Annotated in this window: 56 protein-coding genes, 5 pseudogenes and 1 riboswitch (1 of these 62 only partly in view); of the genes and pseudogenes, 40 read left to right on the forward strand and 21 right to left on the reverse strand. The window is 68.5% G+C overall.

Features of this window, described 5'->3' with window-relative positions:
* Positions 1-171: 171 nt before the first annotated feature.
* Positions 172-303: riboswitch (FMN riboswitch) on the forward strand.
* Positions 304-411: 108 nt separating this feature from the next.
* From ribD to ribH, 4 genes are read left to right on the forward strand one after another with little or no spacing between them, the layout of a single operon-like run.
* Positions 412-1497 carry a bifunctional diaminohydroxyphosphoribosylaminopyrimidine deaminase/5-amino-6-(5-phosphoribosylamino)uracil reductase RibD gene (gene ribD / locus ACFQPD_RS02930; RefSeq protein ID WP_385898254.1) on the forward strand — a complete coding sequence of 362 codons (1086 nt, stop codon included), beginning with the start codon at positions 412-414 and terminating at the stop codon, positions 1495-1497.
* Between the two features lie 2 nt (positions 1498-1499).
* The gene (locus ACFQPD_RS02935; RefSeq protein WP_068750359.1) at positions 1500-2123 is read left to right on the forward strand and encodes a riboflavin synthase; all 624 of its coding nucleotides are present in this window, start codon (positions 1500-1502) and stop codon (positions 2121-2123) included.
* Complete coding sequence (gene ribB, locus ACFQPD_RS02940; protein ID WP_068750357.1) at positions 2116-3345, forward strand: 3,4-dihydroxy-2-butanone-4-phosphate synthase; 1230 nt, start codon at positions 2116-2118, stop codon at positions 3343-3345. Before ACFQPD_RS02935 ends, ribB begins: the two co-directional genes overlap by 8 nt.
* Positions 3345-3812, forward strand: a complete 468-nt coding sequence (gene ribH, locus ACFQPD_RS02945; RefSeq protein WP_068750356.1) for a 6,7-dimethyl-8-ribityllumazine synthase — start codon at positions 3345-3347, stop codon at positions 3810-3812. Before ribB ends, ribH begins: the two co-directional genes overlap by 1 nt.
* Before the next feature lie 79 nt (positions 3813-3891).
* Here ribH and ACFQPD_RS02950 read toward each other — a convergent pair whose 3' ends face one another.
* On the reverse strand, positions 3892-4122 hold the full coding sequence (locus ACFQPD_RS02950; protein WP_385898258.1) for a hypothetical protein: 231 nt from the start codon (positions 4120-4122) through the stop codon (positions 3892-3894).
* Between the two features lie 1019 nt (positions 4123-5141).
* On the opposite strand from ACFQPD_RS02950, the gene ACFQPD_RS02955 reads away from it, so the two are divergent.
* A complete protein-coding gene (locus tag ACFQPD_RS02955; RefSeq protein WP_068750354.1) occupies positions 5142-5468 on the forward strand; it encodes a hypothetical protein in 327 nt (108 codons plus the stop codon).
* A 417-nt stretch (positions 5469-5885) separates the two neighbouring features.
* Here the strand turns inward: ACFQPD_RS02955 and ACFQPD_RS02960 are convergent, their stop codons facing one another.
* Entirely contained in the window at positions 5886-7277 is a 1392-nt protein-coding gene (locus ACFQPD_RS02960; RefSeq protein WP_385898260.1) for an IS1380 family transposase, read from the reverse strand.
* 154 nt (positions 7278-7431) lie between these two features.
* On the opposite strand from ACFQPD_RS02960, the gene ACFQPD_RS02965 reads away from it, so the two are divergent.
* The 3 genes from ACFQPD_RS02965 to ACFQPD_RS02975 all read left to right on the forward strand — a co-directional run bounded on the left by ACFQPD_RS02965 (position 7432) and on the right by ACFQPD_RS02975 (position 8597).
* On the forward strand, positions 7432-7950 hold the full coding sequence (locus ACFQPD_RS02965) for an HAD family hydrolase (protein WP_385898263.1): 519 nt from the start codon (positions 7432-7434) through the stop codon (positions 7948-7950).
* A 17-nt stretch (positions 7951-7967) separates the two neighbouring features.
* Entirely contained in the window at positions 7968-8291 is a 324-nt protein-coding gene (locus tag ACFQPD_RS02970) for a hypothetical protein (RefSeq protein ID WP_385898266.1), read from the forward strand.
* Between the two features lie 156 nt (positions 8292-8447).
* Complete coding sequence (locus ACFQPD_RS02975; protein ID WP_269466671.1) at positions 8448-8597, forward strand: hypothetical protein; 150 nt, start codon at positions 8448-8450, stop codon at positions 8595-8597.
* Between the two features lie 105 nt (positions 8598-8702).
* On the opposite strand, the gene carB is transcribed toward ACFQPD_RS02975, so the two are convergent.
* The 4 genes from carB to ACFQPD_RS02995 form a co-directional block, all read right to left on the reverse strand.
* Entirely contained in the window at positions 8703-12023 is a 3321-nt protein-coding gene (gene carB / locus ACFQPD_RS02980; RefSeq protein ID WP_068750346.1) for a carbamoyl-phosphate synthase large subunit, read from the reverse strand.
* The gene (carA, locus tag ACFQPD_RS02985; protein WP_385898270.1) at positions 12023-13141 is read right to left on the reverse strand and encodes a glutamine-hydrolyzing carbamoyl-phosphate synthase small subunit; all 1119 of its coding nucleotides are present in this window, start codon (positions 13139-13141) and stop codon (positions 12023-12025) included. Before carA ends, carB begins: the two co-directional genes overlap by 1 nt.
* Before the next feature lie 59 nt (positions 13142-13200).
* Entirely contained in the window at positions 13201-13698 is a 498-nt protein-coding gene (locus ACFQPD_RS02990) for a beta-class carbonic anhydrase (protein WP_385898273.1), read from the reverse strand.
* 127 nt (positions 13699-13825) lie between these two features.
* Complete coding sequence (locus ACFQPD_RS02995) at positions 13826-14152, reverse strand: helix-turn-helix transcriptional regulator (RefSeq protein ID WP_385898274.1); 327 nt, start codon at positions 14150-14152, stop codon at positions 13826-13828.
* A gap of 48 nt (positions 14153-14200) precedes the next feature.
* On the opposite strand from ACFQPD_RS02995, the gene ACFQPD_RS03000 reads away from it, so the two are divergent.
* The 3 genes from ACFQPD_RS03000 to ACFQPD_RS03010 all read left to right on the forward strand — a co-directional run bounded on the left by ACFQPD_RS03000 (position 14201) and on the right by ACFQPD_RS03010 (position 20561).
* Positions 14201-16930: a phosphoenolpyruvate carboxylase gene (locus ACFQPD_RS03000; protein WP_385898276.1), complete on the forward strand. Its 2730-nt coding sequence runs from the start codon at positions 14201-14203 to the stop codon at positions 16928-16930.
* A gap of 132 nt (positions 16931-17062) precedes the next feature.
* A complete protein-coding gene (locus ACFQPD_RS03005) occupies positions 17063-17593 on the forward strand; it encodes a YqhA family protein (protein WP_353080842.1) in 531 nt (176 codons plus the stop codon).
* 292 nt (positions 17594-17885) lie between these two features.
* Positions 17886-20561 carry a cation-translocating P-type ATPase gene (locus ACFQPD_RS03010; protein ID WP_385898279.1) on the forward strand — a complete coding sequence of 892 codons (2676 nt, stop codon included), beginning with the start codon at positions 17886-17888 and terminating at the stop codon, positions 20559-20561.
* A 660-nt stretch (positions 20562-21221) separates the two neighbouring features.
* Here the strand turns inward: ACFQPD_RS03010 and ACFQPD_RS03015 are convergent.
* On the reverse strand, positions 21222-21506 hold the full coding sequence (locus tag ACFQPD_RS03015; protein ID WP_068750338.1) for a hypothetical protein: 285 nt from the start codon (positions 21504-21506) through the stop codon (positions 21222-21224).
* Between the two features lie 97 nt (positions 21507-21603).
* Between ACFQPD_RS03015 and ACFQPD_RS03020 the strand changes: the two genes are divergently transcribed.
* On the forward strand, positions 21604-22188 hold the full coding sequence (locus ACFQPD_RS03020) for a type IV toxin-antitoxin system AbiEi family antitoxin domain-containing protein (protein WP_068750336.1): 585 nt from the start codon (positions 21604-21606) through the stop codon (positions 22186-22188).
* Positions 22185-23084 (forward strand): nucleotidyl transferase AbiEii/AbiGii toxin family protein, encoded by a 900-nt coding sequence (locus tag ACFQPD_RS03025; protein WP_385898283.1) that lies wholly within the window; start codon positions 22185-22187, stop codon positions 23082-23084. The genes ACFQPD_RS03020 and ACFQPD_RS03025 overlap by 4 nt, the downstream gene beginning before the upstream one ends.
* 15 nt (positions 23085-23099) lie before the next feature.
* Here ACFQPD_RS03025 and ACFQPD_RS03030 read toward each other — a convergent pair whose 3' ends face one another.
* Positions 23100-23345, reverse strand: coding sequence for a hypothetical protein (locus tag ACFQPD_RS03030; RefSeq protein ID WP_369404255.1), 246 nt, complete (start codon positions 23343-23345; stop codon positions 23100-23102).
* A pseudogene (locus ACFQPD_RS03035) lies at positions 23342-23788 on the reverse strand (TetR family transcriptional regulator); the annotation flags it as partial. The gene ACFQPD_RS03030 and the pseudogene ACFQPD_RS03035, both read right to left, overlap by 4 nt.
* Positions 23789-24352: 564 nt before the next feature.
* Between ACFQPD_RS03035 and ACFQPD_RS03040 the strand changes: the two are divergent.
* The 16 genes and pseudogenes from ACFQPD_RS03040 to ACFQPD_RS03115 all read left to right on the forward strand — a co-directional run bounded on the left by ACFQPD_RS03040 (position 24353) and on the right by ACFQPD_RS03115 (position 36671).
* Positions 24353-24850: a hypothetical protein gene (locus tag ACFQPD_RS03040; protein WP_068750332.1), complete on the forward strand. Its 498-nt coding sequence runs from the start codon at positions 24353-24355 to the stop codon at positions 24848-24850.
* 389 nt (positions 24851-25239) lie between these two features.
* A complete protein-coding gene (locus ACFQPD_RS03045) occupies positions 25240-25743 on the forward strand; it encodes a metallophosphoesterase family protein (RefSeq protein WP_385898287.1) in 504 nt (167 codons plus the stop codon).
* A 67-nt stretch (positions 25744-25810) separates the two neighbouring features.
* On the forward strand, positions 25811-26194 hold the full coding sequence (locus ACFQPD_RS03050) for a type II toxin-antitoxin system death-on-curing family toxin (protein ID WP_068750328.1): 384 nt from the start codon (positions 25811-25813) through the stop codon (positions 26192-26194).
* Between the two features lie 99 nt (positions 26195-26293).
* On the forward strand, positions 26294-26557 hold the full coding sequence (locus ACFQPD_RS03055; RefSeq protein WP_068750326.1) for a hypothetical protein: 264 nt from the start codon (positions 26294-26296) through the stop codon (positions 26555-26557).
* A gap of 157 nt (positions 26558-26714) precedes the next feature.
* Positions 26715-26891: pseudogene (locus ACFQPD_RS03060) on the forward strand (IS256 family transposase); the annotation flags it as partial.
* 371 nt (positions 26892-27262) lie between these two features.
* On the forward strand, positions 27263-28066 hold the full coding sequence (locus tag ACFQPD_RS03065) for a hypothetical protein (RefSeq protein ID WP_385898290.1): 804 nt from the start codon (positions 27263-27265) through the stop codon (positions 28064-28066).
* A 311-nt stretch (positions 28067-28377) separates the two neighbouring features.
* Positions 28378-29768: pseudogene (locus ACFQPD_RS03070) on the forward strand (ISNCY family transposase).
* 177 nt (positions 29769-29945) lie between these two features.
* A complete protein-coding gene (locus ACFQPD_RS03075; RefSeq protein ID WP_385898292.1) occupies positions 29946-30785 on the forward strand; it encodes a hypothetical protein in 840 nt (279 codons plus the stop codon).
* A 90-nt stretch (positions 30786-30875) separates the two neighbouring features.
* Positions 30876-31625 carry an aldo/keto reductase gene (locus ACFQPD_RS03080; protein ID WP_385898295.1) on the forward strand — a complete coding sequence of 250 codons (750 nt, stop codon included), beginning with the start codon at positions 30876-30878 and terminating at the stop codon, positions 31623-31625.
* Positions 31626-31990: 365 nt separating this feature from the next.
* On the forward strand, positions 31991-32365 hold the full coding sequence (locus tag ACFQPD_RS03085) for a DUF2200 domain-containing protein (protein ID WP_385898298.1): 375 nt from the start codon (positions 31991-31993) through the stop codon (positions 32363-32365).
* On the forward strand, positions 32362-32574 hold the full coding sequence (locus ACFQPD_RS03090; RefSeq protein WP_385898300.1) for a hypothetical protein: 213 nt from the start codon (positions 32362-32364) through the stop codon (positions 32572-32574). The genes ACFQPD_RS03085 and ACFQPD_RS03090 overlap by 4 nt, the downstream gene beginning before the upstream one ends.
* A 496-nt stretch (positions 32575-33070) precedes the next feature.
* Positions 33071-34156, forward strand: a complete 1086-nt coding sequence (locus tag ACFQPD_RS03095) for a hypothetical protein (protein ID WP_385898303.1) — start codon at positions 33071-33073, stop codon at positions 34154-34156.
* A 231-nt stretch (positions 34157-34387) separates the two neighbouring features.
* The gene (locus tag ACFQPD_RS03100) at positions 34388-35290 is read left to right on the forward strand and encodes an ABC transporter ATP-binding protein (RefSeq protein ID WP_385898462.1); all 903 of its coding nucleotides are present in this window, start codon (positions 34388-34390) and stop codon (positions 35288-35290) included.
* Positions 35287-36108, forward strand: coding sequence for an ABC transporter permease subunit (locus ACFQPD_RS03105; RefSeq protein WP_385898305.1), 822 nt, complete (start codon positions 35287-35289; stop codon positions 36106-36108). Before ACFQPD_RS03100 ends, ACFQPD_RS03105 begins: the two co-directional genes overlap by 4 nt.
* Positions 36109-36133: 25 nt before the next feature.
* Positions 36134-36337 (forward strand): hypothetical protein, encoded by a 204-nt coding sequence (locus ACFQPD_RS03110; RefSeq protein WP_078919994.1) that lies wholly within the window; start codon positions 36134-36136, stop codon positions 36335-36337.
* 4 nt (positions 36338-36341) lie between these two features.
* Positions 36342-36671: a NifB/NifX family molybdenum-iron cluster-binding protein gene (locus tag ACFQPD_RS03115; protein WP_385898308.1), complete on the forward strand. Its 330-nt coding sequence runs from the start codon at positions 36342-36344 to the stop codon at positions 36669-36671.
* 47 nt (positions 36672-36718) lie between these two features.
* Here ACFQPD_RS03115 and arfB read toward each other — a convergent pair whose 3' ends face one another.
* Positions 36719-37162: an alternative ribosome rescue aminoacyl-tRNA hydrolase ArfB gene (arfB, locus tag ACFQPD_RS03120; protein ID WP_068749938.1), complete on the reverse strand. Its 444-nt coding sequence runs from the start codon at positions 37160-37162 to the stop codon at positions 36719-36721.
* Between the two features lie 195 nt (positions 37163-37357).
* On the opposite strand from arfB, the gene ACFQPD_RS03125 reads away from it, so the two are divergent.
* Entirely contained in the window at positions 37358-37579 is a 222-nt protein-coding gene (locus ACFQPD_RS03125) for a hypothetical protein (protein WP_353083164.1), read from the forward strand.
* Positions 37580-37592: 13 nt separating this feature from the next.
* On the opposite strand, the gene ACFQPD_RS03130 is transcribed toward ACFQPD_RS03125, so the two are convergent.
* From ACFQPD_RS03130 to ACFQPD_RS03140, 3 genes are read right to left on the reverse strand one after another with little or no spacing between them, the layout of a single operon-like run.
* Positions 37593-38162, reverse strand: a complete 570-nt coding sequence (locus ACFQPD_RS03130) for a type 1 glutamine amidotransferase domain-containing protein (protein ID WP_385898311.1) — start codon at positions 38160-38162, stop codon at positions 37593-37595.
* Positions 38159-38518, reverse strand: a complete 360-nt coding sequence (locus tag ACFQPD_RS03135) for a hypothetical protein (protein WP_385898314.1) — start codon at positions 38516-38518, stop codon at positions 38159-38161. The genes ACFQPD_RS03130 and ACFQPD_RS03135 overlap by 4 nt, the downstream gene beginning before the upstream one ends.
* A 14-nt stretch (positions 38519-38532) precedes the next feature.
* Positions 38533-38685 carry a hypothetical protein gene (locus ACFQPD_RS03140; RefSeq protein WP_385898317.1) on the reverse strand — a complete coding sequence of 51 codons (153 nt, stop codon included), beginning with the start codon at positions 38683-38685 and terminating at the stop codon, positions 38533-38535.
* 91 nt (positions 38686-38776) lie between these two features.
* Here ACFQPD_RS03140 and ACFQPD_RS03145 point away from each other — a divergent pair, with 91 nt between their 5' ends.
* The 4 genes and pseudogenes from ACFQPD_RS03145 to ACFQPD_RS03160 form a co-directional block, all read left to right on the forward strand.
* Entirely contained in the window at positions 38777-40384 is a 1608-nt protein-coding gene (locus ACFQPD_RS03145) for a gamma-glutamyltransferase family protein (protein WP_385898319.1), read from the forward strand.
* Complete coding sequence (locus tag ACFQPD_RS03150; RefSeq protein ID WP_385898322.1) at positions 40381-41037, forward strand: wax ester/triacylglycerol synthase domain-containing protein; 657 nt, start codon at positions 40381-40383, stop codon at positions 41035-41037. Before ACFQPD_RS03145 ends, ACFQPD_RS03150 begins: the two co-directional genes overlap by 4 nt.
* A gap of 128 nt (positions 41038-41165) precedes the next feature.
* A pseudogene (locus ACFQPD_RS03155) lies at positions 41166-41360 on the forward strand (WS/DGAT domain-containing protein); the annotation flags it as partial.
* Positions 41338-41586 (forward strand): annotated as a pseudogene (locus tag ACFQPD_RS03160) (WS/DGAT domain-containing protein); the annotation flags it as partial. The pseudogenes ACFQPD_RS03155 and ACFQPD_RS03160, both read left to right, overlap by 23 nt.
* A 96-nt stretch (positions 41587-41682) precedes the next feature.
* On the opposite strand, the gene ACFQPD_RS03165 reads toward ACFQPD_RS03160, so the two are convergent.
* Together ACFQPD_RS03165 and ACFQPD_RS03170 are read right to left on the reverse strand one after the other, a co-directional pair.
* Entirely contained in the window at positions 41683-42354 is a 672-nt protein-coding gene (locus ACFQPD_RS03165; protein WP_385898324.1) for a hypothetical protein, read from the reverse strand.
* A complete protein-coding gene (locus ACFQPD_RS03170) occupies positions 42294-42671 on the reverse strand; it encodes a serine hydrolase domain-containing protein (protein WP_385898464.1) in 378 nt (125 codons plus the stop codon). Before ACFQPD_RS03170 ends, ACFQPD_RS03165 begins: the two co-directional genes overlap by 61 nt.
* 228 nt (positions 42672-42899) lie before the next feature.
* Here ACFQPD_RS03170 and ACFQPD_RS03175 point away from each other — a divergent pair, with 228 nt between their 5' ends.
* Together ACFQPD_RS03175 and ACFQPD_RS03180 are read left to right on the forward strand one after the other, a co-directional pair.
* Positions 42900-43361 (forward strand): VOC family protein, encoded by a 462-nt coding sequence (locus tag ACFQPD_RS03175; protein ID WP_385898327.1) that lies wholly within the window; start codon positions 42900-42902, stop codon positions 43359-43361.
* Positions 43358-43660 carry a hypothetical protein gene (locus ACFQPD_RS03180; protein ID WP_385898329.1) on the forward strand — a complete coding sequence of 101 codons (303 nt, stop codon included), beginning with the start codon at positions 43358-43360 and terminating at the stop codon, positions 43658-43660. The genes ACFQPD_RS03175 and ACFQPD_RS03180 overlap by 4 nt, the downstream gene beginning before the upstream one ends.
* Positions 43661-43808: 148 nt before the next feature.
* On the opposite strand, the gene ACFQPD_RS03185 is transcribed toward ACFQPD_RS03180, so the two are convergent.
* The 6 genes from ACFQPD_RS03185 to ACFQPD_RS03210 all read right to left on the reverse strand — a co-directional run bounded on the left by ACFQPD_RS03185 (position 43809) and on the right by ACFQPD_RS03210 (position 50012).
* Positions 43809-44186, reverse strand: a complete 378-nt coding sequence (locus tag ACFQPD_RS03185) for a VOC family protein (protein ID WP_385898332.1) — start codon at positions 44184-44186, stop codon at positions 43809-43811.
* 187 nt (positions 44187-44373) lie between these two features.
* Positions 44374-45051 carry a DUF1295 domain-containing protein gene (locus tag ACFQPD_RS03190; protein ID WP_385898335.1) on the reverse strand — a complete coding sequence of 226 codons (678 nt, stop codon included), beginning with the start codon at positions 45049-45051 and terminating at the stop codon, positions 44374-44376.
* A complete protein-coding gene (locus ACFQPD_RS03195) occupies positions 44933-45409 on the reverse strand; it encodes a glutathione peroxidase (protein ID WP_385898338.1) in 477 nt (158 codons plus the stop codon). Before ACFQPD_RS03195 ends, ACFQPD_RS03190 begins: the two co-directional genes overlap by 119 nt.
* Before the next feature lie 22 nt (positions 45410-45431).
* On the reverse strand, positions 45432-46628 hold the full coding sequence (locus ACFQPD_RS03200; protein ID WP_385898341.1) for a cytochrome P450: 1197 nt from the start codon (positions 46626-46628) through the stop codon (positions 45432-45434).
* Positions 46629-46681: 53 nt separating this feature from the next.
* Entirely contained in the window at positions 46682-47689 is a 1008-nt protein-coding gene (locus ACFQPD_RS03205; protein WP_385898344.1) for a LacI family DNA-binding transcriptional regulator, read from the reverse strand.
* A gap of 61 nt (positions 47690-47750) precedes the next feature.
* Positions 47751-50012, reverse strand: a complete 2262-nt coding sequence (locus tag ACFQPD_RS03210; protein WP_385898347.1) for an alpha-galactosidase — start codon at positions 50010-50012, stop codon at positions 47751-47753.
* Positions 50013-50270: 258 nt separating this feature from the next.
* Between ACFQPD_RS03210 and ACFQPD_RS03215 the strand changes: the two genes are divergently transcribed.
* From ACFQPD_RS03215 to ACFQPD_RS03230, 4 genes are all read left to right on the forward strand, one after another.
* Positions 50271-51182: a carbohydrate ABC transporter permease gene (locus ACFQPD_RS03215; protein ID WP_385898350.1), complete on the forward strand. Its 912-nt coding sequence runs from the start codon at positions 50271-50273 to the stop codon at positions 51180-51182.
* Positions 51183-51194: 12 nt separating this feature from the next.
* Complete coding sequence (locus ACFQPD_RS03220) at positions 51195-52118, forward strand: carbohydrate ABC transporter permease (protein ID WP_385898353.1); 924 nt, start codon at positions 51195-51197, stop codon at positions 52116-52118.
* Positions 52119-52183: 65 nt separating this feature from the next.
* A complete protein-coding gene (locus ACFQPD_RS03225; RefSeq protein ID WP_385898356.1) occupies positions 52184-53581 on the forward strand; it encodes an ABC transporter substrate-binding protein in 1398 nt (465 codons plus the stop codon).
* 163 nt (positions 53582-53744) lie between these two features.
* On the forward strand, positions 53745-54894 hold the 5' portion of the coding sequence (locus ACFQPD_RS03230; RefSeq protein ID WP_385898359.1) for a hypothetical protein. It continues 464 nt past the right edge of the window; only the first 1150 of its 1614 coding nucleotides appear in the window; it begins with the start codon at positions 53745-53747; its stop codon lies beyond the right edge, outside the window.

The raw sequence follows: 54894 nt of genomic DNA on the forward strand, positions 1-54894 counted from the left end.
ATCGTCAGCTCCATCCGTGATGGTGCTCACGCGGAGGTCCTCACCCGAGGCAACGACACACCTAACCGGAGGTTTCTACCCGAGGCAACGACCCCGCACAAGCGGAGGTTTCTGATGAGTCAACTCGACATCCTGCTGAGACGCGTGGAGTTCGCTACGCTTTGACGCAAGAACGTGCTCCGGGGTCGGTGAAACTCCGAACCGGCGGTGATAGTCCGCGACCCGGCGGCTCCTTGTGAGCCAATGGTTGAACCGGTGGGATTCCGGTACCGACGGTTAAAGTCCGGATGGGAGGCGCACGCGGTTCGTGGCATTGCCGCGCGCCGACGCTCCGGCGTTGGCGGGTCCGGCTTCGCTGCGCGCTGGCATGTCCCTGCCCCGGAGTCGTCACACGAGACGACGGAGGGGCAGATGAGTCCGACCATCCTGGAAGACCGGCGATCAGCCGATGCGACCACAAGCGCGCACGAGAGCGCCATGGACCGTGCCCTCATGCTCGCCGCCCGGTCCCCGCGGGCCGACCCGAACCCACGCGTCGGCTGCGTCCTGGTCGACGATGACGGCCGGATCGTGGGCGAGGGCTGGCACCATGGCGCCGGAACGCCGCACGCCGAGGTTGAGGCGCTCAGCGGCGCCGGTCCGGACGCCGCGGGCGCCACTGCGTACGTGACCTTGGAGCCCTGCAACCACCATGGCCGCACCGGTCCCTGCGCCGAGGCGCTGCTGCGCGCCGGCGTCCGTCGCGTGGTGTACGCCCAGGCCGACCCGAATCCGCCCGCGTCCGGCGGCGCGGCCACGCTGGCCGCGGGTGGAGTGGAGGTGCTGGGCGGCGTCCGGGCAGCGGAAGCGGCCCTCCTCAATGAGGCCTGGACGTTCTCGGTGACGCACGGGCGTCCTTTCGTCACCTGGAAGGTTGCGGGCACCCTGGACGGCCGGACCGCCGCCGCGGACGGCACGTCGGCGTGGATCACGGGCCAGCCCGCCCGGCTCGACGTCCATCGGTTGCGGTCCCGCTGCGGGGCGATTGTCGTCGGGACGGGGACGGTGCTGGCCGACGATCCCCGCCTCACCGTCCGCCGCCCCGACGGCACGGAAGCGCCCCGGCAACCCATCCGGGTGGTCGTCGGACGTCGCCCGATCCCCGCTGACGCCCGTGTCCTGTCGCCAGACGCGTCCACGCTGCTGCTCGCCGACGACCCGGCAGGTGTCCTGGCACGCCTGCAGGAAGCCGGTGTCCGTCATGTCTGGCTGGAGGGTGGGGCCACCCTCGCCGCGGCGTTCGTCACCGCCGGCCTGGTCGACGAGATCGTCGCCTACCTCGCGCCCGTCCTGGTGGGTTCCGGCTCCCCGCTGGTCGGCGACCTCGGCGTCGCCACCCTCGCGGACGCCCACCGGTACGCCCTGGTCGATGTGCGTCGTCTGGGCGACGACGTCCGGCTCACCCTCCGCCCCCTCCCCGATCTTTCAGAACCCCAACCGAACTCTGGCAAGGAGTGATCATGTTCACCGGCATCATCGAAGAACTGGGCGAGGTCGTCGAGATCCGCCACCTGGAGGACTCCGCCGTCGTGACCGTCCGCGGTCCGCTCGTCACCTCCGACGCCACCCACGGCAGCTCGATCGCCGTCAACGGTGTCTGCCTCACCGTGACCGGCCTGGACGGGGACCTGTTCATGGTCGACGTCATGGCCGAGTCACTCCGGCGAACATCGCTGGGCGGCCTCACCCCGGGGGACCGGGTCAACCTGGAGCGGGCGATGGGGTCCGACGGCCGGTTCGGCGGGCACATCGTGCAGGGACACGTCGACGGAACGGGCCGCATCCTGTCCCGTACGCCGGGCGAGCAGTGGGAGGTGGTCGAGATCTCCTGCCCAGCCGAGGTGCAGCGCTACCTGGTCGAGAAGGGCTCGGTCACCGTCGACGGCGTGTCCCTGACCGTGTTCGACATCCGGCCGGACCGGTTCACGGTCTCGCTGATCCCGACCACGCTCGAGCTGACGACCCTCGGTCCCGCCGCTGTCGGGGCGGTCGTCAACCTCGAGGCGGACATCCTCGGCAAGTACATCGTCGCCCACCTCGAGCGTCTCGAACTTGGCGCCCTGCGGGAGACCACCCATGCCTGAGTTCGCCACCATTCCCGCAGCCCTGGACGCGCTGCGCGCCGGCCGTCCGGTCCTGGTCCTCGACGACGCCGACCGGGAGAACGAGGGGGACGCCATCTTGGCGGCCTCGACGGCGTCCGCCGAATGGGTCGGGTGGATGGTGCGGCACACATCGGGCTACCTGTGCGCCCCCCTGCCCGTCGACTGGGCCGACCGTCTGGGCCTGCCCCTCATGGTTCCCGACAGCGCCGACCCGTTGCGGACCGCGTACACCGTCAGCGTGGACGCGGCGTCCGGGGTCACGACCGGGATCTCGGCGGCGGACCGGGCCACCACGCTCCGCGTCCTCGGCAACCCGGACGCCGCGGCGTCCGACCTGATCCGGCCCGGGCACGTCCTGCCACTGCGCGCCCGGCCCGGCGGGGTCTTCGAACGGCAGGGGCACACCGAGGCGACCGTCGACCTGTGCCGGCTGGCCGGCCTGCCGCCCGTGGGCGTGATCGGTGAACTCGTCCACGATGCGGGTGAGGTGATGCGGACGCCCGACGTCGTCGCCCTCGGCGCGGCCGAGTGCCTGCCCGTCATCACGATCGCGGACCTGGTCGCCTGGCGCGACCTGTACGACCGCGTCACGCTGGCCGCCGTAACGACGCTGCCCACCGCCCACGGGACGTTCGCGTTGCACGGCTACCGGGACCGGCGCACCGGCGCCGAACACCTCGCCTTGATCAGCCCACGCGGCCTCACCACCGATGGCGCGGCACCGCTCGTCCGCCTCCACTCCGAATGTCTCACTGGGGACGCGTTCGGTTCCCGCCGCTGCGACTGCGGCCGCCAACTCGACGAGTCCCTCGCCGTCATTGCCCGTCAGGGGGGTGTCGTGATCTACCTGCGAGGTCACGAGGGGCGCGGCGTGGGGCTGCTCGCGAAGCTGTCGGCGTACGCCCTCCAGGACGTCGGCGCGGACACCGTCGACGCCCAAACCCTGCTGGGCCTACCGGTCGACGCCCGCGAATACGGCGCCGCCGCCGCCATCCTGACCGCCCAAGGGGTGGTCCGGGCCGAACTGCTCACCAACAACCCGGCCAAGGCCGACGGCCTGCGCACGGCGGGGATCGACATCACCGGCCTCCGTCCGCTCATCGTGGAGCCCAACCCCGACAACGTGCACTACCTGTCCACCAAGCGCGAGCGGATGGGCCACCGCCTACCCACCGCGTCCACCCTCGTCCAGGAGGCCTGATGGCTGGCTCCGGCACCCCCCACCTCACCGTCGACGGCCGCGGCCGACGCATCGCCGTCGTCGCCTCGTCCTGGCACGACCTCGTCATGAACTCTCTCGTCACCAACGCAGTTACCACGCTGGAACGGGCCGGCGCGACAGTCACGGTGGTCCGCGTCCCGGGCACGTTCGAGCTGCCGGTCGCCTGTGCCCGCCTGGCCCACCACTTCGACGGGCTGGTCGCGCTCGGTGTCGTCATCCGGGGCGGGACACCCCACTTCGACTACGTCTGCGCAGGCGCCACCCACGGCATCGTCGACGTGATGACCCGCACTGGAACGCCCGTCGGTTTCGGTGTCCTCACGTGTGACACCGAGCAGCAGGCGCTCGACAGGGCTGGGCTCCCCGGATCACCGGAGGACAAGGGACGCGAGGCGGCCGAGGCCGTCCTGGCCACCCTCTCTGCGCTGACCGCCGCGGTGCCCTGATCCTCCTACCATTGCAAGCGCCCGGACACCCGGAATGGCCGCCGGTGAGCCGTTCGATCGTCTGCGCGTGTCACCACGTTCAAGGCGTGCGTGGCAGCTGGGCGACGTCCCTCACCTCTCCGATTGCTCGCTCGACGACGTCCTCGAGGATCGCGGCACCGATCGTTTCCTCACCGTCGACGACGAGCGCGAAGTGGGTGCCGCCCGCCTGCATGGCGGCCACGGCGGCCTCCAGGGGGGCGTCCTTCGCGATGGTCGCCAGCGGGCGGAGAAATGGACCGCCCGGCGCCACCCCGGTCGAACCCGCCACCAGTGGGGTCGTCGTCGACCGCACGCCGCACCCGGTCCCTGTCATCAAGGGTGGTGGCGACGTCTGGTCCGCCGACGTGGACGTCCGACTCTGGATTCGGCGGACAGGGACGATCCGTAGCGCCAGTCTCCTGGTGGCTTCGCGGCGCCCCTGTCCGCGAGGAGGAGCCGGAGCCCGTTAGGACGGATGTCGTGTTCGCTCGCCGCCGCCAGGAGGACGCCAATGAACCCCGAGCCACACCACCATGTCACCGGGACAGGATTGTGGCTCCAGGAGGCCGACGTCCACGGCGTCCTGCGCCGACGCGGGGCAAGTCGTACACCGAGATCGCCGAGACTGTGGGAGGTGTGACATGGAGGCCGTCGCTGTCACGTGCGTGGTTGCCCGAGGGCTCGTGGACGCCCTGGAGGCACTCCTCTTGAGCCTGCCTGGTCGGCGCCGCTCTGCTGGCAGCGTTGCGGTGAACGCCGGGTGGGTTGGGGCTGCGACGCTTGGCGGTCGTCGGCCTATGCTGAAGGCAGTCTTGGACGCGAGGTCCGCGCGGCCTTGGCTCCGGTGCTATTCCCCACGTATTCCCCACGACAAGGTGACGAAGTGGCAATCAACCCACATAAGACCTTGTCAGGGGGCCATTATCGGCTGATAGAAGAGAGCTTCAACTCCTCTCTCGCGCACAAATAGTGCCTCTGACTAGGGCAAATACCGGGAATCGGCGAGAGGTGAAAACCTCTCGTCGATTCTCTGTTTCTGGGGTGTAGCGCCTTTGGCAAGGGGTGATACCTGGGGAAATGGTCCACGTTGCGTTGGAGGAGGGGAGCCTCGCCTTGTTGGTGAGGGCTCATTCCCCACGGTTCCCGACTGTGGTGATAATGCCGGATCCAGGGTCCGCTCGCCTCTGTGGCGCGAGTCGTGACACGATCCTGAAGGTCCACAAACTGGATGCCGAGCCGAGCGGTGGGAGCGCTGCCGGCGGTGGTGGGCCGATTGAGGCTCCGACTGGAGATCACTCCAGGGGCCAGGTGAAGTTCCTGCGCAAGTACGCCGCGTTCACGCTGCCCGTGATCGACGAATCACTCCTCGACCCGCCCGACGAGAGCACCCGCAGCATGCTACTGGAACTCCTCGAACGCCGCTGCGACGCCGTCTCCACCGTGTTCTGCACCCAGCGCGCGAAGAACGACTGGCACCACAGACTCGGCTCCGGCATCCACGCCCCCGGCCCCCAACCCCACTCCCCGGGCTACTCAACCGCGAAAGCCAACGGCGCTCAGACGGTCAGATACTCCGGCAGCCGGGTCGCCGGCGGCGTGCACGATGTTGTCGACGCCATGCGGCGATGGCCGTGACCGCGATGGCGACTTCGCCGGTGGAGTCGGCGGTGTGCGGCGCGCCGAGGCCGCGGACTAATATCGGCCACTTGAGTCGGCGTCCGGAGGACTCGGCGCCTCCGCCCGAGCCGCAGGGGGCCGACGGATTGACTTGCTGATTCGGGCAACTGGGGTTTCGAGGGCTGGTGGTACCCCGTGATCATTCGTGGGGTTGAAACGCGAAGCATGTTTCATGAATACCGTAACATTCGAAGGGGACATCCCTGCTAACCTCGATCTTTCATGACGGGCCTGTGTGGGGCTGGTCGGCGCCGGTGGCGTCGGGGTTGTTCTGATTCTTGCAGGTGGGTGTGACAAGACTCCGCTTGACGTTTGCGGTGCGGGTTTCCAGGCCGAGAGCTTCGTGATTCAGAGGGTCGTGTGGAGGTCTGGGGGTCAGGTGGCGGGTGCCGGGAGGTTTCGGAGTCGGCCGATGCTGTCGATGATCAGCCCACTCCAGGGGGATTGCTCGGTGAGGTGGACGACGACGCGGCGGGCTCTTCTGGCGAGGGTCGCGGGGATGGTGTAGAGGCGGTAGCGGAGCCGTTTCGGTTCCCAGCGTCGGGCTTCATGGCCGGCCAGGGCCAGCATCCCGCTCCAGGCCTGCAACTCGGAGGCGAGTGCGACGATCTGGCACCAGATCCGATTCTGGTTGAACCCGTGGAGGGGGAGGTTGGTCAGGCCGGTGTCTTTCGCGATCCGGATGCGGTCTTCGCAGCGGGCTCGGCGACGATGCCGCAACTCGAGCTGCTGCAGGGTGCCGAGGGTGGTGTTTGTGGCGAAGGCGGTGAGTCGGTAGCCGTCGACGTCATCGAAACGCAGCTGAGCGCCGGGGTGAGGCCGTTCCCGGCGGACGATCACCCGCATCCCGGTAGGCCAACCCGACAGGTTGAGCAGTCCGGTGAAGTCGGCCAGGTCGGCCCCTTCCCGCGGCTGGTTGTCGGCGTTGAGGGCGGGGACCCAGACCCAGTCGGGGACCTGCTGGTAGAGGGCGCCGGTGTCGAGTGGGAGCGTGAATCCCACCGAATAGGCGACGCGGTGCTGAGCGAGCCAGGCGGTGAAGTCCTTCGTGCCGCCGGCGCCGTCCGCGCGGACCAGGACCCTGCGCCCGGGGCGAGGGTCGCGGTCGGGGAGCTGCGCCAACGCCTGCTTGGTGACGGTGATGTGATCGGTGGCGGTGTTCGAGCCGGCGTTCCCGGGGCGTAGGTGGACCACCAACGCTTCGCCGGTGCCCTCGGGGCCGTGGTCGGCGAATGCCATCAACGGGTGGAACCCGAACCCTCGCTTGAACGTCGGCGCCGCGCGCTGTTTCTCCGAGTGGGCGGTGATCAGGGACGCGTCGAGATCGATCACCACAGGATCCTCGGCAGTGGCTGCATGGTCGGGGGCATGCTCACCGGCCAGGGACCAAGCCCTGGCGCGGGCCTGCTGCCTGGCTCCGGAGATCGCCTTGATGGCCTTGTCTGCATCCTCGGCCAGGGCGGCGATCAGGCGGGACACGGTCGGGTCCGACGCCACCGGGCCGTAGACCCCTGGTTCGGCGCGCAGGGTGGCGAGGTCACTCAACGCTTCACCGCCGAGCACCAGCGACAGAGCCAGATCGCAGATGATCTTGCCCGGGTCGTGGATCGCCAACGGTTTCCGCCACCGGGACAGCGCCTCGGACAGTGCCCGGTCGAGGCCGGCGGCGCGGATGGTTTCGGTCAGTAGGATCCCGCCGGCCTGGCCGACCGCGGTGACCTTGGCGGTATCGACATGAACCCTGGGATAGAAGCCGGTACTCTTCACCTCGAAGGTGCTCCTCTTCTTGGTTGCTGTGTTCTCTTGACAAGTCACATCATCCCAAGTCAGGGGCACTTTCGCCATCTCAGGCCGCTACAGTCCACCCACCGTCATGAAAGCGCGAGGCTAACGAGGACCTTCACCCACTTGATGGAAGGCCATGCCTGACTATTTCCGCGCTGTCGCACTCGATTTCGACGGCACTCTGACAGACGGTGAGCGACCCGCCCCGGCCGTGCTCGCTGCCCTCGGCGAGGCGCGAGCCGGCGGGCGCCGCCTCGTGTTGGTCACCGGCCGCACACTGCGTCACCTGCGGGCGGGCTTCGCCGATGTGGACAACTGGTTCGACGCAATCGTCGCCGAAAACGGCGCGGTGCTTCACACCCAGGAGGGGTCGCAGGTGCTGGCTCAGCCGATCGATCCCGCGTTGGCCGACGCGCTCGCCCGCCGCGGGGTCCAGGTCGACCGCGGGCAGGTACTCCTAGGCTGCTCGGCGACCCACGACCACCTGGTTCTGGAGGAGGTCCGTCGACTCGGAGCCGACTACCAACTCACGCGGAACAGCCGCGCACATCGCAACCGGCCGACCTTGCCCGCACCGCCACCCGCGCCGAAGCCGCTCGGCCCGGCTTACTGGCCGGGATCCTCGCCCGCACCCCTCGACCCGGCGCCGCCATGACCGGGCAGAGGGTCGGGGTGGCCGCTGCCGGTGCGACAGGAGGGCTCCTGATCGCCGTCGCGGGGGGCGCGGCCATCAGCGCCGTCGCCGCCCCGCTCCTCGCCGAAGCCCTGACCGCGGGTGTCGATTTTGATGCCCTTGCCGGCTCGATCGACCTGGAAGGCTTCACCGGCGGTCTCGAGGACCTCACCGCCGGGGCCGCTGACCTGGCCGGCGGGGCAAGCGATATTGCTGCGGGGGCAACCGAGCAGGTCGCCGGATTAGGAGAGGACATCACTGGCTTCGGGGAGCAGCTCTCCAACCTTGAGATTCCCGGCTGGGGAAGACTCTTCGGGAGTTGAGCGGCGCCAACCAGGCCCAGCACGTCAATCGCTGGCCGGGCAACAGACACCCACCGAGTCGCTCGTTGAGCCAGTGGTCCAGCGGATTGCCCCGACGAGAGCACCCGCAGCATGCTCGTGGTACTCCTCGAGCGCCGCTATGACGCCGTCTGAACCGTGTTCTGCACCCAGTACGCGAAGAAGGACTGGCACCACGGGCTCGGCTCCGGTGTCCACGCTGCCGCGATCATGAACCGCGTCGTCCACAACACCATCAGGATCGAGACCGGCGGCACCAACATGCGCGAACACACCGCCACCGCATGAGCCACAGCCGGTGAGCGTCACCCGACCACCGGTGGCGCTCACCGGCACTACCCCACAGCGCCCAACCCCACTGCCCAGTGGCGCTGGGACGGAGCGGGCCACGGATCAGGGGAGATCAGCTTGAATCGCGGCGTTCCAGGACTGCAGCGAACGCACCCCCGGGGTTCCTTGGCGCAGGGATTCGACGCCCTGCACGCACGCCGCGAGGGCCTGGGTCGTGGTGACGCAAGGCACGCCGGCGCGGATGGCCGCGCCGCGAATCTCCCAGCCGTCCTGTCGGGGGCTGCCATGGAGCGAGTGGCCGTGCGGCGTGTTGACCACGAGGTCGATCTCGCCTGCCGCGATGGCCTGCACCACCGTCAGCTCACCGTTGGGACCTGGACCTTGCGACGCTTTCCGGAGCACAGTGACCGCAACATCGTGGCGACGCAGCACCTGTGCCGTGCCCTCGGTGGCCAGGATCCGGAACCCGAGGTCGGCGAGCCTCTTGATCGGGAAGATCGCGTGCCGCTTGTCGCGATTCGCCACCGAGACGAACACCGTCCCAGTCGTGGGAAGAGCGGAGAACGACGCGGCCTGGCTCTTGGCAAAGGCGGGGCCAAAGGCCGCATCGAGCCCCATGACCTCGCCTGTGGATCTCATCTCCGGGCCGAGCAGCGGATCGACGCCGACGCCCTCGGGGCTGCGGAACCGGTTGAAGGGCAACACGGCTTCCTTCACGGCGATCGGTGCCGACGCGAGCGCCGTCGCGCCGTCTCCCCCGGATCGGAGCATTCCCTCTGAGCGGAGTTCGGCGATCATCGCGCCGAGTGAGATTCGGGCTGCGGCCTTGGCCAGCGGCGTGCCGGTGGCTTTCGAGACGAAGGGCACGGTCCGCGATGACCGCGGGTTGGCCTCAAGCACGTAGAGCACATCGCCGAGCAGCGCGTACTGAATGTTGATCAGGCCCTTCACCCCGATCCGTTTGGCGATGATCTCGGTGGAGCTGCGAATCTGGTCGATGGTCTCGGTACCGAGGGTAATCGGAGGAAGGGTGCACGCCGAGTCGCCGGAGTGGATGCCGGCCTCCTCGATGTGTTCCATCACGCCGCCGATGTAGAGCTCCGTCCCGTCGAAGAGCGCATCGATGTCGATCTCGATCGCGTCGTCGAGAAACCGGTCCACGAGCACGGGGTGCGAGGGGTCGATCTCGGTTGCGCGTTGGATGTAGCTCACCAGTGAGGCGTCGTCGTAGACGATCTCCATGCCGCGCCCGCCCAGCACGTAGCTGGGACGAACCAGCACGGGGTAACCGATCGTGTGGGCGACCGCCAGCGCCTGTCCGGCGGAGACGGCCGTGCCGTGCTGGGGGGACAGCAGGCCTGCGGCGCTGAGGAGGGCGCCGAATTCTCCGCGATCCTCCGCCAGGTGGATGGCCTCTGGCGACGTGCCCACGATGTGGACTCCGCGGTCTTTGAGCGCCTGTGCGAGCTTGAGCGGCGTCTGCCCGCCCAGCTGCACGAGGACGCCCGCCACGGGCCCGGCCGCGAGCTCGGCATGGACCACCTCCAGCACGTCCTCCAGCGTCAGGGGTTCGAAGTACAGCCGGTCGGTGGTGTCGTAGTCGGTCGAGACCGTCTCGGGGTTGCAGTTGACCATCACTGTCTCGTAGCCGGCGTCCCGCAACGCCATGGCCGCGTGCACGCACGAGTAGTCGAACTCGATGCCTTGCCCGATCCGGTTGGGACCGCTGCCCAGGATAATGACGGCGGGCCGGGCGCGGGGCTCGACCTCGGTCTCCTCGTCGTAGCTGGAGTAGTGGTACGGCGTCCGGGCCGCGAACTCGGCGGCACAGGTGTCGACCGTCTTGTACACGGGCCGGATGCCGAACGCCCAGCGGAGGCCACGGACAACGTCTGGGCTGAGATTGCGCAGGTCGGCGATCTGATCGTCGGAGAGGCCGTGTCGCTTGGAGAGCCGCATGAGACCGCCCGTCAGCTCTGGGGCCGAGCACACCTGGTCGGCCGTCTCGCGGATCAGCTGCAGCTGGTCGACGAACCATGGATCGATCCGGGTTGCTTCTACCACCTGTGCCGAGGTGGCGCCGGCACGAAGCGCCTGCATGATGAGGGCGAGGCGGTGGTCGTGCGGTCGGGCGATGCGGCGCAGCAGCTCGTCCACGCTCTCGATGATCGGGCGAGTGAAGTCGAAGAGAGCCGCCGGGTCCTCCAGCGAGCGCAGAGCCTTGCCGAGTGCTTCGGTGAAGCTTCGGCCGATGGCCATGGCCTCGCCCACTGACTTCATGTGCGTGGTGAGGGTGCTGTCAGCGGTTGGGAACTTCTCGAACGCGAAGCGCGGGCACTTGACCACGACGTAATCCAGCGACGGTTCGAACGAGGCGGGCGTCTCGCCGGTGATGTCGTTGAGGATCTCGTCGAGGGTGTAGCCCACCGCCACCTTCGCTGCGATCTTCGCGATCGGGAAGCCGGTGGCCTTCGAGGCCAGCGCCGAGGATCGGGAGACCCGCGGGTTCATCTCCACCACTATCAGCCGCCCGTCGACAGGGTTGAGTGCGAACTGGACGTTGCAGCCGCCAGTTTCGACGCCGACCGCCCTGGTCACCGCGATGGCCACGTCGCGCATGGCCTGGTACTCCCTGTCTGTGAGCGTCATGGCGGGGGCCACTGTGATGGAGTCCCCGGTGTGCACGCCCATGGGGTCTAGGTTCTCGATGGAGCACACGATCACGACGTTGTCCGATCCGTCGCGCATGACTTCGAGTTCGAACTCTTTCCAGCCGATGATCGACTCCTCGATCAGCACCTCGGTGACCGGCGACGCCGAAAGTCCTGCCCCGGCGATCCGGATCAGTTCCTCCTGGTTGTAGGCGATGCCGGAGCCGAGCCCGCCCATGGTGAAGCTCGGCCGGACCACGATGGGGTATCCGAGGATCCCCGCGGCGGCAAGGACTTCGTCCATGACCTGGCAGATTCGCGAGCGTGCCACACCGGCGTCAGCGCCGGGCACCTTGAGTGAGGTGACGATCTGGTTGAACTCCAGCCTGTTCTCCGCCTTTTCGATGGCGTCGACGGAGGCGCCGATGAGCTCGACACCGTAGCGCTCCAGCACTCCGCTCTTGAACAGGGTCATGGCGGCGTTGAGGGCGGTCTGTCCGCCAAGGGTCGCGAGCAGGGCGTCGGGGCGCTCCGTGGCGATGATCTGCTCGAGGTATTCGGGCCTGATCGGTTCGACGTAGGTGGCGTCGGCGTACTCGGGGTCGGTCATGATGGTGGCCGGGTTGGAGTTGACCAGGATGACGCGGAACCCCTCCTCGCGCAGCACGCGGCAGGCCTGCGTGCCGGAGTAGTCGAATTCGCAGGCCTGCCCGATGACGATAGGGCCGGAGCCGATCACCATGATCGAGGAAATGTCGGTGCGACGGGGCATCAGGCGTCCTTTCCGGCCATGACGTCGATGAAGCGGTCGAACAGGTAGTCGGCGTCGTGCGGTCCTGCAGCTGCCTCCGGGTGGTACTGAACGGCGAAGGCAGTCAGTCGGCCGGATGCGTTGCGCAACTCCAGACCCTCGACCACATCGTCGTTCAGGCAGACGTGGGACACGCGTGCAGTTCCCCAACGGGTGGTCACGGGCTGGCCAAGGGGGGCATCGACGGCAAAGCCGTGGTTCTGGGCGGTGATCTCGACCGTGCCCCTGGCCAGGTCCATGACCGGCTGGTTGATGCCGCGATGGCCGTACTTCAGCTTGTAGGTGTCGAAGCCGAGTGCGCGGCCGAAGATCTGGTTGCCGAAGCAGATCCCGAAGTAGGGCAGCCCCGCGTCCAGGATCTCCGTGAGAAGGTCCACCGCACGTCCGGCTGCCGCCGGGTCGCCTGGCCCGTTGGAGAAGAAGACCCCGTCGGGACTCACCGCGGTGACGTCGTCGAGGGTGCTGGCAGCAGGCAGGACGTGCACCTCGATTCCTCGCTGAGCGAGCCGGGTGGGCGTCATGTCCTTGATGCCGAGGTCGATCGCGGCCACTGTGAAGCGCTTCGTGCCCACTGCCGCGATGATCTGCTTGGAGGCGACGGTGACATCGGCCACGAGGTCCGCCCCCAGCATCGGCTGAGTTTCCAGGACCCGTGCGAGCAGCTTCTGGGGGTCCGTCTCGATGGTGGAGAGGCCCACCCGCATGGCGCCGTTCTCACGGATGTGGCGGGTCAGCGCGCGGGTGTCGAGGTCGGCGATGCCGACGATCCCCTGCCGACGCAGTTCGTCGTCCAGGGAGCCGCTGGCGCGCCAACTCGAGTGCATCCGTGAGGGGTCGCGGACCACGTACCCGGCCACCCAGATCCGGCGCGACTCGTTGTCCTGTTCGTTCCATCCGGTGTTGCCGATGTGAGGAGCCGTCGCGATCAGAACCTGGCGGTGGTAGCTGGGATCGGTGAGAGTCTCCTGGTAGCCCGTCATGCCTGTGGAGAAGACGGCCTCCCCGAAAGTCTCTCCAGCGGCACCGAAGGAAGTGCCGCAGAAGAACCGCCCGTCCTCCAAGACCAGCAATGCTGGCATCGGAAAACGAGCGGTCCCTGCGTAAGCCTCGCTGGAGCTGCCCTGAGCAGGGGGGGCGCTCATGCGATCTGTTCCAGGAGGCTGGTCTCAACGTCGTACAGGAAGCCTCCGACCCTAACCCGGTCAGAGAGCAACGGGTGCTGCCGCAGCAGTGCGACATCGGCGTGGATCCGGCCATGCTGGTCCGGGTCCGCCCCGATGGGCAGGGTGCCGAGGTCCGCACCGGTCGTCTCCGACACGCGCCGACGGATCGCATCGTCGTCGCCGCTGGCCATGGCACAGCGGGTGTGTTGGACGATCAGGATGCGGTCCACGTTGAGAAGGTGTGCGGCCAGCACGCATCCGGTGAGCGCGTCCAGTGTGACATGGCCCCCAGGCGTGCGCATGATCTTGGCCTCGCCCAGTGTCAGGCCCAGCATCTCCAAGGGCTCCAGGCGTGAGTCCATGCATGTCACGATGGCGATCCCTGCGTGTGCGATGCCGTCGAAGGGCCGGGGTCCGGACCTCGCGTAGCGCTGGTTCGCAGCGATGAGATCGCCGAAGAAGTCCTCGTCCATGGTCAGAACGATAGCGACTTGACACGCGAATTGCAATTCCGGAAACTAGGAGCAGTAGAAAGTCCAGTGCGAGGCGGGGGCAGGCCGACCGCAACGCCCGATCGCGAGAGATGGGGGCATGGGTAAGTCAACTCTTCGCCCTGTTCGGCGTCCCGCGAGTCACGTTCGCTTCACCAGCCCCGCTCACCATCGCCACGAAGTCGGCGACCCTGACGCCGCGCTCCAGGTTGTGGCGCAGATGGGTATCGGGAGCGAGGCGATACTCATTTCGCCGTCCCGACTTTTCCTTGATCACGTGACCCTGCGTCACCAACTCACCGACGATCTGCTGCACGGCTCGTTCAGTGATACCCACCTGCTGCGCGATGTCTCGCATCCGCGCCGTCGGGTTCCGGGCAAGGGCCACGAGGACGTGGCCGTAATTGGAGAGAAAGGTCCAGTCGCCAGGTGCCATAGCGGAGCATGATACCCGATTCATCATTCACGAAATAGAGAGGTACCAATGACCAATCCCCTTGCCGAGGCGATCCACCTGGACCAGGATCCGTACGGTCTTGACCGGCTCCTGGAAGCCGACATCGACATCCTCACACAACTGCATGAGCAGGTTCTCCACGAGAGAGGAGCCGGCGCGCTCGCCACGCTTATGCAGCAAGTGCAGGACTCTGCGGCACGGGCCGCCGATGGCGGCGACCCCGAGGAGCCTGGCCGGATCGTCGGGGCACTGACCGCTACCCAGGCGCTTCAACTCGCGCAGGCCCTGACCGTTCACTTCCACCTGATCAACCTCAGCGAGGAGCGGTACCGCTCCAGGCTCATCCGCGGAACACAGTCCGAGGTGGCGGGCACAGCGCCGGACGTGTGGCCAGCGGTGGCCGCACTCGGCCCCGCAGCGGCGGCGGTGAAGAACCTCCGCATCCATCCGGTGCTGACCGCGCACCCCACGGAGGCTCGCAGGCGCGCCGTCTCCTCGGCCCTTCATCGCATCGCCGAACAACTGGACCGCTACGACGATCCGGGCTCCGGCTCGCAGGAGCGGGAATTCGCTCAGCGCCGGATGTTGGAGGAGATCGACATCCTCAGCCGCACCTCGCCCCTGCGCACCTCACCACCTCAACCCGCGGACGAGGTCCGCACCGTGATGTCCGTGTTCGACCAGACGCTGTTCCACGCGGTGCCCCGGTTGTACCGCACCGTCGAGTCCGCGATCGCCGACGGGGAGCCGGGCCGTTGTCGCCCGTCGGTGCCCGGCTTCCTGCGGTTCGGTTCCTGGGTGGGCGGTGACCGTGACGGCAACCCGTTCGTCACGGCCGAGGTCACCCGGCAAACCATGTCCATCCAGGCGGACTGCATCCTCAAGGCGCTCACCACCGCGGCGGAGCGCATCGCCCGCACCCTCACGATGAGCGAGGACGCCAGCCCCGCATCGCCAGAATTGGCCAATGCGCTGGCCCGTGATGCGGTCACGGCGCCGGAGATCTTCCACGGCATCCGCAATTCGTCTCCCGGAGAGCCGCATCGGCAGAAGCTGCTCTTCGTCGCCACCAGGCTCACCGCCACCAGAGAGGGCCAGATCGATCTCGCGTACCGCGAGCCCGCTGAGTTGGTGGCTGATCTCAATCTGATCCAGACCTCCCTGGAGCGGGCAGGAGACACACGGGCGGCCTTCGGGGAGCTCCAACACCTGATCTGGCTGGCCGAAACCTTCGGCTTCCACCTGGCCGACCTGGAGGTGCGTCAGCACAGCGACGTGCACCGGCGAGTCTTGGACGAGCTGCTCGGGCAACTCGACTGGGACCCGGAGGCGCCCGGCAGCCCCACGCGGCTGGAGATGCTCGACTCTCTCGCGGTCAACGGTTGGCCGGCCCACGTCCGGGCACTCACCGACGCCACCCGTGAGGTGCTCGACACCCTGCGGGTCATGTCCTGGCTTCAGGAGCGCTGGGGGACTCAGTCCTGCGGCCGTCACGTGGTGAGCTTCACCCAGCAGGCTCAGCACCTCGTCGCGGTGCGCGCTCTTGCCCGCCTCGCGGTCGGTGACGGCGCCCTCAGGTTGAACGTGGTTCCGCTGTTCGAAACCGGAGCCGACCTGCGCGGGGCCGTCGCTGTCCTTGAAGAGTGGCTCACCCTGGAGAGCACCCGCCGCTGGCTCGACGAGGTGGACCGGCACGTCGAGGTGATGGTCGGTTACTCGGACTCGGCCAAGGACGTCGGACCGGCCAGCGCGACTCTGACCCTCTACCGGGCGCAGACCCAGATCGTGGAGTGGGCGCAGCGCCACGGCATCCAGCTCACGTTGTTCCACGGCCGGGGCGGCTCCCTGGGCCGTGGCGGAGGCCCTGTGCACCGGGCCATCATGGCCCAGCCTCCGGGTTCGGTCTCCGGTCGCTTCAAGGTCACCGAGCAGGGCGAGGTCATCTTTGCCCGATACGCGGACGTGACCCTGGCCCAAGCGCACCTGGAACGGCTCACCTCGGCGGTGCTGCTCGCAGACACCGACGACGTGGTGCACCGCAACAGTGCCGCCGCTGAGGCGTTCGACGATGTCGCGACGACGGTGGAGCGGGTGTCTCGCGAGACCTACCTCAGCCTCGTGCGCACGCCTGGCTTTGCCGACGTCGTAGCTGAGTCGAGCCCGCTCGAAGAATTGGGGCGGCTGAGGCTCGGATCCCGTCCGGCGCGGCGAAGCGGCGCGGAGAAGGGCAGGGATCTGAGTGACTTCCGGGCCATCCCCTGGGTGTTCGCCTGGTCCCAGATCAGGGCGAACGTGCCCGGCTGGTTCGGGCTGGGCTCCGGGTTGGCCGCTGTGGATGACCTCGAGCGGTTGCGCGCTGCCTACCGTCAGTGGCCGCTGTTTGCCAGCATGATCGACATCGCGGAGATGAGCCTCGCGAAGGCGAACCCGCGCCTGGCGAAGTCGTTCCTCGCGCTCGGCGGGCACGAGGGCGTCACAAGCGCGGTGCTGGAGGAGTTCGAAATGACGCGCAGCCTGGTGCTGGCGATCCTCGAACAGGGGGAGTTGCTGGAGCGCAAGCCCCGGCTCGGTACGCGGATTGCTCTGCGGGCCCCGTCCATCGACGCGCTCAGCCACCTCCAGTTGCGCGCACTGCGCGTCATGCGCGAGGCTGCTCCAAGAGACGACGCCCCCTCGCAGGAGGACCCGGATCTGTGGACGCGGGTCCTGTTGACCACCGTGAACGGAGCGGCTGCCGGTCTGCAGAACACTGGATAGCGGTGGGGAAGGCTTGCGCGCCCTCGGAATCCGCAGGGGCACGCCGATTCTCCGTCTGCCGGAATGGCTAGACTCTCGGCATGACATCCACGGTGCTGCACCCCCAGCCGTCGTTCGTCCCCGTGGACCGTGATGAAGTCTGAGCCGGCCCAGCGGGACGAGCCCGAGGACCGCCCCGGCGCAGGGCCCTCCAGGACAGGTGCAGGGGCGATGAAGCGGGGTCTCGAGCTCTTCCGGTACGTCGCTTCCATCGGCGCGGTCACCGCACTTCTGCTCTCCGTGGCCACGTACCTCTGGGCACTCAGCAAGGCCTTCTTGTTTGTCGAGGCCCTGCTCACAGCGTCTACCAGCCCCGACGCTGCGCTGGTCAAGTTGTACGAGAGCGTGGACTCGATCCTCATAGCCACGGTGCTGCTCATCGTCGGCTACGGACTGTGGGAGCTTTTCGTCGGCGACCTCAACCTACCCCCAAGCCTCACCACGCTCTCCTTTGACCACCTCAAAGGCCGAACGGCTGGGACGCTGCTGTTGGTCATGGCAGTGCGTTTCCTTGAGGTGATCGTCGCCCGGCCGGAACCGGACGAGTTGTTGGCGGTAGGGGTCAGTGTCACGCTCATCGGCGCCCTGCTGTTCGCCTTCGCCAACTGGCAACGACCCCACTAGGAGCACTCCGCCACGTGTAGGCCAGGCGTGGTGCTTCACTGTCGAACCTTCCCGTGACTGGGACGACGGCCCTGTTGCGGCCACCCCCAAGGGCAGGTACCCTCGAACTGTCCGGAGAGGGAGTATCCCAAGAACGGGTCCGACGTCAGCACGGCGCAAGCCCGTCGGATCGGCCGTAAGGCGGGAGAGACTCAACGTACTTTTGCCCCTGAACCTCACTCCGGGAGACACCTTGCCCACGGACAGCCTCACCGACACCAGCCCAGCCGAGACTGATCCGTCCTGGCACCTGATGAGCACCGACCAAGCTCTGGCGCGGACTGAATCCCGGGCCTCCGGGATCACGACGGCGGAGGCCGAGGAGCGCTTGAAGCGCTACGGCACCAACGAACTCGTCGATCGCGGGGGCAAACCGGCCTGGAAGATTCTGTGGGAGCAGTTCACCTCGGTGATGGTGCTGATCCTCATCGCGGCAACCGTCCTCTCGCTGGTCCTCGGCAAGTTCCTGGAGGCCGGAGCCATCGGCGGGATCGTGCTTCTGTTCGCGCTGCTCGGCTTCTTCCAGGAGTACCGCGCGGAGAAAGCCATCGCCGCGCTTCGCCAGATGACGGTCCCCACCGTGCGGGTGCTGCGCGACGGCGTCACGGTCTCAGTGCCGGCCAGGCAGCTGGTGCCGGGCGACGTGATCCAACTGGACGCAGGCACCGTTGTCCCCGCCGATCTACGACTCGTGGAGGTGGTCTCCCTGAGGATCCAGGAGGCTGCCCTGACCGGCGAGTCCGAGGCCGTGGACAAGATGACCGCACCTCTAGCGGGTTCAGACCTCCCCGTGGGTGATCGCGTCAACATGGCATTTTCCGGAACCGAGGTCACCTACGGCCGTGGCGTGGGTCTGGTCATCGCCACTGGCATGGCCACGGAACTGGGCAGGATCGCCGACCTGCTCCAGGGGGTGACGGCGGAGCAGACCCCGCTCCAGGCGCGCCTCGACCATGTCGGCAAACAGTTGGCCGTCCTGGGCGTGGCCACCGCCGGTGTGGTTGCGCTCCTTGGCGCGCTAGCCGGCGAGACGTGGAGCAACCTCGTTCTCACCGCCATCTCGGTGGCCGTTGCGGTCATCCCAGAGGGTCTACCGGCCGTCGTGACGTTCACGCTGGCCGTGGGTGCCCAGCGGATGCTGCGGCGCAACGCGCTGGTGCGCAAACTGCCTGCGGTAGAGACGCTGGGCTCGGTCACCACCATCTGCTCGGACAAGACGGGCACCCTCACCCAGAACAAGATGACGGTCTCGGCGCTCGTCCTGCCCGACGGCGCCTGGACTCCGGGTGGCGGCTCGCCGTCGGATGCGGCCCTTGTCGCCTTGGCGGCCGGGGCGCTGTGCAACAATGCCGAACTTCGCCACGTCGACGGTGAGGGGATCGAGACAATCGGCGACCCCACTGAGGCCTGCCTGCTCGAGGCCGCCCAGGCCGGTGGGATCGACGTCGCGTCGTTGCGCACGGTCATGGCGAGGATCGGGGAGTTGCCGTTCGATTCCGAGCGCAAACGCATGAGCACCCGGCACGCGGCGCTGGCCGGGCGGGTGCCTGAACTCGCACAGCTGCCACAGGACCTTGATCTCATCTTCGTCAAGGGAGCCGTCGACGGGCTCGTCACGCGCGCCACGGGAGTGTTCGCGGACGGCGCCATCCGGACCTTCGACGATGCGGCACGCGACTGGGTCGAGGACACTAACAAGGACCTGGCCTCCCGTGGCCAGCGGGTGCTGGGCCTCGCCGTGCGGCTCGTTCCTCCGGGCAGCACGCCGGCCGACCCTGAGACCGACCTCGTCCTGCTGGGTGTCGTCGGCATCATCGATCCCCCGCGGCCCGAGGTGGCCGCTGCCGTTGCCATCTGCCAGGGCGCGGGCATCCGGCCGGTCATGATCACAGGCGACCACCCCCTGACCGCGCAGGCCATCGCCCGCGAGCTCGGTATCGGGCGCGACGGGGGCGTGCTGACCGGCGTCGAGCTGGACCGCCTTGACGCCGAGGAGTTCGATCACGCCAGCAGGACGGTGAACGTGTTCGCCCGCGTCTCGCCCGAGCACAAGCTCCGCCTGGTTGACTCGCTGCAGCGTCACGGCCAGATCGTGGCCATGACGGGCGACGGCGTCAACGACGCACCCGCGCTGAAGAAGTCCGACATCGGCGTGGCCATGGGCATCACCGGCACCGACGTCTCGAAGGAGGCCTCGGACATGGTGCTGCGCGACGACAACTTCGCCACCATCATTGCCGCCGTCGAGGAGGGCAGGGTCATCTACGACAACCTGCGCCGGTTCGTCTCGTTCGCCGTGGCCGGAAACCTCGGCAAGATCATCGTCATGGTCGGATGGCCCATCCCGTTCCTCCTCCTCCCCTTCGATGGGACGGCGGCCGTGGCCCTGCTCCCGCTGCAGCTGCTCTGGCTCAACCTCATGACCGACGGCTTGCTGGGCCTCGCGATGGGCAAGGAGCCTGCCGAGTCCAAGGTGATGCGCAGGCCTCCGCATGTGCCAGGCGGGAGTCTCTGGACGGGTGGCCTGGGCCGCCGGACCGTGTGGATCGGCTTGGTCATCGGTTTCGTGGCGCTGGGGATCGGTTTCTGGTACCACGAAACCGGCAACCCGGCGTGGCAGTCGATGCTGTTCACCACCCTGGCGTTCCTGCAGATCGGGCAGGCCTTCGCCACCCGGTCCCACCACGACTCGCTCACCACGATCGGGTGGCGCTCCAACACGCTGCTGCTGTGGATCGCCGCACTGGTCCTGGCACTGCAGTTGGCAGCGCTCTACACGCCGCTGGGCGTTTTCCTGAGGCTGGAGCCGCTGGGCGCGGTCGATCTGATGATCGCAGCGGCCACCGGCGTCGGATTGCTGGTGCTGATCGAGAGCGTGAAGGCCGTCGATCGTCGCAGGGGTGTTGGTATCAGCATCGGACGCCACTGAGGCCGGGCTGGTGCAGCGGGCGAGGATCAGGTACCCGTCGTTCCTCACGATCCAGTGTGTCGGTTGCGGTCATCCCGCTCCCTTCCATCGGCATAGAAGGTTGGGGCCAAACTTGTGTACCTCAACCCTCATGGTCGGCCAACCCGGCCAGCAACAGCATCCGAGAGAACGTGTCGGACGTGGCCCGCGGCTGATCCATCACATCCTGGCCGTGGCCGAGCGCCCATCGGGCGATTTCGTACTCGCGTCTGGATAGCCGGTATGTCCTCACCGAGAACGATCAGTGCTACCCCTGAGGAGTCGACGAGCCGGAGGGCAGGCGGCGGCGAGTTGCTCTTCGACGAGGAGACCAGCGCCTGTCGGCTATTCCATCGGATTATCCAGAGAATCCGATGTCATGAGCGTTGACTGCCCGACGGCGACATCAGCTCGTCACCTGCGACGACGCGCCGCTGCCGCCGTGCGGGTGGAGCCACAACCGCCGCGGCCAGAGTTTCGCGCGGGGTGTGAACCTGCCGACCTCGGTCAAGTCGCGGAGGGCGAGGAGGGGGAGGGTCCCCTTGTAGAGGACTCGCTTGTCAGGTTCTTTGCGGCGTTGGGGATGCCCCTCCGCTCGGTAGCGCCTGGGTTCGGGTTATGTCGACGGGGGTGCTGGGTGGTTCAGGGCCCGAGGAGTGCGAGGGGGACGACGGCGATGCCGTCGGGGCGGCGGTAGGCGTGTCTGCGGGTGTGGATGATCATCTGGTCGACGAGGCAGTCGCCGAGTTGTTGGTCGAGCCAGTTGAGGTGCTTGACGTTGGCGGGTCTGATGGTGTCGGTGAGTTTGACCTCGATCGCGATTGTGGATCGGTCTGCCGCTTCTACGATCAGGTCGATTTCGTGGTGGGTGTTCTTGGTGCGAAGGTGCCCGATGCGGGCGTCGGCTGCTTCGGCGTAGACCCGCACACCGATTGGGCGGTCAACGACTCGAAATGCGTGCGCTGTCATCGGAAACCGTCACAGGTATGATGTATCTGTATCTGATTCTGTCGAGCGTGAGGTGATGATGGACACTGCGATGCTTCCTGACCTGCTGCGCTACGACGACTTGGCCGCGCAGGGGCTCACCCGACATGGTCTTGACCGGCTGATCGAGTCGGGGGATTTTGAGCGCATCGCCCCGGGTCTATTCTTGCGGGCGGGGCTCACGGATGACACGACGGCCGCGTGGATGGCGGTCGCCGCGAAGAAGCCCGACGCGACGTTGTGCCTGCTCACCGCGCTGTCGCTGCACGAGCTGACAGATGAGATCCCCGCCCGCAGTGACATCGCCATCCCGCGCGGCACGCAGCCGGTCACCCTCCAGCATGCGCCGATTGCCTGGCACCGCTTCGATCCTGACACCTTCGGCATCGGGCGCCTCGAGTATGAGTTGCCGCTCGGGCTGTCCATCGGCCTGTTCTCGGGGGAGCGCACCCTGATCGACCTGTTCCGGCTGCGGCACGTATGGGGCAGCGACCTCGCCATCGGTGCGCTCAAGCGGTGGGTGCGTGGCAGGGGGAACAGTCCCGGCGCGCTACTGGCGCTGGCTGACTCCTTCCCGAAGGCGCGTCCCGCGGTTCAGTCGGCGCTGGAAGTGCTGCTGTGACCCCGAGCCCGCAGCACGGCACACCGGCGGGCGACGCGAGCATCGCCATCCGCAGGCTCGCCCGACAGGCAGGCGGAGACGTTCAGGAGCTGATGACCCTGTACGCCCTCGAAGGGTTGCTGGCGCGCATCGCACTCTCGGAGCACCGCGATGACTTCGTGCTGAAGGGCGGCGTACTGCTGGCCGCGTTCGCTGCGCGCCGCCCGACTAAAGACATCGACCTGCAAGCCACCAGGCTTATCGGCGACCCTGAGGAGGTCGCCGAGCGCGTTCGCATCATCGCGGCGCTGGAGGTCGACGACGGGCTCGCGTTCGACCTGGCCAGCGTCACAGCGATGACGATTCGTGAGGATGGCGAGTACGCGGGAGTGCGGGTCAAGCTCACCGCGACGCTGGGCACTTCACGGCTTACTGTCGGGATCGACGTGAACTTCGGCGACCCGATCTGGCCCGCACCTCGTCTTGTTGACCTTCCCCGCGTCGTGCCCCTCGGGCTCCCGCCGGTGAGGCTGCTGGGCTACCCGCTGACGATGGTGCTCGCGGAGAAGGTCGTCACCGCAATCGACCGCGGTATCGCCAACACCCGCTGGCGTGACTTCGCGGACGTGTACGTGTTGACCCGTCTTCATCCGGTCGGCGCGGCCGAGTTCCGAGCGTCGGTGAAGACCGTGGCCGAGTACCGGAACGTGGCGTTCGCGCCTCTTCTGCCGGCGCTCGCGCCGATGGGCGATTGGGCCCAGCAGAGGTGGCGCGCATGGCGCACGCGATCGCACCGCGAGCATGAACTTCCCGGGGCGTTCGCCGACGTGCTCGCAGCGGTCGCAGGCTTCGCCGACCCCGTGCTGTCGGAGACGGCAGTGGGACAATGGAACCCTTCGGCGAAGTCCTGGGAGTGAATCGGCAGGTGCCGCTCACGCCCTGACCGACCAGCTGGGCTGAGGTGGCGGCGCCGTGTGCGAGCCCCAGCCCGGCAGACCGTTGATCAGGGTGGCGAGTGCTTCACGGGTGGCGGCCTCCATCCCGTGTGGTAGGGCCTGGATGCGTGGCTCGCGGGCCATGGCCTCGATGAGCGCCGCGGAGGGGTGGGCGAGCGCCCACAGACCAGTGATGAGGGAGTGCAGGCCGCCGAAGAATTGATCCCTGGAGGAGGGTCCCACTCGCCGAGATCGGTCGTCAGAGCGACGAGGAGCCGCTGCATCGAGGCCTGGACGGCGAGCTTGAACGCGATCACCTCATCCGAGGTGACGTTGTGTTCGAGCACCGTGGGGGCGGCGATGAGCAGTTCGCACAGGAGGGGCTGCTCGGCAGCGGTGGCGGCAAGGACACCGGAAACCCGTTCGACCTGATCGGGCTCGCCGGCGCGTGGCAGCGCGTCACAGACCGCGTCGACCCATGCGTCGTACTCCTGGGCGAGCAGGATGGCCTCGCGGGAGCCGAAGTAGCGCAGCACGTTGGATTTGGCGAGGCCGACCTGTCGGGCGATCTCGTTGAGGCTGATGTCGGCGACCGTTCGGCGACCGTCCTGCCCGTGAGCATCTGCCCGGGTGGTGGCGAGAATCTCGTGGCGGCGCTGGTCGCGCTGCTCATCGGCTCGAGTCACCGGTCAGCGCGACGCGGACCCGGCGACCCCCTTCGCCAGACTCCACAACCTGGCACGCGTGAGGGTCGTCGTGGGTTGAGGCTCAGTGGAATCGCCACGACGGCTCGCCGTAGCGCCTGCCGGGAGCACCGATGAGGCCGCAGCGCCGCCCTCGAGAACGCCCGTCGAACCGGGCTGGCGGTCCGCTTCTCCCTGTCCAGTGGTGGGATGACGTGCCGCCACCCCGGCTAACGGTGGAGCTTCCCGCCCCTGGCAGTGCCCCCAGAGCGATGACGCGATGCTGCTGGGCGAGGGCGTCGACCACGCGGGGGTCCCACTCGTCCAGGGTGGCCCCCAGGTGGGTGAGCAGCGCCACCGGCGTTCCACCCAGCGGCTTCCGCCTTCGGCGAGGAGAACGAAAGCAAACCACGCGCCAGCAAGCGTCACGTCGTGCTCTCAGCCCTGTGGTGTCCGGTGGCTTGAGGCGGGGTGGGGGCCCCGTGGTGTCCGAAGCTGTCCACCGGCTGCGGTCGGCACCCGTTATGCGGGGTGACTGGCTTGTCTTGCCGGTGACGGGAGGCCGCGATGCAGTGCGAGGAGTGTCACGCCAGCGTTCTGGGGTCGCTGCTGCTCGTGCCCGACCATGCGGGGGAGATTGGTGGTCTCGGCGCCTTCGGGCTGTTGCGGGCGGTCGACACCTGCGACCAGCTGGAACTGACCAAGTGCGGGGGTGACCTGAACGCAGCGGTCGTTGCCGATGAAGCCGTCGAGATCTTGCGCCTGCACGCGTTCTCACCCCGGCGTCGGATCGTGCTCCCTTCATCGTCTGCCGCAGGAAGAGACGCCACGGTCGCTCCCGCGTTCGCCTCCCTGGGCAACGACCTGCTGGCAGCGCTGCCGATGAACCGGGCAGCTTTCGGCGGTGATGCGTGGGTGCCGGCCACCTATGCTGAGGGGCAGCCCTGGACGCGAGATCCGCGTGGGTCTCGGGTGCAGGACTATTCCCCACGTATTCCCCACGGCAAGGTGACGAAGTGGCAATCAACCCACATAAGACGTTGTCAGGGGGCCATTATCGGCTGATAGAAGAGAGCTTCAACTCCTCTCTCGCGCACAATCTGGAACCCCCAGTCAATTGGCAGATGAGCTGATCTGACTGGGGGTTTTGTCGTTCTTGGCCTCCGCCTCAGTGGGGACGAGGATCACCGAGTGAGGAGCATCCCGAGTTCAGCAGATCCGTCGACGCAATCGCGGGCGGCGGGATCGATAGTCCCCGCGGCAGGTCAGGCGGTGGGCTTCGAGCTACGTGAGGGTGAGCGCAGCTCGCGAGGCAGGCTGCGTGGCGCGGGTGGCGGACGGCTCGCTTGATAGCCTCGGCCCATGACGGAGCCCCCTGACCGGACCTTGGGTGCTGCCAACAAGGCTGTAGGCGTGGGCGTTCCCGCCTGGTGTGTCAGGAGGGCCCGCTGGTGATGAGGATCGTCGTCGTAGCCGACTCGCACGCACCTCGTCGCTGGAAGGGGGTGCCGCCGGCGCTGGCGTCCGAGCTGGGGACCGCCGACCTGATCCTGCACGCCGGCGATGTCTGCGTGCCGGAGGTCCTGGACGAGCTCGCCAAGTACGCCCCCGTACGGGTGGTGATGGGCAACAACGACGACGAGGCGGTCCGGGACTGGGGCGCCACCGACGACCTGGAGTTCCAGGCCGAGGGCGTTCGGATCGCCATGATCCACATCGCCGGCCCCAAGCAGGGCCGCGGACGCCGCATGCGGCGACGATTCCCGCAGGCCGATGTCGTGGTGTTCGGCCACTCGCACATCCCGTGGGACGGCGTCGAGGATGGCGTGCACCTGCTGAACCCGGGATCTGTCTCTGACCCGCGGCGTGAGCCGTCGCCCAGCTTCGCCGTGCTCACCGTCGACGCGGGCACCTGGGGCACTGAGATCGTCCGGTTCCCACGATCGGGATCACGCTGACCGCCTCTCAGTGAGCAGGCTGGTCGCACCACCCGGCAGCAACAACCTTCCTCGGTGGAGCTGTTCGATGCGTTCGGTGAGGAAGCCCCACGCCGTCCAGAACTCGTCCAGTTGGGTCCTGTCGTTGGTGGAGGACCTTGGAGTTGGCCCCGTTCGCGACATCGGACTGCTCGACTCCGCGGTCCACCGCCCGCGAGTGAGCGTCTTCGGCCGGGATGCGTATCCCGGCCTCGACGACAAGGCAGCGGTGATATTGGAATCGTTGGTCGGCAACGATGCCCTGGTCGATGGGAACAAGCGCCTGGGCTGGCTGTCGCTGGTGGTGTTCTACGGACTCAATGGCATCGACTTGGACGCGCCTGACGACGAGGCGTACGACCTGGTGATCGCGGTCGCCAGCGGGACTGCCACGTACCAGGAAGTGTCGGCGCGCCTCGCGTCTTGGCACTGACCACCAGCGGCATGGGTCCGAGAGGCTGCACGGCAAACTGGGTGGGGCGGAAATCCGCCCGCACCCGCAGCACCGCGCTTGATCATTCCCAACCGAGAGATGCTGCTCTTCACTGGCCCCATCGCAGTGTTAAGGGATGCACCGGCCCTGGCCTGGGACGAGCCAGGAATCCTCGTGCCCCCTCATCTCGTATGGCCGGAGGACGAGGCCTGGTGTCTCGCATGCGAAGTCGACGAGGACATCGAGTTCACCGTCGGGTGCTCTCTCATCGTGGCAAACGTCCTTGCCAACGCCTTCCCGGGAAGGACCCGACAGGTCGAGTACGGCGCCGAGCTTCCGTTGTACCGAGACCAGCTTGAGTAGGCCGTGCGGCGCCACGGGCGGCTTTAGGGGCGGTCGCGCTCGGCGACCCGAAGCTGAACGCTGCCCTCGCTCACCGCGGCAGATCCGCGCGTTCCCTCGGGCATCCAGCTGGTGCTGGACCCCCTGTCTGCTGTGACTCCTCGAATCCCTGTGATGCAAGGCCCGCGGGCACTTCCCCAACGAGCAGGCCGCACTCAAGTGCGTCTACCTCGCTGTGATGGCGCTGGACCCCACAGGCAAGGGACGAGCACGTTGGACACAGCGCTGGAAGGGCGCCCTCAACGCGTTCGAGATCACCTTCGACGGACGGCTCTCCGCCGGCCGCCGATACTGAGAGTCAAACAACCATGAGATACACCGAAAACTTGACAGACCCGGCCGCGGCACGACTGCCCTGAAGCGATACGCGGCATGATCGGACGTTCGGTAGAGCGTTGCTGAAACGGATCACTGTTCGCGAGTGAGTGTCTCCATTGTGGCGAGTTGAGGCAGGGACCGGGATAGGCGTGGCGGCACAGGCGGGTGTGTACTTCAAGCATGAGTGATTTCGGGGCCCGGATCCGGGAGAGTCTCCGCCGAGCGACGCCAATTCGGGTTTCGGCGGTCCCGCTCGGTCTGGTCGGCCGCGCCGCCCGACCGGGCCACCAACCTGCCACCGCTCCTGCAGTACGACGCTGGCTGGCGACAGCCGTTGGCCTCGTCGTGGTGGCCGGCATCGGACTGGCCGCCTCGGGCTGCAGCACGCCAGTCCCCGACGCGCCCGCGGCCCCGCCCGGCCGGGCCACCGTGATGGTCGACCTTTACTCGGGACGGGAGAACCCGCAGCTCCCGCTCGACCCTGACGTTGCCGAGGAGTTGTACCTGATGATCGGCGATAGTGCGGCTGCCGGGGAGGTGATCCCTGCCGACCCGCCGGATCCCGGGCTCGGCTTCCGCGGCTTCGTCGTCACCCCCGCCGACGCGAACCTCCCGGTGCTGCGGATCCTGCCGACGGCCGTCTATCTGGACGAGTCGGGCACCCCCGGGCGCGTCGACGACCCCGGCAGCGGCTTCTACAACCGGGTGTACGACGCCGTCCGCCCGCTGCTTGACGAGGCGACCCGGACCGCCCTGCCAGATTCGAACCCGGCGATCCCCGATGTCACCGCGACGATCCCGCCCCAGGTGGGCGCGGCCGCGACCTGGACTCTCGCCGACCCCGGGCGCGTGGTTTCCACGTCGACGACCGTCACTATCGAGGTCACTCGCGCAGAGTGCTCCAGCGGGGTGACCGGGGCGATCGCCCAGCCAGTTGTCTCACTCGGCATCGATGACATCATCATCCGGGTCGACGCCGAACCGCTCCCTGGCGACGAGCCCCAGAACTGCCAGGGCAACGACAGCGTCCAGATGACCGTTTCCCTTCACGAGCCCATCGGCGATCGCGCCCTAGTCGACGCCGCCTGTCTCGAGGGCCCGGCAGTCCGCACCAGCTTCTGCGGAACTGGAGCCACCCGCTGGAGCCCATGACGCCGACCGGTCGCGCGACCCGCTCGGGAAGCCCATGCCCAGCCAGCATGCAACTCGCCCCACCCCCTACGCGGCATGAGCGCGAGTTGCTCATGGCTCCCGAACTCTTCGTAAGGTCGTGGCCCCGCCGACACTGACACAACCCCGGCTATTCCTCCCCGACGCCATACGGACGACGTCCTTGGTGAACCACGAGAGTGGCGAGCCTAACTACTTCGACCTGAAAAAGTCCAAAGAGTGTCGGCCCTGAATTGCGGTCTGACTACGTGAGATGATGGTCTCGTCTTCTGGGGAGAAGGAACGAGACCATCGTGTTACGCACTGTAGGTGATCAGCCGTCGTTGTGGGAGTCTCTGCTGCCGGCGGAGTTGTTGGTGTTGCCGGTCGAGTTGGCTCGGGTGGATGCCTTGTTGGATGATCCGGTGTTCTTCGCCCCGTTCGTCGGGTTCTTCGATGAGCGGTTGGGGCGGCCGTCGATCCCGTTGGAGACCTACCTGCGGATGATGTTTCTGAAGGTCCGCTACCAGCTGAGCTTCGAGTCGTTGTGTCGTGAGGTGGCCGACTCGATCTCGTGGCAGCGGTTCTGCCGGATCAGTTTCGGCTCCCGGGTGCCGCATCCGACCACCTTGATGAAGATCACCTCCCGCTGCGGCGACGCGGCGGTAGCGGGACTGAATCAGGCCCTGCTGGCCAAGGCGGTCGACGCGAAGCTGGTCAAGACCGACAAGGTCCGCGCGGACACCACGGTGGTCGAGGCCGACGTGTCCTACCCCACCGATTCAGGGCTTCTGGCCAAGGGCGTGACCCGGATCGCGGCCACGATCGCCAGGGTGAAGGCCGCCGGTGGCGCGACCCGCACCCCCGCCACGGATCGGCGTCGGGCCGCGGGATGCCGGGTCCGCGCGATCGCCGCGAAGCTGAAACTGCGTGGCGCGAGCAGCGCGGGCAAGCCCAGAGCGCGGTGCGGCGGATCACCGGCGAACTGGCCGGCCTGGCCGAGCAGGCCATCGCCGAGGCCCAAGCCGTGGTCCGCAACGGTCGCCGGGCCGCGAAGAAGGCATCCGGGCAGGCCAAGGGCCGGTTGAAGCGGGCGGTCAAGGACCTCGACATCCTGCTCCAGCGCACCGCCCGGGTGGTGGCCCAGACCCGGATCCGGCTCGCCGGCGACACCCCCGACAGCGCGACCCGGCTGGTCAGCCTGCACGATCCCGACGCCCGCCCCATCGCGAAAGGCCGGCTCGGGAAACCCGTCGAGTTCGGCTACAAAGCCCAGGTCGTCGACAACGTCGACGGGCTCATCCTCGACCACAGCGTCGAGATCGGGAACCCTGCCGACGGCCCCCAACTGGTGCCCGCGATCGACCGCATCACACAACTCACCCGGAAGACACCCCGGGCGGTCACCGCTGACCGCGGCTACGGCGACGCAGCCGTCCAGCAAGGCCTCGAGGACCTCGGCGTCAGCTACGTCGCTATCCCACGCAAAGGCAAACCCAGCCAGGCCCGCCGCCAGATCGAGCACCGCCGCGCGTTCCAAGAGAAGGTGAAATGGCGCACCGGATCCGAAGGCCGGATCAGCCACCTGAAACGCAACTACGGATGGAACCGCACCCGACTCGTCACCATCGAAGGCGCCCGAACCTGGTGCGGACACGGAGTCTTCACCCACAACCTCGTCAAGATCTCCAAGATGGCCGCCTGACAGGCCCCGGGGGACCACCCCGATCTCACCCGATCCGAAACGGCTATGCGGAACTTCAAGTACCCGCGATCAACGGATCCCGCCCAACCGACTTCTTCAGGTCGAAGTAACTAAGGCGGCCTTGGGATGAGATGATCCCGGCGGCGGCCCTGTCCTCGACGAGCGTTACCATGTTCCATGCTGATTCAACCCGAGTACCTGAACAGCGAGTCGCTTGAGGGCTACATCTCGCTCATCGAGCCAGGGGTGCGAGGGCGCTCCAGCCGCAGCCGCTCTAGCGATAGTGGCCTTCAGGGTGGAGTGGGCGTTTCCATTCTGAAGGCCGGGGGTAACAAGTCTGCTCGGCAAGAGGAGTCCGAGGAGTACTCCGACCACGACATCGCGCGCCTCCGGCGTCTTCTCGACTACGGCCGCGCGAACCCGGAAGAGGCTGCTTGGATCACTGTGTCCCAGCCGGATTCCGACTTTGAGGGAATTGGCCTCGGTGCGTTCGTCGAGTGGGAGTGCGATATCTCCGTCCCAGACACGGTGGCGGCTCTCAACAAGAGAGGTCAACTGGGGGAGGCGCTCAAGCTGATGGAGTCGTTTAGCGAACTAGCTGACGCCATAGGCCAGCCCATTGAGCTTGGGATACCCGATGAGGCTCGGGCGATGGTCGAGATTGCGAACAGAATTGACATGCAACTGGTGATTGTCGGCGAAGACGTCGAATCCGGGAGCCCATGGCGCATCGTGGGTCGGCTCGATGACCGCTTCCTAGTCCAGAACGCCGATCTTGACGGTCGTTACATTTGCGTCGGAAAGGTGCGGAGGGTCATACCTCGAGGAGACGGCTACTCACTTGCGAACATACCCGCTCTCGCTACCGTCCAGTCGTTCGCTAACCGTGCCGAACGCCGCCGAGCGGAACGGGCGCAAGGGGCCGCCAGCAGACCGAAGAAGAAGATCACTGAGGACGACGCCATGACCCTCGCTGGGCCGCTGGCAGTACTGGACCTAGTTGCGGTCTATCGATGAACTGACAGCTTCGATCCGTCGACCTTGAACGTGCGCACATCGGCATGACAGTGCAGTGAAGAGTGTGGGGCGGGCCAGGGGGCGACGAAGGTGCCACCGAAGAACGGCGAGTGGCCGGCCCGCCGCGGCGTCCCCGTGGAGCGGACGTTTCCCGGCGCGCACATCCGCGCCAGTCTCGAGGAGAGCCTTCGCGCGAGCGGGCTCGACGCCTTCGATGTGCTGCAGTTCCACGTGTGGAGCGACGAGTGGGTCGGCCAGGGCGACTGGCTGGAGACGATCGAATCGCTCAAGAACGAAGGCAAGATCCGCTTCTTCGGCGTCTCCATCAACGACTACGAACCCGAGCAGGGAGTTGCGCTGTTGCGCACCTGCACCGTGGACACGGTGCAGGTCATCTACAACGTCTTCCACCAGCAGCCCCAGGAAGAATTCCTTCCTGCCGCCCAGGAGCACGGCGTCGGTGGGATCGTGCGGGTCGCGCTCGACGAGGGCGGGCTGACGGGCCGCATCACCGCAGACACCCGGTTCGACCCTGCGGACTTCCGCTCCCACTACTTCGGCGGGGGACGAACCGTCGAGCTGGAACAGCACGTGACAGCGCTCACGACTGAGCTCGGCATCGACGCCGATGAGCTTCCAGACCGGGCTTTGCGGTTCGTGTTGGCTCACCCAGCGGTCTCGACGGTGATTGCGGGGATGCGGACGGTGCGCAACGTGGAGCGCAACGCGGCGACCAGCGACCGCGGCCCGCTGCCCGCGGACGAGCTGGGAATCCTGGAGCGTCACCGATGGGAGCGCGACTGGTACATCGAGCCTGGCAAGACCAGCCGGTTCGAGTAGCCGACGCTCCGGCTGATCCGTGCGTTCCACACGGCTCGCCGGGGCCGTCGCCGAATCCCCACGCATTCCCTCGACAAGGTGCTCTCGAGGCAGACAGGAGGGCGCCAGCGGCGCCACGCCACCGCGGACGCCGGTGATGCATGCAACGGAAACGGGGCGGCCCCGAGCCAGCGAGTGGCGGCGCGTCCGACGAACGACCATGCCGAGTGGTAGGTCTGGCGCGGACTGCAGAAGACTGACTCCCCGCCTATCGCCAGACGGACTCGGGCACGGGCGCCGGCCGTGGCGGATTCGGTGGGACGAGAGTGACGTCAGAGCGCCCGTATCTGACTCCCGCGCCGCGACCAGCTGCATAGACTCCGGGAATGGCCTCCCGAAACGAACGCGTCTACGCGATGCCGCTGGCGTCGGTGTACCCCCTATACGTCGAGAAGCTGGCGCGCAAGGGTCGCACCCAGGCCGAGTTGGACGAGGTCATCGCGTGGCTGACCGGGATCGAGGGTGAGGAACTCCGACGGCACCTCGCCGAGGAGACCTCCTTCCGTGACTTCTTCGCGGCCGCGACCCTCAACCCGAACGCCTCGCTCATCACGGGCGTCATCTGTGGGATGCGGGTCGAGGAGATCGAGGATCCGCTCATGCGCGGCATCCGCTACCTCGACAAGCTCGTCGACGAGCTCGCCCGCGGCAAGGCTATGGCGAAGGTGCTGCGCGCCACAGCACCTACAGTCGGAGCATGACCCGGTTCGTCATCGACGCGAGAACGCTGCTGCAGCTCCTGGAGGGCGGCGGAACGGTGGCGCCAACCCATCAGCTGGTCGCTCCTGCCTCGATCCGTTCGCAGGTCATGGACCTACTGCTCCAGAGGGTCGAAGACGGAGGACTGACGGAGCGCGAAGCGGTCGGTCTCGTACCTGTCGCCGGGGTCGAGAGGCTGTTCGCGACGTAGCCTGCGCGAGGCCGCTGTCCCTGCCCACGTGCCTCCTCGTGATGGGTCACCGTCTCTCGGAGGTGCAGGGGACTGCTCCTGAGGTGCGGTCCCCCCACTGCCTGCCGCGTCTGGTCTCGGACGCCGCTGACCGGGAGTAGTTTGGCAAGATGAGCCAAGCGCCCCCCGCTCAGCCAGCCTCGCCCCGCTGGCACCGCGTGCTCGGATACCTGGGGATCGCGGCCCACGTCGTCGTCGGCTACCTCTACCTGGTGGCAGGACTGGTGACGCCCGCCCCATGGCTCGTGGGGTTCCTTCTCGCCTGGGTGGCACTCCTCGGCGTCGCCATCTGGCTCCTCCGTCGGCACCCCCTCTGGGACCTGGCGGTGCCTGGTGTGGCGCTCATCCTGCTGGTCGGAGGCGTGTCGCTCGGCGGGGCTCTGCTGGGTCGCGAAGGCCGACGAGTTCATCGAGCAACTGCGCGGCGCCCTTCGGCCCGCTCGCGAGGGCTGATCCGATGCCATTGGACGGTGCGACAGGCGCCGACCTCGACGTGCGGATCGCTGAGTGGCGCGCATGGCTGACCCGACGGGGCGCCGCGGCACCTGATGTCAACGCCCTGGAGGAGCAGCTCCGCTCCCATGCCGAGGATCTCGCCTTGGCGGGTCTTTCGGCGGACGAGGCGTTCCTGATCGCCGCGACGCGCCTCGCGTCAGAGGACGCGCTGACACGCGACTGGGCCCGAGGCCAGCAGAACTCCCTGGTCAGCCGCCTCCTCGTGGCGGGGGACGACTCGATCAGAACCACGCGGCGCGCAATGGTGGTGGGCCTGCTGTTCGCCGTCGGGGCGGCGATCGCCGGTACCCGCTGGCGCCAGAGCGACGCACGGATGGATGCCGTCAGGTTCACGGGGGAGTGCGCGATCTACTTCGCGCTCATCGCCCTGGGCGGCGGGGTGCTCGTGGGGCTGTCGGTCGCCGTCTTCTCCGCCATCCGTCTCGAGGTCGAGGACGTCGTCGTGGAATGGGTGTTGCCCTTCGGCGCGGCAGGTGCCGTGATCGTGGCCGCGCTGTTGGTGGAGGCGAAGAGGTCGGTTGTCGAGAACATCGCCCCGGTACTCACCAAGCTGTTCACGCCCCTGTCCGCTCTCCTCCTCCTGGCTTTCCTCGGGGCCATGGCCTGGACTCGCACCGTGGACATCGACCGAGAAGTCCTCATCATCTTCGATCTCCTGCTCGTCGTCGTCCTCGCTCTGGCCCTGTTCTCCATGTCAGCCAGAGACCCTGGGGCCCCGCCTGGGGCCTTCGACAGGCTGCAGTTGGTGCTCGTCGTCAGCGCCCTCGTCGTCGACGCCGTCGGGCTGAGTGCCATGGTGAGCCGCATCGCGTTGTGGGGGCCGAGCCCGAACAAGCTGGTGGCCTTGGGCCTCAACATTGTCCTGTTCATCAACCTCGCGTGGCTCGCCTGGATGTTGCTCGGCTTCCTTCGTCGACGGCGTACGCATGCCTCGCTCGAGCGGTGGCAGATGGCCTACCTGCCGATCTACGCCGTGTGGGCGGCCATCGTCGTGGTGGTCGTGCCGCCGGTCTTCGGCTTCGCCTAGGGGTCGCCGAAAGTAGATTCTCGTGTCACCCATCGGGCACGGTCTGATCCAGGCCCTGTTCCTGGAGTGTCCGGCTTCCTAGTGTTCTCCCGCGGACGACTCGTCATCAGGACTGTCACCGTCGCGGCTCCGCGGATTCGCCATACCGGTGTCAGCCAGGGACGCTGCTGCGATCGTTCGGTCTCACCAGGCCATCACGTCGTATCCCTCCCACACGAGAGAGACCCTTCGATGATAGAAACCAGATCAGTGTCCAAGCAGCTCGGGGGCAAGCAGGTCCTCGCCGACGTATCGTTGACAGCGGAGGACGGCCACGTGACCGGCTTCGTCGGTCCCAATGGCGCCGGGAAGACCACACTCATGAAGATCGTGGCATGCCTGATCCCCGCGGACTCGGGCGCCGCCGCCGTCAACGGCCGGCCCTTCTCCGACGCGCTGGTCCCCGCCCGCACTCTCGGCGTCTACTTGAGTGGCGAATGGCTCCCCGCACGGCGCTCAGGAGAGGATCATCTGCGGTTCGTGTGTGAGACCCAGGGGCTTCCGACGACGCAGGTCCGGCCGATGTTGGAAACAGTCGGTCTGTGGGGCGCGCACCGGAGGGAGATCCGCACCTACTCCCTCGGCATGCGACAGCGGCTGGGAATCGCTGCCGCGTTGATCGGCGACCCGGCCAACATCATGCTCGACGAGCCGGTGAACGGGCTCGATCCCAACGGAGTGATCTGGCTCCGCGGGCTGTTGAAAGAGCAGGCGGCCTGCGGAAAGGCGGTTCTGCTGTCCTCCCACCTGATGACGGAGCTTGAGCTGGTGGCCGATCGGATCGTCATGCTGCACGAGGGCAAGGTCGTCCGCGCGGGAACATTGGCCGAACTGGCCAGCCACACGGCGGACTCTGAGGTCTACATCGCGTCGCCGGACCTCGGAGCTGTGGTGGAGCTGCTCTGCGCGCAGGGGCTCAGTGCGCGGCCGGAAGGCGATGGAGCACTCGTGGCAGGCGCACGCGCCGAGCGGGTTGGCCAGATTGTGTTCGGCGCCGGACTGTCCCTGTCGCACCTTGCCCCGCGCATCCACTCCTTGGAGGATCTGTTCCTGTCCTCCACCACGTCCGACCGCAAGCAGGAGGAGGCCGCATGAGGCAGCCCGGCGTCGAACAGGTGTCCGCCCAGCGGTGGTCCACCGTCGTGGGGAGCGAAGTGCGCCGCCACCTCGGCTCTCGGAGGTTCCGCGCCAGGATGGCTGTCATCGTCGGGCTCGGGGTGCTCGCCGGCCTGGGCGCCCTGGCCTTCGTCGCGGCCTTCGATCCACGAGGCGCCGGGGGCGCCGCCGGATCAGTTCCGGTAGCGATGGAGACCGCCGCTGGCGTCGTCGCAGTCCTGGCTGGCCTGGCGGCTCTGTCCTCGGCCGCGGCGGAGACATCTGACGGGACCGTTCTCAGCTCGTTGCTGGTTGTGCCGAACCGCCTACGACTCCTGACCGCCCGCGCCGTCGCGCCCATGGTGACCGGCGCCGTGGCAGGCCTGCTGGCGGCAGGTCTCGTGTTGGCCGGCGGCTTCGCAGTTTCTGGGGGAACCGGGATCGACGTCCGTCTGGCGGCGATGTCGATGGTGGCCGCGGCCCTGGTCGTGCCCCTCACCGCCCTGCTCGGGTTCCTCACCGGGACGCTCGCGCGTCGTGGGGCCGCTGCTATGGCGGTCGCGATGGGTGCGCTGCTCGTGCTGCCGCTCGCTATCGGTGCCGCCCAGCTCGCGGCACCGCCGGCGCTCACGCCGCTCCTCAGCTTCGCCCTCGCCGCGACACCGGGCGTTGCGGTCATGCAGGCGCTCAGCGTGACCTCCAGCCAGCCGGGAGCGGTGCCGGTGTTCCTGATGGGGCTGGGGATGCTCGCCGCCTGGATCGTCATCGTCGCAGTGGGGGCACATGCCCGATTCCGCCGCGAGGGCCACAATGCCTAGGTCTCCTCTCACCGAAAGGTCTGCCATGAACCGCACCGCCGCCGTTGTCCTCGGACTGGCCCTCCTAGCCATTGGGCTCGCACTCCTCGCCTATCGCACCCAGGGTGGCGCCGAGCTCGCCGAGCCGCTGCCCATCGTGATCACCATCGGGGCGGTGGCCGCTATCCTGGGTGGCCTTGGTGCCCTCAGTAGGGCGATCCGCTCGAACGGCGCCATCAGGAAGGACTGAGCTCATGATCGTGGCCACACCCGTCACCGAGGAAGGTCAATCGGCCCACGCGTGGGGACGGGCGCACTGGGTCGGCGTGGCCGACGTGCGTGACGGCGACGTCGCGGCCTGGACTGTCCACGAGGTGCGGTGGGACGAGTCCCACGACGCCGGCACGCATGGTTCGCACCACGCCCGGGTCGTGCGGTTCCTCAAGGAGCAGGGCGTCGAGGCCGTCGTAGTCGACCACATGGGGGAGGGCATGGCCCGCATGTTGCACACCATGGGAATCCCGATCCTGCCGGCCTCGCCCGGCGACGCTCGGGAATCGATCCTGGCGGCCACTGCGCGCTGAGCGAAACATCGGATCACGCCGGGGCTCAGCCCCGTAGCGGTCAACGCCTACATCGCCTCAGGCCGGGAGCGATCGCGCTTGGCCTCGCCGCGCCGCCGTTTGGCGGCCAGCCGGCGCTCAACCGAGCCCTTCGTCGGCCGGGTGCGCCGCCGCGGTGGCGACGGCGGCGCAAGCCCCTCGCGGAGGATGGCAGCCAGTCGATCCCGGGCGTCGATCCGGTTCTGACGCTGTGATCGGGTCGCGGTGGACACCACCGTGACGACCGGACCCGCGAGCCGCGTGCGCAGCCGGTGCAGCAGTCGATCACGTTGCGTCTCGTCCAGCACGGAGGAGGCTGCGATGTCGAACGACAATTGGACACGCGAGTCGGCGGTGTTGACGCCCTGGCCTCCAGGCCCGGACGAGTGCGAGTACCGCTCGATCAGTTCGCTTGCGGGCACGACCAGGCCAGCGGGCAGTCCAGGCCCGGGCGGTATCCGCAGGTCGCTCACCCGACCAGACTAGGTGAGATTCCCCCGGCAGGGATCTCACGGACTCCACCGCCTCGTTGGTAGAACTCGGCTGGTGTTCACTCTCAGTACTACCAGTCAGCGGCGAGTGCAGTCGCGGCCTGTCGATCGAGCGTCGCGGGGCGGTGAAGCGGCCTCGGGGGTAGTCTCGAGGGAGAACTCTGTGAGGAGGTCGACATGGTCACGATCCTTCCCGACCCTGTGGAGGGACTACCGCCGGATCCGGATGACTGGCCCGCGCCGCGCCCCGATGAACTGTCGGAGGAGGCGCTCCAGAACGAGCCCGAGGAGGTGGCCGCAGTTCTGCACGAGAGCCCGACGCCGATAGAGGCGGACGAGGCCGACCTGTTGGACCAGCGCCGCGACGTGGAGTTCGACCAGGAGGAAGACCAGGGCTGAGCGGGGGTATCCCTCAGGACTCGGCGTGGTGGAAGTCAGCCGCGGCTTCAGCGAACGCGCGGATGATGCCGTCGTTGAACGCCTCGATGTCGCGCGGGCTGCGGCTCGAGTGCAGGTTTCCGTCGCTGACGAACTCCTGATCGACCCAGGTGGCGCCTGCGTTGCGCAGGTCGGTGCGGATGCGGGTGGTGGACGTGAGAGTCCGGCCGCGGACGGCGTCGATCTCGATGAGGATCCAGGCGCCGTGGCAGATCGGCGCGACCGGCTTGTCGGCGTCCATGAACGCTTTGACGAAGGCCTGCGCGTCCTCGTTGGTGCGGATCTTGTCCGAGTTGAGCGTCCCGCCCGGGAGGACCAGGCCGAGGTAGTCGTCGGGGTCGGCCTCGTCGAGGGTGACGTCGACGGTGAAGTCGTCGCCACGGTCCCAGTCACCCTTGAGTGCCGTGATGGTGCCTGGCTCCTCACTCACCAGCACCGGCTGTCCGCCCGCGTCGAGGACGGCCTGCCATGGCTCGGTCAGCTCCGGCTGCTCGACGCCGCGCTTGCAGAGGAATGCGATCTTGTGTCCGTTGAGCTCCGTCATGACTCCCATTCTGTCCCTTCCGGCGCGACGCGGGTGATGCGCCACAAACGCCACCCCACCAGTCCGAACCAGGCGGGCAGCAGCAGGCCGTAGACCATGTACGACATGCCCATGTACGGCCGGAACGTCTCGCTGACGATGTCGAGCGCTCCCGTCACCATGCCGAGGATGGCCACCGCCTTACCCGATCCGGCCCGGTGCATGACGGCCGAGAGGATCGGGTTCGCGGCCGCGGTGAGGATTCCCGCCCACGACACCGCGTTCGTGGCGGCGATCAGCGCCTCGGCGGCGCCCGTGAACACGAGCAGGGCCGGGACTGCGAGCCCCACGAACGACACCAACTGCGTCAGATACACGACGGGGTGCTCCGCTACTCCAGCAGCGCCCGGCCCTCCGTCGGGGGGACTGGGGCAGTGAATAGCAGCACCACGGGGACCAGGACCATGACGACGAACGCCGCAGCCGACGCGGCGCCGATCAGATAGAGGGTCCTCCAGGACGGGTCGGTGCGCGGCGGGTTCACGACTCCGATGGTCCCACCCCGCGTCGCCGGGCGCTGGGGGCGTTGAGAATCGTCACGTGCGTTGCCGCAGTTCGGGGCCATGATGGTCACCATGCACCTGCCACCCCTCGCAGAACCCGGCCGACGACAGCCCCTGTTCGCCCGCCGGGGCGCCGTCGCCACGTCCCAGCCCCTCGCCGCTGAGGCGGGGCTGTCGATCCTGCGCGCCGGGGGCGACGCCGTCGACGCCGCGATCGCGATGGCCGCGTGCCTGACGGTCGTGGAACCGTGCAGCAACGGTCTGGGCTCGGACGCGTTCGCGCTGGTCTGGGACGGGGAGCGGCTCCTCGGGCTCAACGGCTCCGGCAGGGCTCCTTCCTCGGCGTCGGCCGCGCGGCTGCGGGGCGACGGACGGGCCGTCATGCCGACCACGGGCTGGGAATCCGTCACCGTCCCGGGGGCGGTCCGCGGCTGGGCGGACCTGCACCAGCGCTTCGGGCGGCTGGGGTTCTCCGAGGTCCTGGCGCCCGCCGTCGCCCTGGCCGACGAGGGTTTCCCGGTCTCCGGGGTCGTCGCCTGGGGGTGGGGACGTGGTGTCGCGGCGGCGCAGTCGCGTCAGTCGGAGCCGAGCGCTCGGGGATTTCTGCCGCTGTTCGCGCCCGGCGGCCGGGCCCCCGGCGTCGGCGAGGTGTGGCGCAGCCCGGAGATGGCCGCCACGCTTACCGCCATCGGCGACACCGGCGGCGAGGTCTTCTACCGCGGGGACCTCGCCGAGCGCATCGTCGCCTTCGCCGCCGCGACCGGGGGGCGGCTCGCCGCTGATGACCTAGCCGGTCACCGCAGCGAGTGGGTCACGCCCATTAGCGCCCGGTACCGCGATCACGAGGTGTGGGAGATTCCGCCGAACGCCCAGGGGATCGCCGCGCTCATCGCCCTGAACGTCCTCGATGGCTTCGCGCCCGAGGAGGCGGCCGACTGGCACCGGCAGATCGAGGCGGTGAAGTTGGCGCTGACGGACGCTCACGCGCTCGTCGGTGACCCGGGGGTCGTCGACGTGCCCGTCGAGGCACTGCTGTCGGCAGCGCACGCGACCGCCCGCCGCGCCGCCATCGGGCCGCGGGCCGTGCCTCCCGGTGCCTTGGATCCCCGCTCCTCTGACACCGTCTACCTCTGCGCGGCCGACGGCAGCGGGATGATGGTGAGCTTCATCCAGAGCAACTTCCACGGTTTCGGATCCGGGGTGGTCGTGCCAGGAACGGGCATCTCGCTGCAGAACCGCGGCGCCGGCTTCTCGCTCGAGCCGGGGCATCCCAACGAGCTGGCCCCGGGCAAGCGCCCGTTCCACACGATCATCCCCGGGTTCCTCACCCGCGCCGGCGCCCCCGTCGGCCCCTTCGGCGTGATGGGAGGCGACATGCAGGCGCAGGGCCATGTGCAGATGGTCCTGCACACCGTCGACGGCGGAGACGACCCCCAGACCGCGCTCGGCCGGCCGCGCTGGTTCTGGGACCCGGGGACGGGCCGGGTGCAGGTGGAAGGTGCGGCAGGGGAGGGCGTCGTGACGCGCCTGCGTGGGCAGGGCCACGACGTCGAGGTCGCGGCGAACCCGGCGGTCTTCGGGCGCGGACAAGCCATCTGGCGGCTGGACCCGCACGACTCGGCCAGCGTCGTCGTCGCGGGCTCGGAGCCGCGGGCCGACGGCTACCCGATGGGCTGGTGACCCCCGGCTCGGGACAAGCCACAGCGGTCAACGCCTTCCTCCTGGCCGGGCTCCTCGCCCCAGGTGGCTTCGTCGCCCCGGGCGGGACCGCCGACCTGTCGCAGCTCCGCCGGGCCATCGACGCGTGCCTCAGAGCGCCCGGCCGGAGCGTCGGTCTGGGACGGTTCATGCAGCGCGTGCGGGGGCGGGGCGGCGACCTCTACTGGGACGACTCCCCGCCCGATCTCACCTGGCACATCCGGTCCGTCGACGCGGTGTGGGGTGTGGAGGGCTTGGCCGACCTCGCCGGACGGCTGATGACGCGGCCGTTGCCGGCGGATCGGCCGTTGTGGGAGCTGCTCGTCGTCCCCGGCGCGGCCCCCACGGCACCCGGGATCATCCTGCGCGTCCACCACTGTGTCGCCGACGGGGTGGCGGGCGTCCGGCTGGTCCGGGAGCTTTTCGGGGGTGACGCCGATGAGACGAGGGCCACGCCTACCGCCGTCGCGCCCCGCCGGCCGACGAGCCTGCGTCGGCGCATCCGCAGAGTGGCCGCAGGCCTCGTGAGGGTCGCGGCGGTGATCCGGCCCACCGTCGCACGCACCGTGCTGCTCGGCCCCCCATCGGACCGCGCCGCGGCGTCGCCTTCGTCGACGACGACCTGGGTGCCGTGAGTGCGGGAGCCAAGCGTGTTGGGGCGACGGTGAACGACGCCCTGCTGTCCGCCGTCGCAGGCGGAGCCGAGACCGCGCTGCGCGAGGCGGGCCAGCCGGTACCGCCCGTCCTCCCCGCCAGCGTTCCGGTGGCACTCCCGGGTGGGCACGGGCGGTCGGGCAACGCTGTAGGAGTGATGCTCGCGCGGCTCCCGACTGGCGTGGCCGACGCCGCTGACCGCATGGTCCGCATCGCGGCCGTCACCCGCGAGGCGAAGGAGGCGGCCCGCGACCAGGCAGCTTCGAACTCACGCGGAGCCGCTGGGGTTCGCGGATCTTCGCTCGCCTCGCCCGGCGCCAGCGGTTCATCGCGCTGTTCGTCACCAACGTCCGGGGCCCCGAACGTCCGTTGGCCGTCGCGGAGCGCCGCTGCTGCGCGCCTGGCCCGTGGCGCCCATCCAGGGCAACGTGCGGCTCGGCGTGGCCGCGATGTCCTATGCGGGGCGGCTGGAGGTCGCGGTGCACGCCGACGCGGACGCGCTCAACGCAGCGGTGCTGGGACGCGCGCTGGCTGCGGAGCTGCGGCGAGGAGCTGGCCGCTCACGGGTGCGGCCCGGCCTGGGGGAGACTACTGCCGCCTGTAGTAGTGGGGAGCCCGACTCCTGGTCAGTTCCTGCGCGCCGGGCCGTGCCGACGCCATGCCGCCCACGTCGCTGCCAAGGCCGCGGCCACCAGCGCCAAAGCCGTGCTGACCAACGTGGCGATCCCCAGCTCGGGCGCCTGCGCCCAGAGGGAGGCAACCGGCAGGCGTGGGCCGAGCCGGGTCGGGGCGTATCCCCACCAGAGGACGGGCCCGACGATGGCGCCGCCCAGGGCGAGCACTGCGCGCCACGTGCCGCTGCGCACAGCTGTCAGCGGCAGCAGGGTCAGGGCCTGCGCCAGCAGCAGACCGGGGATGATCACCGGCGCGTTCGACTCGACGGGGTTGAACCCCGGCGCGGGCGTCGGCGTGCCGAGTGCGAGATGCGTGAGGTCGGTCTGGAAACGCGACCACCTCGTCGTGTCGATGCCGGCCCCCGTGTTGGTCAGCGCAGCGATCCCGAACCCGAGCGACGGGCACGCCATCAGATAGGGCTGGGAACGATAGGTGCTGCCCAGATGCTCGACGCACGACGGCAGGTCCGCCCCGTCAACGGGATCGCCCACCGACACCAGCTGCTCCCACAATGGCCGCACCAACCAGCCGGAGCCGTACTGCGAGTACGGGTCGATGGTCGTCAGGGGTTCCCGCGCCGTGGCGAGGACCTCGTCGGGCAGGTCTGTCGGAACACTGCCCATGTGGGCCTGCAGCAGAGGCCGGAGGTGTGCGTGAGGAGCTGCCGCACCGACATGCGCCCGACGTCCCCGTCCGCCTCCACATCAGGCAGAACCTCCGCGACCGTGGTGTCGAGGGCGAGTCGGCCGTCGGCGATGAGCCGCTGGACGGCGAGTCCGGTGAACTGCTTGCTCGTGGAGCCCAGCACGAACGGCGTGTCTGCCGTCACGGGGCGGCCGCCCCCGGAGGTCCCGAGGTAGCTCTCCTCGTAGACGTCGCCGTCGCGGACGACGACGACCGCCACACCCGCCAGGCGCAGATCGGCCGATCGTTGCGCGATGAAGTCGCCGAGCTCCTCGGGAGTCGCCCACGACCCCGATGCAGCGGTAGGTGGCTGGGGTGCGCGCTACCCGAGCCCGGCGGCAGCGACGATGATCCCGAGACGGCCGCGGCGGTCACCAGCGACCATCGCGCAAGCCGGTCGAGACCGTCGGCGACACGCATACCTCCAGCGTCCTCAGCTTCCGAACTCCGGTCAAGTGGCGTTCTCGGCCGGTACCGTCGGGTCATGGACGCCCGAGTGAACTTCATCACCCTCGCAGTCACCGACGTGAGCGCCGCACGGCGCTTCTACGTCGACGGGCTGGGCTGGGAGCCGGCCTTCGAAGCCGAGGGGATCGTCATGATCCGACTGGCGCCGACGTTGGTCCTCTCACTCTGGGACGAGGACCAGTTCGAGGCCGAGGTCGGCCCGATCGCCCGCGGCGACGGCCTCGTCCCGCTCACCCTTGCGCACAACGTCCCGGCGCCGGAAGACGTCGATGCGGTGCTCGCCGATGCCGCCGCCGCGGGTGCCCGGGACGTGGTCTCGGGGCAGACCCGGGACTGGGGCGGCTACAGCGGGTACTTCGCCGACCCGGACGGGATCCGGTGGGAGGTCGCCTACAACCCCGGCCCGCTCGGCGTCGAGCTCATGGAGGCGGCTGGTCTGCTCTCATCGGCCCCCGCGCCCGGGGACCCCGCGACGTGACCGGCGGTGAGGACGCGCCCCGGCGGCGCCGGTGGCTCTACACGGCCGGTGCGGTGGCGGCGGCGGTGATCGCCGTCGTGTTCGCGACCGTGGGGGACGGCGTCGAGACCCCGGATGATGGGGGCTGGTCGCGTCTGATCGTCGCGTGGGGGCATCAGGTGGTCTGGGCCCTCCTCGCAGGAGCTCTGGCGGTGGCCGCGCTACGCGGCCGATGGCAGCGGGCCTCGGAGGTGCTGGCGGTCGCGGCCGCCGTTGTTTATGCCGCGTTCCTGGCGGCGGTGTTTCTCGGCGGGAGCTGACCTCATCCGCACTTTTCTCGCTGGAGGGCTTCTTGCGTGCATATGCACGCAGTCGGCTCCACAGCGAGAAAGTTGCCGGGCGGTTCCGACCGGAGACGGAACCCTGGTCTCGCGGACACTAGGGGACCTGGCTCACGCCCGGCGAACCCTAGGCTTCTGGGGACTGCGTGTCGGTCGTCCCCTCGTACAGACCGATGTGGTTGCCGAAGGGGTCTTCGAAAATCGCCCACCAGCTGGTCTCGCTGATCGGCGCTTTGGCCATGAGCACGCGGCCGCCGTTCGCCTGGGCCTTGGCGAGGGCCTCGTCGATCGAGTCGACCTCCACGTAGGACCGCGGTTGCGTGAAACCCTCACCCCGTGGCGCCAGCCCCCCTCCGCTGATCTTGTTGGGGGCCTGCCACATGGGGTAGCCCTCGAAGCCGGGCAGCTCCGCGATCTGCCAGCCGAACAGCTCGCTGTAGAAGCGCTGCGCCTGGTCGAGGTCCGTCACCGGGATGTCGATGTGGGTGATGTCTCCGTGCGGCATGCCTGTCCTCCCTGTGTGGGCCGCCGGTCCGACGGCGTCCTCGCCCGAGTCTGGCACGCGCACCAGCGCCTCCGATGGGCACGGCGATCATCCGTGCTGGCCGAGCGCGACATTGGCTCCGCCGTGCAACATCTGCGTCAGATGGCGCGCAGGTAGCCTCGGCCTACCGTCGCCCAGCTGAATCTGCTCACCGGAGCCTGGGGATGAGGACGGGGGTGCTCGCCTGGTACGCCTCGTAGTCGGGTTGTCCGCCCCATTTAATGTCGGCCTTCCTCTCCAGCAGCGGGACGCCACTCACCTTGGTGAGGAGAAGCGTCACGAAGAGGGGTGAGACGAGCGCGACCCATTGCCAGCCTTGGAGCGTGGGCAGCGCGATCATCGCGACACCGGTCCAGAGCACGATCTCGCCGAAGTAGTTGGGGTGCCGGGACCGTCCCCACAGACCAGTGGAGATGAAGCTGCCTGTGAACCAGTCCAGCCCCACCCGGGTGGCCGAGGTGATGGACACCCAGGCCGCGGCGGCCGTGAGCGTCATCCAGAGGCCCTGGATAAACCGGATGATCGACGGTTTGAGGTCGTCGAAGCGGTCGTCCTTGCCCGCCCGGTGGACCCGCCGGGCCAGGAAGGTGCCGAGCCGCGCCGCCCAGGCGAGCACCAGGGCCGACAGCAGTAGCGCCCGGGCGTCGACCCCATCAGGACGACGAACGGCAGCGAGATCAGGGCCGTGCGGTCGGCTGCGGAGCGGGTCACAGGAGCGCCACGATGTCGGCCTCGATCGCCGACGGCTCGACCTTGGGAGCGTAACGGCGCACGACGTGACCCTCTCGGTCGACAAGGAACTTGGTGAAGTTCCATTCGATGGCATCGCCCAGCGGCACGGGGGCCTCCGTGCGGAGCCACGCGAAGAGTGGGTGCGCATCGTCACCGTTGACGTCGACCTTGCCGAACATGGGGAAGGTCACCCCGTAGTTGAGGGAGCAGAACTCGGCGATCTGGGCGGCGTCGTCGAACTCTTGCCCGGCGAACTGGTCGCAGGGGAACCCCAGAACCTCGAGCCCCTCGTCGGAGTGGGTCGAGTACAGCTTCTCCAGACCGGCGAACTGCGGGGTGAAGCCGCACTTGGAGGCCGTGTTCACCACAAGGACGAGCTTGCCCCGATACTCGGACAGCGACTGCTCCCGGCCGGAGAGGGTGGACGCGGAGAATTCGTAGAGCGTAGTCACGAGCCAACTGTAGGTGTGCCGGTCAGCCGACGGCGACCGCGACGTCGCGCAGCGCGTAGCCGGAGATGATGTCGTCCCACCCCAGCTGAGGTTCGCGGAGCATCGTCACCCGGTGGGCGAACAACCTTGTCAGAAGAATGTCGGTCTCCTGAATCGCCAAGGCGTTACCGGGGCACTTGTGCGGGCCGTCGCCGAAGCTCATCACTTCGGGCCCGATGCCGCGGGGGAGTGGCCGCGCGGGGCACAGGTCCAGCGGCGCCTCGCCGACGGTGGCCGGGTCGGCGTTGGCCTGGCGGATGAACAGGTCCAACAGATCGCCCGGTTCGACGGTGTAGGTGTGGCCGCCGTCGGTGAAGCTGAACCCGCGCTGGGCGCGCCGGTAGAGATGCCCGACGATGGGTTCCAGCCGCAGGATCTCGTGGAGGATGGCATAACGCTCGGGCTCGTCCGCCTGGACGTAGCGGGCGCGGAGCGCGTCGTCGCGCAGGAGGTGCAGCGTGGCCATCGAGATGAACTCGCGGGTGGTCGCCATGCCCGCAGCGCCGTAGGTGACGCACTCGATGAGGATCGCGGGGATGCCGTAGCCCTCCTTGAGGAGGTGGCTGATGACGTCCTCCTGCGGCGCCTTGCGGCGCTCACGGATGGCGGGCCGCACGTCCCACAGGTAGAACCAGAGCATGGGGACGCTGCCGCGGAGCTGGCGCACAGTGCTCGCGACGCGACCCTCGGGCTCAGACGAGGCCGGGTCGAAGGACGGCTGGTCGAAGAGGCGCTCCAGGCGGCGGGCCATGCGGTCGATGCGCGAGTCGGTGAGCCCGATGACCTGGGCGGCCACCTCGGTCGAGTACTGCAGGGACACGTCGTCGAGTTTTGCCTCGCCAGCCCCGACCATCTCCGCGACGAGAGCGTCGGCCCGCGATTCCATCAACCCCCGGTACCTCGCCGCCACGGTTTTCGGCGCGAAGTAGCGCGCGATCTTGCTGCGCTGCTGGCGGTGCGGCTCGCCGTCCATGAAGAGGATGGGCTCGTCGGCCATGGTCCCGTCGGGGATGGACTCGGAGTTGAAACCGGCCTGTGCGGTGGCGTCGCGTTCGCGCAGGATCTGTCGGACGGCCTCGGTGGAGCGCACCCGCCACACCCCGTCGACGCGTTCGACGCGGGGTGAATCGGCCTCCCCGGGCTTGACGGAGATGCGACGACAGGCGGTCTCGGCGCTCATGTCTCCAGGCTAGGGCGACGCCGCCGATTCGGTCGCGGATCCGTTGGTCCCGGTCAGCAGCCGCAGGACGTTCGCACGATCAGCTCGGGCTTGAACACCTGGCCCTTCCCGCCCGGGTGGAGCAGCTGCCGGACCGCCGCCTTCGCCATCGCGGCCATCGGGACACTCGCCGTCGTCAACGGGGGGATGGTGAATTCGGCCTCCGGGGAACCGTCGAAGGACGTGATCGCGATGTCGTCGGGGACGGACCGGCCGAGTCCGTGCAGGCCGGCGATCAGGCCGATGGCCTGCTGGTCCGACATGGCGAACACCGCCGTGCAGTCGGGGAAGTCGCGCACCAGGCGTTCCGCCGCCTCGCGGCCGGCGGCCGACGACCAGTTGACCCGGATAATGGCGTCGCGCGGTAGTCCCTCCTCAGCGAGGACGTCGCGCCAGGCCCGCTCGCGATCGTCGACGACGGTGTGGCTGTCCGGGGTGTCCGACCCGGCGACCAGGGCGATCCGCCGGTGCCCGTGCACCTCGATGAGGTGCCGCACCGCCTCCCGGCCGCCCTCGTAGAAGTCGGGCAGAACGGAGGTCGCGTCGATGTCCGGCGGGACGAGGCTCAACCGGACCATCGTGATCTTGTTGCGCAGGATCACCTCGACGGCAGCAGGCTCGGGCACGGCCGCGGTGATGATGCCCGCGACCAGGTGCCCGCTGAGCGACTCCACCAGCTCGGCGAGATGCCCCGTCGACCCCTGCGCCAACACGAGGTTGACCCCGGCAGCCCGTGCCTCCACCTCGACCGCCTGCGCCAGCGCCGCGAAGTAGGGGTTGCGGACGTCCGGGACCACGAGCCCGACGAGGTCAGAGCGCCCCATGATGAGCGACCGCGCCGCCGCGTTGGGCCGGTATCCCAGCTTGTCGATGGCGTCCAGTACCCGCTGGCGCGTGGCCTCGGCCACCGGCCGCGGCCCGTTGTTGACCACGTAGCTGACGACGGCGGAACTCACGCCGGCGAGGCGGGCGACGTCGTCGCGGGTCGCCCCGCGTGTCGTCCGCACCGCTCCGCTCGACATGCTCTCCTCCTCACAGCTGTGGCCAAGCCTAGGGCCGCGGCCCGCGGCGGCCGAAACCGCCTCAGTCGACGGCGTCGACGAGGTAGATCAGCGCGTGGTCGGGGTGCACGGACGCCTCCATGAGGCCCGCGGAGGCGAGCAGGCTTCCGGGCAGAACGACCCCGGCCTCCTCGGCCACCGGCACCAGCTTCGGCGGTCGTCCATGGGTGAGGTCGACGGTCTCGGTGGCCATATCGCGCTTGACGCCCCACCAGGCCGGCGGCCGCAGGCCGGACGGCACCCGCCCGACGAGGACGGGCGAGACGCGGTAGCGGCGGGCCGGGTCGAGCCCCGGCATCCGGAGCCGGCCTCGCAGGCTCGTGACGTGGGTCGACACCGCGGCATACGAGTAGATCGCCCGCGAACGGTCCGGGGCGACGACGCCCGTGGCCGTCAGCGACTCGTCGGGGAAGTCGAGGCGCACGAGGTCACCGCCGTGCAGGAGGTCCCGGTGCGCCTTATGGAAGGCGATCCACTCACCCAGCTCGGCCAGCTCGTCGTCGGAGGCCTGGCGCAGATCCCACTCGATGCCGAGGTGCCCGAACAGGGCGGTCGCGGCCCGGAAGTTCAGCTCGTGGGTCCGGCCGGTGGTGTGCGACGTGAGCGAGGCGATGTGCGAGCCCAGCATCTCCGGCGGCAGCAGCTGCTGCGTCCAGCGCATCATGTCCTGCCGCTCCAGCGGGTCGATGCAGTCGGACACCCACACGCGGTCGGTCCGCTGCAGGATGCCGAGGTCCACGCGGGCGCCGCCCGACGAGCACGACTCGATCTCCAGCCCCGGATGGGCGGCCTTGATCTCGTCGATCAACCGGTACACCGCCTCGGTCTGGGCGTGCACCCCGGCCCGCCCGAGCGGGTGGGTGCCGGCGTCGATGAGGTCGCGGTTGTGGTCCCACTTGATGTAGCTGATGTCGTACTCCGCCAGCATCGCGAAGATCTGGTCGCGGATGTGGGCGTAGCACTCGGGGATACCGAGGTTGATCACCTGCTGGAACCGCGTCTCGACGGGGGTCCGGCCGCCGGTCGCCATGATCCACTCGGGATGTACGCGGGCGACGTCGGAGTCCTCGTTGACCATCTCGGGCTCGAACCACAGGCCGAACTGCATGCCGAGCTCCTTGACCCGGTTGACCAGCGGGTGGAGCCCGTTCGGCCAGACGTCGCGGGACACCACCCAGTCGCCGAGACCCGCGTGGTCGTCGCGACGGGCCCCGAACCAGCCGTCGTCGAGCACGTAGCGCTCCACGCCGACGGCGGCGGCCTTCTCCGCGAGTTCCAGCAGCGGCTCGAGCGAGTGGTCGAAGTAGACGGCTTCCCAGACGTTGATGGTCACGGGGCGGACCGACGACGGGTGCTGCGGCCGCGACCTCAGGTAGCGGTGGAACCGGCGGGCTACCTCGTCGAGGCCCACGCCGTACGAGCCGTAAAGCCAGGGGCTGGTGTAGGACTCGCCCGGGGAGAGGACCACCTCGCCAGGGAGGAGGAGTTCGCCGCCGCCGATGACCTGCTCGCCGGTGAAGTTCCGCTCGGCGAGGTGCGTGTGATTGCCGGACCAGCCGACGTGCACGCCCCACACCTCGCCGTCGGCGAAGCTGAAGCCGGGCACACCCGCGTGCAGGACGGTCGCGGCGTCGGCGCCGGTGCGGCCCTTGCGTCCTTCGCGGACGTGGGCGCCCACCGTGAAGGCGCGGCGCTGCGGCACCCGCTCCTTGGCCCATCGGCCCGCCTGGTCCTGGAGCTCGGACGCGACCGTCGGGACGGGGTAGGCGAGGATCAGGTCGTCGACGCGGTACTCGTCGCCGCCGGTGTTGGCGAGCACCGCCCGGCTGCGCAGCACGCCGCCCGCGGTGAGCTCGAGGGTGAGGGTGATCTCGAGGCCGGCGACGTCGTCGCGCGCCACGACGGTGAGGGCGCCGGTGCCCAGCTCGATCAGCGCGGGCGTGTCGTCGGAGGCGTCGCGCGGCTCGCCGTCGATGAGGAGGGTGTGGGTGACGAACCGTGGCGACCACGCCGAGCCGTCGGGCCGCGAGCCGCTGAGGCCGGGGCGGCCGACCCAGCCGGCCCAGTGCTCGGGGAGGATGGCCAGCCGAGTGGGGTCGTCGACCATGCTGGGCGCCGCGGGCATCACGGCGGTGAGCGCGAGGGTGGCGACGTCGTCGAGGGTGAGCTCGCCGGGGTCCGCGCCCCAGTGGAGGAGCGCGGGGAGGCGGCCGGATGCGAGGTCGACGACGACGCCGACCCCCTCGGACCGCAGGGTGACGAAGGCGTTGACGGGGTGGCTCATGGGATCCCTCCTGGATCTGGCCGTGCTGTGTGGAGGAGCGGGCCGGCGAGTTAGCGGCACTCCATTGGCCGCCGGTCATCTACTCATGTAGACAACATGGTGGCACCTGCTCTGTTAAGAAATCAAGCGTAAAATTCCCTGGATAACAAGTTGGTAACGGAAGGTCGCGCTCTGCATGTGACGCGTGTAGATTCCATCATGCAAACCAGCACACCCCCGGACAGAGTCGCCGGGGCCCATCCCAAAGAGGGGAACGTGGTGAGTACAAGAGCAACCGAGCCGGACCTCGTCCCGGACCGCAAGCGCCGCAGCGATCTGCTCACGGCACTGCTGTTCATCGCGCCTGCCGGCGTCGGATTCGTGGTCTTCTACCTCGTGCCGGCCATCCGCGGCTTCTACTTCAGCTTCACGCAGTACAACATCCTGGGGTCGCCGACCTGGATCGGCACCGACAACTTCGAGAAGATCGCGGTCGACCCGCTGTTCTGGAACGCGATGGCCGTGACCATCTGGTACGTCATCCTCAACATCGGCTTCCAGACAGTCATCGCGATCGTGCTGGCGGTGCTCATGCAGCGGCTGACCAAGTCGATCGCGCTGCGCGGTGCGCTCCTGCTGCCGTGGCTGATCTCCAACGTCATCGCCGCCATGCTGTGGTTCTGGCTGCTGGACTACCAGATCGGCCTGTTCAACCAGGTCATCGAGTGGATGGGCGCATCCAAGATCGCCTTCTTCGCCGACGAGACGTGGGCCATCCCCACCATCGCCTTCGTCAACGTGTGGCGGCACATGGGCTACACCGCCCTGCTGGTGTTCGCCGGCCTGCAGACCATCCCGAAGTACATCTACGAGGCCGCCTCGATCGACGGCGCCTCCGAGTGGACGTCCTTCTGGAAGATGACGCTGCCCCTGCTGCGTCCCGTGCTGGCGATGATCCTGGTCATCACGGTCACCGGCTCGTTCCAGGTGTTCGACACCGTGGCCGTGACCACGCGCGGCGGACCCGTCAACGTCACCCGCGTGATGCAGTACTACATCTACCAGAAGGCCTTCGGTGAAGGTCAGTTCGGCTACGGCAGCGCACTGGCCGTCATCCTCTTCATCATCCTCGCCGTCCTGGCCGCCATCCAACTGCGGATGCTGCGTGCCGGCGAGTCGGACCTGGCGTAAAGGAGTCCCACCATGGCCAACCACGCTGACACCAGCACCGACGCGCCGGTGCGGAAACGAAAGAAGATGAGCGCTGGGCGGATCCTCGCCTGGGCCGTGATGATCGCCTTCCTGATCCTTTCGCTCTTCCCCTTCTACTGGATGCTTCGCACGGCACTGTCGACCAGCCGGTCGTTGTCGTCGGACCCGTCGTCGCTGCTCCCCGTCGACTTCACGTTCGGCGCCTTCGAGCGCGTGCTCGGGCTCGCCACGCAGGAGGAGGCCATCGCCGAGGGCGGCTCCGGCGCGTCGGTGAACTTCTGGCTCTACCTGCGCAACTCGGTCATCTACGCCGGTGCAGTCACGCTCGGCCAGGTGTTCTTCTCCGCGATGGCCGCCTACGCCTTCGCCCGGCTCCGCTGGCCCGGCCGCAACCTCGTGTTCGGCATCTTCCTCGGCGCGCTGCTCGTGCCGCCGATCTTCACCAGCCTGCCCAACTTCCTGCTGATCAAGAACCTCGGTCTGCTCAACACCTTCCCTGGCATGATCCTGCCGACATTCCTCATGACCCCGTTCGCCATCTTCTTCCTGCGCCAGTTCTTCCTGGGCATCAACCGGGAGATCGAGGAGTCGGCCTCGCTCGACGGGGCGGGACCCTGGCGCACGTTCTTCAGGATCATCCTGCCGATGAGCACCGCGCCGATCACCACCCTCGGGATCCTCACCTTCATCACCACCTGGAACGACTACTTCTGGCCACTGCTCGTCGGCAACACGGAGGGCACCCGCGTGCTCACGGTCGCGCTCGGCGTGTTCAGGTCCCAGACCCCCGCCGGCTCGCCGGACTGGGCGGGCCTCATGGCCGCCACCCTGGTGGCCGCCATCCCCGTCCTGGCGCTGTTCTTCGCCTTCGCCCGTCGAATCATCGACTCGATCGGCTACTCGGGCAGCAAGTAACCGCCGTCCGACTCCAAGACAACCCCACTCATCCTTCACCTACCCGTCACGAAAGGAACCCCACCATGGCCCGATTCCAGCTCCGCAAGGCCGGCACGGCCCTCGCGGCCCTCACCGCCCTGACCCTGACGCTCACCGCCTGCGGCGGCGACAACGGCACCACCGAGCCGGGCGCCACCGGCGCCGGCGACGCGATCGACACGTCGGCCGCCTCCGGCGAGATCGACTACTGGCTCTGGGACAACAACCAGAAGGCCGCCTACCAGCAGTGCGCCGACGACTTCAAGGAGGAGTCCGGCATCACCGTCACCATCACGCAGTACGCCTGGGACGACTACTGGACCGGTGTCACCAACGGCTTCGTGGCGGGCACCGCCCCTGACGTCTTCACCAACCACCTGTCGAAGTACCCCGAGTTCGTGTCCCAGGGCCAGCTGGTCCCGCTGGACGCCACCCTCGAGGCCGACGGCTTCGACGTGTCGAACTACCAGGAGGGGCTGGCCGATCTGTGGGTGGGCCAGGACGGCCAGCGTTACGGCCTGCCGAAGGACTTCGACACCGTCGCCATCTTCTACAACAAGGCACTCATCGAGGCCGCCGGCGTCGACGAGGCCGAGCTCGCCAGCCTCGACTGGAACCCCCAGGACGGCGGCAGCTACGAGAAGATGATCGCCCACCTGACCGTCGACACCAACGGCGTGCGCGGTGACGAGCCCGGCTTCGACAAGAACAAGGTCGCGGTCTACGGCCTCGGCCTCGACGGCGGCTCCGGCGGCGCTTACGGCCAGACCCAGTGGTCCATGTACACCGGCACCACCGGCTGGACCCACACCGACAAGAACCCCTGGGGCACCAAGTACAACTACGACGCCCCGGAGTTCAAGGACACCATCTCCTGGATGGCGTCGCTGGCCGACAAGGGCTACATGCCCACCGTCGAGGCCGTCACCGGCCAGAGCTCCGGCGACATCTTCGGCGCCGGCAAGTACGCCATGATCACCAACGGCTCCTGGATGATCAACCAGATGTTCGGCTACACCGGCGTCGAGACCGGCCTCGCCCCGACCCCCGTCGGCCCGTCCGGTGAGCGCGCCTCGATGTACAACGGTCTCGCCGACTCGGTGTGGGTCGGCTCGGACAACAAGGCCGCGGCCGTCAAGTGGGTTGAGTACCTCGGCTCCGCCGCCTGCCAGGACGTCGTCGGCGAGGCGGGCGTGGTCTTCCCGGCCATCCCCAGCGCCACCGAGAAGGCGCACGCTGCGTTCGCGGATCGTGGCATCGACGTCGAGCCCTTCCTGGTGCACGTGAACGAGGGCACGACCTTCCTGTTCCCGATCACCGACTACGCCTCGCAGATCAACGGCATCATGCAGCCGGCTGTGGACGCTGTGTTCACCGGTCAGGCCGACGTGGACTCGCTGGACGCCGCCAACGAGCAGGTCAACGCCCTGTTCAACGGCTGATCCACTGACCGACGGGGGGCCGGGCGGGTGACCGTCCGGCCCCTCGTCTGGTCTGAGTTGAGCAGATGGCACGTGTCGCGGCCGAGCCCACGCTCAGGCACCGCGGGGGGATCTCCGCGACTGGTGCCATCTGCTCAAACCATCCCGCCCCACAGGAGCAGCCATGCCGAGCCTGACCGTCCCGACGCCGGACCTGGTCCGGGTCCAGCCCGGACCCCGCGACACCTGGCGCGCCCCGGCCGCGGCCGGCGTCGCCGTCGACCTCGTCCCAGCAGCCGACGGCGGACTGACCGTCCGGCTCGCCACGGCTGGAACGCCGCTCAGCCGAGTCCATCTCCGCTGGCGCCGCACACTCCCCGCTGACGCACTCATCCTGGGCGACGCCTGGGAGCGCACCTACGGCGACACCTGCTGGCAGCCGCTGCGCCCCGACGTCGCACACCCGTGGATGGTGCTCGCGCACTCGCCAGCCGCCGGGTCCACGTGGGGCGCCGGCGTCGACGTCCGCGCCGGATCGTTCGCCTTCTGGACCGTGGACGACGCGGGAGTCTCGCTCTGGCTCGACGTCCGCGCCGGCTCCGACGCGGTCCTACTGGGCGACCGCCAGCTGACCGCCGCCGTCGTCCGGTTCGTCGACGGCGGCGACCCGTTCACGGTCCAGGGCGCCCTGGCCGCCGCGCTCTGCCGCGACCCGCGACCCACCGGTCCGCTCGTCGGCGCCAACAACTGGTACTACGCCTACGGCCGTGACTTCGACGCCGACGCCGTCGCCCGCGACGCCCGCACCATCGCCGACCTCGTCGGCGACCATCCCGTCCGGCCCTTCGGGGTAGTCGACGACGGGTGGAGCATCGACGGCACCGCCGACGGCCTGCCCGCCTCGGGCGGCCCCTGGGACGTCGGCCGCCCAGGCGAGTTCCCGAACATGGCGGAGGTCGCCGCCCGCATCGCCGCGGAGGGGGTGCGGCCGGGGATCTGGTTCCGCCCGCTGCAGCACCGGTGGCGGCCCGAGGCCGGCGGGCTGCGTCCGTGGGAGGGTGGCTGGGCCCTCGACCCCAGCCACCCCGCGACCCTCGAGCGGGTCGCCGCCGACGTCCGACGCATCCGCGACTGGGGCTACGACCTCATCAAGCACGACTTCTCCACCTTCGAGGCGCTCGGCCAGTGGGGGCCGACCATGGGCCCGCGTCCCATCGCCGACGGCGTGCACGTCCACGACCGCACCCGGACCACCGCCGAGGTGCTGGTCGACTTCTACCGGGTGATCCGGGGTGCCGCCGGCGACGACGGTGTCGTGCTCGGCTGCAACGTCG

The organism is Tessaracoccus sp. O5.2, from assembly GCF_964266725.1.
Lineage (GTDB): Bacteria > Actinomycetota > Actinomycetes > Propionibacteriales > Propionibacteriaceae > Arachnia > Arachnia lapidicapta.

What these genes read in the sequence shown, in the direction of transcription:
- ACFQPD_RS02990 (WP_385898273.1), bottom strand. Translation starts at nt 13,698, where the DNA reads ATGGACGAGGACTTCTTCGGCGATCTCATCGCTGCGAACCAGCGCTAC.
- ribD (WP_385898254.1), top strand. Translation starts at nt 412, where the DNA reads ATGAGTCCGACCATCCTGGAAGACCGGCGATCAGCCGATGCGACCACA.
- ACFQPD_RS03145 (WP_385898319.1), top strand. Translation starts at nt 38,777, where the DNA reads ATGCACCTGCCACCCCTCGCAGAACCCGGCCGACGACAGCCCCTGTTC.
- ACFQPD_RS03190 (WP_385898335.1), bottom strand. Translation starts at nt 45,051, where the DNA reads ATGCCATCGAATGGAACTTCACCAAGTTCCTTGTCGACCGAGAGGGTC.
- ACFQPD_RS03000 (WP_385898276.1), top strand. Translation starts at nt 14,201, where the DNA reads ATGACCAATCCCCTTGCCGAGGCGATCCACCTGGACCAGGATCCGTAC.
- ACFQPD_RS03010 (WP_385898279.1), top strand. Translation starts at nt 17,886, where the DNA reads ATGAGCACCGACCAAGCTCTGGCGCGGACTGAATCCCGGGCCTCCGGG.
- ACFQPD_RS03075 (WP_385898292.1), top strand. Translation starts at nt 29,946, where the DNA reads ATGCTGATTCAACCCGAGTACCTGAACAGCGAGTCGCTTGAGGGCTAC.
- ACFQPD_RS03210 (WP_385898347.1), bottom strand. Translation starts at nt 50,012, where the DNA reads ATGAGCCACCCCGTCAACGCCTTCGTCACCCTGCGGTCCGAGGGGGTC.
- ribH (WP_068750356.1), top strand. Translation starts at nt 3,345, where the DNA reads ATGGCTGGCTCCGGCACCCCCCACCTCACCGTCGACGGCCGCGGCCGA.
- ACFQPD_RS03045 (WP_385898287.1), top strand. Translation starts at nt 25,240, where the DNA reads ATGAGGATCGTCGTCGTAGCCGACTCGCACGCACCTCGTCGCTGGAAG.
- ACFQPD_RS03125 (WP_353083164.1), top strand. Translation starts at nt 37,358, where the DNA reads ATGGTCACGATCCTTCCCGACCCTGTGGAGGGACTACCGCCGGATCCG.
- ACFQPD_RS03005 (WP_353080842.1), top strand. Translation starts at nt 17,063, where the DNA reads ATGAAGTCTGAGCCGGCCCAGCGGGACGAGCCCGAGGACCGCCCCGGC.
- ACFQPD_RS03110 (WP_078919994.1), top strand. Translation starts at nt 36,134, where the DNA reads ATGAACCGCACCGCCGCCGTTGTCCTCGGACTGGCCCTCCTAGCCATT.
- ACFQPD_RS03130 (WP_385898311.1), bottom strand. Translation starts at nt 38,162, where the DNA reads ATGACGGAGCTCAACGGACACAAGATCGCATTCCTCTGCAAGCGCGGC.
- ACFQPD_RS03200 (WP_385898341.1), bottom strand. Translation starts at nt 46,628, where the DNA reads ATGAGCGCCGAGACCGCCTGTCGTCGCATCTCCGTCAAGCCCGGGGAG.
- ACFQPD_RS02965 (WP_385898263.1), top strand. Translation starts at nt 7,432, where the DNA reads ATGCCTGACTATTTCCGCGCTGTCGCACTCGATTTCGACGGCACTCTG.
- ACFQPD_RS03100 (WP_385898462.1), top strand. Translation starts at nt 34,388, where the DNA reads ATGATAGAAACCAGATCAGTGTCCAAGCAGCTCGGGGGCAAGCAGGTC.
- ACFQPD_RS02995 (WP_385898274.1), bottom strand. Translation starts at nt 14,152, where the DNA reads ATGGCACCTGGCGACTGGACCTTTCTCTCCAATTACGGCCACGTCCTC.
- ACFQPD_RS03185 (WP_385898332.1), bottom strand. Translation starts at nt 44,186, where the DNA reads ATGCCGCACGGAGACATCACCCACATCGACATCCCGGTGACGGACCTC.
- ACFQPD_RS03105 (WP_385898305.1), top strand. Translation starts at nt 35,287, where the DNA reads ATGAGGCAGCCCGGCGTCGAACAGGTGTCCGCCCAGCGGTGGTCCACC.
- ACFQPD_RS02935 (WP_068750359.1), top strand. Translation starts at nt 1,500, where the DNA reads ATGTTCACCGGCATCATCGAAGAACTGGGCGAGGTCGTCGAGATCCGC.
- ACFQPD_RS03175 (WP_385898327.1), top strand. Translation starts at nt 42,900, where the DNA reads ATGGACGCCCGAGTGAACTTCATCACCCTCGCAGTCACCGACGTGAGC.
- ribB (WP_068750357.1), top strand. Translation starts at nt 2,116, where the DNA reads ATGCCTGAGTTCGCCACCATTCCCGCAGCCCTGGACGCGCTGCGCGCC.
- ACFQPD_RS03090 (WP_385898300.1), top strand. Translation starts at nt 32,362, where the DNA reads ATGACCCGGTTCGTCATCGACGCGAGAACGCTGCTGCAGCTCCTGGAG.
- ACFQPD_RS03050 (WP_068750328.1), top strand. Translation starts at nt 25,811, where the DNA reads ATGCGTTCGGTGAGGAAGCCCCACGCCGTCCAGAACTCGTCCAGTTGG.
- ACFQPD_RS03220 (WP_385898353.1), top strand. Translation starts at nt 51,195, where the DNA reads ATGGCCAACCACGCTGACACCAGCACCGACGCGCCGGTGCGGAAACGA.
- ACFQPD_RS03115 (WP_385898308.1), top strand. Translation starts at nt 36,342, where the DNA reads ATGATCGTGGCCACACCCGTCACCGAGGAAGGTCAATCGGCCCACGCG.
- carA (WP_385898270.1), bottom strand. Translation starts at nt 13,141, where the DNA reads ATGCCAGCATTGCTGGTCTTGGAGGACGGGCGGTTCTTCTGCGGCACT.
- ACFQPD_RS03095 (WP_385898303.1), top strand. Translation starts at nt 33,071, where the DNA reads ATGCCATTGGACGGTGCGACAGGCGCCGACCTCGACGTGCGGATCGCT.
- ACFQPD_RS03085 (WP_385898298.1), top strand. Translation starts at nt 31,991, where the DNA reads ATGGCCTCCCGAAACGAACGCGTCTACGCGATGCCGCTGGCGTCGGTG.
- ACFQPD_RS03165 (WP_385898324.1), bottom strand. Translation starts at nt 42,354, where the DNA reads ATGGGCAGTGTTCCGACAGACCTGCCCGACGAGGTCCTCGCCACGGCG.
- ACFQPD_RS03055 (WP_068750326.1), top strand. Translation starts at nt 26,294, where the DNA reads ATGCTGCTCTTCACTGGCCCCATCGCAGTGTTAAGGGATGCACCGGCC.
- ACFQPD_RS03040 (WP_068750332.1), top strand. Translation starts at nt 24,353, where the DNA reads ATGCAGTGCGAGGAGTGTCACGCCAGCGTTCTGGGGTCGCTGCTGCTC.
- ACFQPD_RS03205 (WP_385898344.1), bottom strand. Translation starts at nt 47,689, where the DNA reads ATGTCGAGCGGAGCGGTGCGGACGACACGCGGGGCGACCCGCGACGAC.
- ACFQPD_RS03020 (WP_068750336.1), top strand. Translation starts at nt 21,604, where the DNA reads ATGATGGACACTGCGATGCTTCCTGACCTGCTGCGCTACGACGACTTG.
- carB (WP_068750346.1), bottom strand. Translation starts at nt 12,023, where the DNA reads ATGCCCCGTCGCACCGACATTTCCTCGATCATGGTGATCGGCTCCGGC.
- ACFQPD_RS03225 (WP_385898356.1), top strand. Translation starts at nt 52,184, where the DNA reads ATGGCCCGATTCCAGCTCCGCAAGGCCGGCACGGCCCTCGCGGCCCTC.